45 protein-coding genes are annotated in these 49,151 nt (G+C 70.9%); 23 read left to right on the top strand and 22 right to left on the bottom strand.

Features of this window, described 5'->3' with window-relative positions; translation table 11 throughout:
* Both QMK28_RS21405 and QMK28_RS21400 read right to left on the bottom strand, forming a co-directional pair.
* The coding region (locus QMK28_RS21405) for a DUF6528 family protein (protein ID WP_326440402.1) at positions 1–809 on the bottom strand (809 nt) is incomplete at its 3' end.
* A 317-nt stretch (positions 810–1,126) separates the two neighbouring features.
* Positions 1,127–2,017: an RNA polymerase sigma factor SigF gene (locus QMK28_RS21400; RefSeq protein WP_326440400.1), complete on the bottom strand. Its 891-nt coding sequence runs from the start codon at positions 2,015–2,017 to the stop codon at positions 1,127–1,129.
* 239 nt (positions 2,018–2,256) lie between these two features.
* On the opposite strand from QMK28_RS21400, the gene QMK28_RS21395 reads away from it, so the two are divergent.
* From QMK28_RS21395 to QMK28_RS21370, 6 genes are all read left to right on the top strand, one after another.
* Positions 2,257–2,625, top strand: coding sequence for an STAS domain-containing protein (locus QMK28_RS21395; RefSeq protein ID WP_326440398.1), 369 nt, complete (start codon positions 2,257–2,259; stop codon positions 2,623–2,625).
* Between the two features lie 256 nt (positions 2,626–2,881).
* Positions 2,882–3,415 (top strand): ATP-binding protein, encoded by a 534-nt coding sequence (locus QMK28_RS21390; RefSeq protein ID WP_326440396.1) that lies wholly within the window; start codon positions 2,882–2,884, stop codon positions 3,413–3,415.
* A 313-nt stretch (positions 3,416–3,728) separates the two neighbouring features.
* Positions 3,729–4,481, top strand: coding sequence for an LPXTG cell wall anchor domain-containing protein (locus QMK28_RS21385; RefSeq protein ID WP_326440394.1), 753 nt, complete (start codon positions 3,729–3,731; stop codon positions 4,479–4,481).
* A 207-nt stretch (positions 4,482–4,688) separates the two neighbouring features.
* Complete coding sequence (locus QMK28_RS21380; protein WP_326440392.1) at positions 4,689–5,831, top strand: WxL protein peptidoglycan domain-containing protein; 1,143 nt, start codon at positions 4,689–4,691, stop codon at positions 5,829–5,831.
* 92 nt (positions 5,832–5,923) lie between these two features.
* The gene (locus QMK28_RS21375; RefSeq protein ID WP_326440406.1) at positions 5,924–7,108 is read left to right on the top strand and encodes a neocarzinostatin apoprotein domain-containing protein; all 1,185 of its coding nucleotides are present in this window, start codon (positions 5,924–5,926) and stop codon (positions 7,106–7,108) included.
* Between the two features lie 71 nt (positions 7,109–7,179).
* The gene (locus QMK28_RS21370; RefSeq protein ID WP_326440390.1) at positions 7,180–8,559 is read left to right on the top strand and encodes a hypothetical protein; all 1,380 of its coding nucleotides are present in this window, start codon (positions 7,180–7,182) and stop codon (positions 8,557–8,559) included.
* A gap of 124 nt (positions 8,560–8,683) precedes the next feature.
* Here the strand turns inward: QMK28_RS21370 and QMK28_RS21365 are convergent, their stop codons facing one another.
* Entirely contained in the window at positions 8,684–10,195 is a 1,512-nt protein-coding gene (locus QMK28_RS21365; RefSeq protein WP_326440388.1) for a peptide MFS transporter, read from the bottom strand.
* A 400-nt stretch (positions 10,196–10,595) separates the two neighbouring features.
* On the opposite strand from QMK28_RS21365, the gene QMK28_RS21360 reads away from it, so the two are divergent.
* Together QMK28_RS21360 and QMK28_RS21355 are read left to right on the top strand one after the other, a co-directional pair.
* Positions 10,596–11,276 (top strand): response regulator transcription factor, encoded by a 681-nt coding sequence (locus QMK28_RS21360; protein ID WP_326440386.1) that lies wholly within the window; start codon positions 10,596–10,598, stop codon positions 11,274–11,276.
* An 8-nt stretch (positions 11,277–11,284) separates the two neighbouring features.
* A complete protein-coding gene (locus tag QMK28_RS21355; RefSeq protein ID WP_326440384.1) occupies positions 11,285–12,547 on the top strand; it encodes an ATP-binding protein in 1,263 nt (420 codons plus the stop codon).
* 156 nt (positions 12,548–12,703) lie between these two features.
* Here QMK28_RS21355 and QMK28_RS21350 read toward each other — a convergent pair whose 3' ends face one another.
* Entirely contained in the window at positions 12,704–13,210 is a 507-nt protein-coding gene (locus QMK28_RS21350) for a GtrA family protein (protein ID WP_326440382.1), read from the bottom strand.
* 229 nt (positions 13,211–13,439) lie between these two features.
* On the opposite strand from QMK28_RS21350, the gene QMK28_RS21345 reads away from it, so the two are divergent.
* From QMK28_RS21345 to QMK28_RS21330, 4 genes are read left to right on the top strand one after another with little or no spacing between them, the layout of a single operon-like run.
* Positions 13,440–14,570: a 5-(carboxyamino)imidazole ribonucleotide synthase gene (locus QMK28_RS21345; RefSeq protein ID WP_443050788.1), complete on the top strand. Its 1,131-nt coding sequence runs from the start codon at positions 13,440–13,442 to the stop codon at positions 14,568–14,570.
* Complete coding sequence (gene purE / locus QMK28_RS21340; RefSeq protein WP_326440378.1) at positions 14,567–15,097, top strand: 5-(carboxyamino)imidazole ribonucleotide mutase; 531 nt, start codon at positions 14,567–14,569, stop codon at positions 15,095–15,097. Before QMK28_RS21345 ends, purE begins: the two co-directional genes overlap by 4 nt.
* 5 nt (positions 15,098–15,102) lie before the next feature.
* Positions 15,103–16,359 (top strand): dipeptidase, encoded by a 1,257-nt coding sequence (locus QMK28_RS21335; protein WP_326440377.1) that lies wholly within the window; start codon positions 15,103–15,105, stop codon positions 16,357–16,359.
* 12 nt (positions 16,360–16,371) lie between these two features.
* Positions 16,372–16,734, top strand: coding sequence for an HAD family hydrolase (locus QMK28_RS21330; protein ID WP_326440375.1), 363 nt, complete (start codon positions 16,372–16,374; stop codon positions 16,732–16,734).
* A gap of 21 nt (positions 16,735–16,755) precedes the next feature.
* Here QMK28_RS21330 and QMK28_RS21325 read toward each other — a convergent pair whose 3' ends face one another.
* Both QMK28_RS21325 and QMK28_RS21320 read right to left on the bottom strand, forming a co-directional pair.
* Positions 16,756–18,000, bottom strand: coding sequence for a helix-turn-helix domain-containing protein (locus QMK28_RS21325; protein ID WP_443050786.1), 1,245 nt, complete (start codon positions 17,998–18,000; stop codon positions 16,756–16,758).
* A 163-nt stretch (positions 18,001–18,163) separates the two neighbouring features.
* Positions 18,164–18,526 carry a VOC family protein gene (locus QMK28_RS21320; protein WP_326440373.1) on the bottom strand — a complete coding sequence of 121 codons (363 nt, stop codon included), beginning with the start codon at positions 18,524–18,526 and terminating at the stop codon, positions 18,164–18,166.
* 87 nt (positions 18,527–18,613) lie between these two features.
* Here QMK28_RS21320 and QMK28_RS21315 point away from each other — a divergent pair, with 87 nt between their 5' ends.
* Entirely contained in the window at positions 18,614–19,252 is a 639-nt protein-coding gene (locus tag QMK28_RS21315; RefSeq protein WP_326440371.1) for a CGNR zinc finger domain-containing protein, read from the top strand.
* Between the two features lie 164 nt (positions 19,253–19,416).
* On the opposite strand, the gene QMK28_RS21310 is transcribed toward QMK28_RS21315, so the two are convergent.
* Positions 19,417–20,760: a UDP-glucose dehydrogenase family protein gene (locus QMK28_RS21310; RefSeq protein ID WP_326440369.1), complete on the bottom strand. Its 1,344-nt coding sequence runs from the start codon at positions 20,758–20,760 to the stop codon at positions 19,417–19,419.
* A 197-nt stretch (positions 20,761–20,957) separates the two neighbouring features.
* Here QMK28_RS21310 and QMK28_RS21305 point away from each other — a divergent pair, with 197 nt between their 5' ends.
* The gene (locus tag QMK28_RS21305) at positions 20,958–22,130 is read left to right on the top strand and encodes an acyl-CoA dehydrogenase family protein (RefSeq protein WP_326440367.1); all 1,173 of its coding nucleotides are present in this window, start codon (positions 20,958–20,960) and stop codon (positions 22,128–22,130) included.
* 59 nt (positions 22,131–22,189) lie between these two features.
* Here the strand turns inward: QMK28_RS21305 and QMK28_RS21300 are convergent, their stop codons facing one another.
* The 6 genes from QMK28_RS21300 to QMK28_RS21275 form a co-directional block, all read right to left on the bottom strand.
* The gene (locus QMK28_RS21300) at positions 22,190–23,293 is read right to left on the bottom strand and encodes a methyltransferase domain-containing protein (RefSeq protein ID WP_326440365.1); all 1,104 of its coding nucleotides are present in this window, start codon (positions 23,291–23,293) and stop codon (positions 22,190–22,192) included.
* 185 nt (positions 23,294–23,478) lie between these two features.
* Entirely contained in the window at positions 23,479–23,724 is a 246-nt protein-coding gene (locus tag QMK28_RS21295) for a hypothetical protein (RefSeq protein WP_326440363.1), read from the bottom strand.
* A 62-nt stretch (positions 23,725–23,786) separates the two neighbouring features.
* Positions 23,787–24,641 (bottom strand): helix-turn-helix domain-containing protein, encoded by an 855-nt coding sequence (locus QMK28_RS21290; RefSeq protein WP_326440360.1) that lies wholly within the window; start codon positions 24,639–24,641, stop codon positions 23,787–23,789.
* 17 nt (positions 24,642–24,658) lie between these two features.
* Positions 24,659–25,183: a DUF6879 family protein gene (locus tag QMK28_RS21285; protein WP_326440358.1), complete on the bottom strand. Its 525-nt coding sequence runs from the start codon at positions 25,181–25,183 to the stop codon at positions 24,659–24,661.
* Positions 25,164–25,397, bottom strand: coding sequence for a hypothetical protein (locus tag QMK28_RS21280; protein WP_326440356.1), 234 nt, complete (start codon positions 25,395–25,397; stop codon positions 25,164–25,166). The genes QMK28_RS21285 and QMK28_RS21280 overlap by 20 nt, the downstream gene beginning before the upstream one ends.
* Before the next feature lie 325 nt (positions 25,398–25,722).
* Complete coding sequence (locus tag QMK28_RS21275) at positions 25,723–26,382, bottom strand: DUF1326 domain-containing protein (RefSeq protein ID WP_326440354.1); 660 nt, start codon at positions 26,380–26,382, stop codon at positions 25,723–25,725.
* 174 nt (positions 26,383–26,556) lie between these two features.
* On the opposite strand from QMK28_RS21275, the gene QMK28_RS21270 reads away from it, so the two are divergent.
* Positions 26,557–27,375, top strand: a complete 819-nt coding sequence (locus QMK28_RS21270) for a DUF2182 domain-containing protein (RefSeq protein WP_326440352.1) — start codon at positions 26,557–26,559, stop codon at positions 27,373–27,375.
* A 177-nt stretch (positions 27,376–27,552) separates the two neighbouring features.
* Here the strand turns inward: QMK28_RS21270 and QMK28_RS21265 are convergent, their stop codons facing one another.
* Positions 27,553–28,791 (bottom strand): LCP family protein, encoded by a 1,239-nt coding sequence (locus QMK28_RS21265; protein WP_326440350.1) that lies wholly within the window; start codon positions 28,789–28,791, stop codon positions 27,553–27,555.
* Between the two features lie 128 nt (positions 28,792–28,919).
* Here QMK28_RS21265 and QMK28_RS21260 point away from each other — a divergent pair, with 128 nt between their 5' ends.
* Together QMK28_RS21260 and QMK28_RS21255 are read left to right on the top strand one after the other, a co-directional pair.
* Positions 28,920–29,468, top strand: a complete 549-nt coding sequence (locus QMK28_RS21260; protein ID WP_326440348.1) for an acyl-CoA thioesterase — start codon at positions 28,920–28,922, stop codon at positions 29,466–29,468.
* A gap of 220 nt (positions 29,469–29,688) precedes the next feature.
* Positions 29,689–30,075, top strand: coding sequence for a hypothetical protein (locus QMK28_RS21255; RefSeq protein WP_326440346.1), 387 nt, complete (start codon positions 29,689–29,691; stop codon positions 30,073–30,075).
* A 94-nt stretch (positions 30,076–30,169) separates the two neighbouring features.
* Here the strand turns inward: QMK28_RS21255 and QMK28_RS21250 are convergent, their stop codons facing one another.
* Positions 30,170–31,687 (bottom strand): LCP family protein, encoded by a 1,518-nt coding sequence (locus QMK28_RS21250; protein WP_326440344.1) that lies wholly within the window; start codon positions 31,685–31,687, stop codon positions 30,170–30,172.
* 231 nt (positions 31,688–31,918) lie between these two features.
* Here QMK28_RS21250 and QMK28_RS21245 point away from each other — a divergent pair, with 231 nt between their 5' ends.
* A complete protein-coding gene (locus QMK28_RS21245) occupies positions 31,919–32,962 on the top strand; it encodes a glycosyltransferase family 2 protein (RefSeq protein WP_443050787.1) in 1,044 nt (347 codons plus the stop codon).
* A 183-nt stretch (positions 32,963–33,145) separates the two neighbouring features.
* Here the strand turns inward: QMK28_RS21245 and QMK28_RS21240 are convergent, their stop codons facing one another.
* The 4 genes from QMK28_RS21240 to QMK28_RS21225 form a co-directional block, all read right to left on the bottom strand.
* Positions 33,146–34,852 (bottom strand): LCP family protein, encoded by a 1,707-nt coding sequence (locus QMK28_RS21240; protein ID WP_326440340.1) that lies wholly within the window; start codon positions 34,850–34,852, stop codon positions 33,146–33,148.
* Positions 34,853–34,929: 77 nt separating this feature from the next.
* Complete coding sequence (locus QMK28_RS21235; RefSeq protein WP_326440338.1) at positions 34,930–36,768, bottom strand: LCP family protein; 1,839 nt, start codon at positions 36,766–36,768, stop codon at positions 34,930–34,932.
* Between the two features lie 202 nt (positions 36,769–36,970).
* Positions 36,971–38,272 (bottom strand): LCP family protein, encoded by a 1,302-nt coding sequence (locus tag QMK28_RS21230; RefSeq protein ID WP_326440336.1) that lies wholly within the window; start codon positions 38,270–38,272, stop codon positions 36,971–36,973.
* 161 nt (positions 38,273–38,433) lie between these two features.
* The gene (locus QMK28_RS21225; RefSeq protein WP_326440334.1) at positions 38,434–39,204 is read right to left on the bottom strand and encodes a TIGR03089 family protein; all 771 of its coding nucleotides are present in this window, start codon (positions 39,202–39,204) and stop codon (positions 38,434–38,436) included.
* Positions 39,205–39,351: 147 nt separating this feature from the next.
* On the opposite strand from QMK28_RS21225, the gene QMK28_RS21220 reads away from it, so the two are divergent.
* The 3 genes from QMK28_RS21220 to QMK28_RS21210 all read left to right on the top strand — a co-directional run bounded on the left by QMK28_RS21220 (position 39,352) and on the right by QMK28_RS21210 (position 42,979).
* A complete protein-coding gene (locus QMK28_RS21220) occupies positions 39,352–40,704 on the top strand; it encodes a peptidoglycan recognition protein family protein (RefSeq protein ID WP_326440332.1) in 1,353 nt (450 codons plus the stop codon).
* Positions 40,705–40,862: 158 nt separating this feature from the next.
* The gene (locus QMK28_RS21215) at positions 40,863–41,945 is read left to right on the top strand and encodes a nucleotidyltransferase family protein (protein ID WP_326440330.1); all 1,083 of its coding nucleotides are present in this window, start codon (positions 40,863–40,865) and stop codon (positions 41,943–41,945) included.
* Between the two features lie 107 nt (positions 41,946–42,052).
* Positions 42,053–42,979: a DNA-3-methyladenine glycosylase family protein gene (locus QMK28_RS21210; protein WP_326440328.1), complete on the top strand. Its 927-nt coding sequence runs from the start codon at positions 42,053–42,055 to the stop codon at positions 42,977–42,979.
* Positions 42,980–43,125: 146 nt separating this feature from the next.
* Here the strand turns inward: QMK28_RS21210 and QMK28_RS21205 are convergent, their stop codons facing one another.
* From QMK28_RS21205 to QMK28_RS21195, 3 genes are read right to left on the bottom strand one after another with little or no spacing between them, the layout of a single operon-like run.
* Positions 43,126–44,484, bottom strand: coding sequence for a coenzyme F420-0:L-glutamate ligase (locus QMK28_RS21205; protein WP_326440326.1), 1,359 nt, complete (start codon positions 44,482–44,484; stop codon positions 43,126–43,128).
* Positions 44,481–45,440, bottom strand: a complete 960-nt coding sequence (gene cofD / locus QMK28_RS21200; protein ID WP_326440324.1) for a 2-phospho-L-lactate transferase — start codon at positions 45,438–45,440, stop codon at positions 44,481–44,483. Before cofD ends, QMK28_RS21205 begins: the two co-directional genes overlap by 4 nt.
* 12 nt (positions 45,441–45,452) lie before the next feature.
* Positions 45,453–45,947: a cysteine dioxygenase gene (locus QMK28_RS21195; RefSeq protein ID WP_326440322.1), complete on the bottom strand. Its 495-nt coding sequence runs from the start codon at positions 45,945–45,947 to the stop codon at positions 45,453–45,455.
* Between the two features lie 739 nt (positions 45,948–46,686).
* On the opposite strand from QMK28_RS21195, the gene QMK28_RS21190 reads away from it, so the two are divergent.
* Positions 46,687–46,950, top strand: a complete 264-nt coding sequence (locus QMK28_RS21190) for a WhiB family transcriptional regulator (RefSeq protein ID WP_326440320.1) — start codon at positions 46,687–46,689, stop codon at positions 46,948–46,950.
* A gap of 309 nt (positions 46,951–47,259) precedes the next feature.
* Positions 47,260–49,151, top strand: a 1,892-nt coding sequence (locus tag QMK28_RS21185; protein ID WP_326440318.1) for a glycosyltransferase family 2 protein, incomplete at its 3' end; no start/stop codon positions are given.

The following is a 49,151-nucleotide window of genomic DNA, read 5'->3' as shown; positions in this document are numbered from 1 at the left end:
GTATAGAACTCCGCCCCAGGCCGAGTCCGCGTAAACGCCGGCCGCCCCGAACTGTCGAAGAACTCGATGGTCGGCCCGCCCCAGGCCCGGGGCCCCGCGTTGTCCGCGCGGGCCAGCACTCGGATGCCGGTGGGCTGGCTGACGTACGACTTCACGCCGTTGCCGGCGTCGGCCTGCTCGTACTCCATGGTGTCGATGTCGAGCCGGTAGACGCCGAAGGAGTCGGTGAACCACAGCGCGCCGTGGTCCCCGAACACCGGCTGGACGTCATGGCCGAGGCCGGCGAAGCGGGCGCGGCTGTGCACGGTGAGGGTGGTGCCGGCGCCGCTGCCGGTCACGGTGTAGCGGATCAACTGCTCGTCGCCGATGACCCACAGGCAGGTGCGGACGGGGTCGTAGAGCGCGCCGTGCGCGCCGGGCAGACCCATCGTCAGGAAGGGCTGGATGTGGGTGGAGTCGGTATAGAACCGCAGCCGTCCGGGCTGTGAGCTGGCGACGACGAGTACGCCGCCCGGAATGCGCTCGATCGCGTGCGGATTCTCGCCGGGGAGGGTCTGCCAGACGGTCCGTCCGGTGCTGAGCCGCAGCATCGCCGCGCGCCCGCCGGAGGCGCAGACCAGGACCACGGTCCCGTACGCCTGGGTGTTGCGCAGCCGTACGTCGGAGAGGTTGTGCCACGCGGTGCCGGCTCCGCCCGCCGCGCTCCAGCGCCATTTCACGGAGGCGGCCGTCCGCCAGTCGAGGTCCTGGTCGAACACGATGACGTCGTTCGTCGTCTGCTCGACGGTGGCGATCGGATACGTGACCACGGCGCACCCCTGTTCCCACCGGTGCGCCGGTGGGTGTGCGGCGCACCCGATGTCCCGTTGGACGGGCAGCGCCGTAAGGGGGTTGCCCGTCCGATCCTGAGATGTCACCCATGACACCGGCGGCAGCGATATCGCCGATAACACCGATATCGCCAAAGGCACCGGTGCCACCGGCGTCGTCCCACCAGGATCGCGCCGGGCCCGGAAACGGGAAAGAGCCCGCTCCCGAATATCCGGGGCGCGGGCTCATTTCCGTACGTACGAACCGTTGGTTCCACTCGCGAGGTGCACTGAAGGCAGCGCGGACGGCGGTCATGTCACTCGTCGATCATCAGGCCCTTGCGGAGCTTCACCAGAGTTCGCGACAGGAGTCGCGAGACGTGCATCTGGGAGATGCCCAGCTCCTCGCCGATCTCGGACTGCGTCATGTTCGCGACGAAGCGAAGCGAGAGGATCTTCCGGTCGCGCGAGGGGAGTTCGGCGATGAGCGGCTTCAGGGACTCGACGTACTCGATGCCTTCGAGGCCGTGGTCCTCGTAGCCGATGCGGTCGGCCAGCGCGCCCTCGGTGTCGTCCTCCTCGGGCTGGGCGTCCAGCGAGCTCGCGGTGTACGCGTTGCTCGCGGCCATGCCCTCGACGACCTCTTCGTTGCTGAGGCCGAGCCGCACACCGAGTTCGCCGACCGTGGGGGCGCGGTCCAGCTTCTGCGCCAGCTCGTCGCCGGCCTTGGCGAGGTCGAGGCGCAGCTCCTGGAGCCGCCTCGGCACGCGCACGGACCAGCTGGTGTCACGGAAGAAACGCTTGATCTCGCCGACGATGGTCGGCATCGCGAACGTCGGGAACTCGACGCCCCTGCTGAGTTCGAAGCGGTCGATCGCCTTGATCAGGCCGATCGTGCCGACCTGGACGATGTCCTCCATCGGCTCGCTGCGGGAGCGGAAGCGGGAGGCGGCGAACTTCACCAGGGCGAGATTGAGCTCGACCAGCGTGTTGCGGACGTAAGCGTGCTCGTGCGTGCCTTCTTCGAGCGTTTCGAGGCGCTCGAAGAGCGTCTTCGACAGCGCCCGCGCGTCCAGCGGCCCGACCTTGTCGAACGGCGGGATCTCGGGGAGACCGTCGATCTCGGGCTCGTGCTGCTCGGGCGGGGTTGTCGACGAGGCGGTCTCCCGAGACAATTCAGTAGGCAGTTCGTCGAGCCGGGGTGACATGCGGTCTCCTCCATCGTTCTCGGCATCTGGCTGCCGGGTGCCGTGACGTGCGCTGCGGTCTGCGGCGCCTCCAAAGCCATGGGTCTGAATGTGTTCTTCTACGCCTACCCGGTTTCACCCGCAGCTGGCAAGTGCGAAATGTCCGTATTCGCCTATGTATGCGGGATGTTCGGCTGTCGGTAGTCCTATCTAAGGCGTAAGGTTCCACTGCGCCAACGCAAGCAACCAAAAGGGGTGCCATGGACCGCGGGATGGTCGGCAGCGCGAGTCGGGGCCGTCTCCAAGTCGGTGTTCGGCGACACGGTGTGAGTGCGGTCGTGACGCCGACAGGTGAGCTCGATCACCACACCGCCGAGCTGTTGCGAGAGCCTCTTGAGGCGTGTGTGGCCGATGGCTGCAGTCGCCTGGTGGTGGACTGCTCGCAACTGGAGTTCTGTGACTCCACTGGACTGAATGTGCTGCTCGGGGCCCGGCTGAAGGCCGAGGCCGAGGGTGGCGGAGTTCACTTGGCGGGTATGCAGCCCGTCGTCGCCAGGGTCTTCGAGATCACCGGCGCGGAGGCGGTCTTCACCCTCCACGACACGCTGGAAGCGGCTCTGGCCGACTAGCGGCTCCTGGCCCGGCTTCTCCGGCCTCAGCTCCGGCGCCGGTGATCAGGCTCCCGGCGCCGCCCTGTCCCCACCGCTCGTCCCGCGCATCGCTCTGCTCACTGGCTCGACGTAGTCGGAGCGTTACGCGCGTCACATCTTCCGCATCCAGAAAACGGGTGTCCCGACGGATGTGCCGGGCAGGAGACAGCTGACCCTGTTCGACCTTTGAGGTATCCGAATCCGTGAATAGGCGAATCGGTGAGGTGAAGCGCTGATGAGCACCACCCGGGCGTACCCGCCGGGGGGCGACCGTGGCTCCCATGCGGATGGTGCTGCGTCGGCTTCCGCCATGCCCACGGCATCGGTGCCCGATGCCCCCCCAGGACCCGCCACGCCTCCGGGTCAGGTGCGCCGGCTGCGCCTCTCCGGAGCCAGCGGCACGGTCCCGCGCTCCCGCGACTTCACCCGGCAGGCTCTCTACGACTGGGGCTGGCTGCCCGCCGCCGGCGCCGAGCAGCGGGCCGCCGCCGAGGACGTGCTGCTCGTCGTCTCCGAGCTGGTCACCAACGCGTGCCTGCACGCCGAGGGGCCGGAGGAGCTACGGCTGCACTGCAGCGCGAAGGTGCTGCGGCTGGAGGTCGTCGACCAGGGGCCGGGCTCGCCCGCCCCCCGCACCCCGCACCGCGCCGGCCGCCCCGGCGGCCACGGCAGGTTCATCGTCCAGCGACTGTGTCTGGACTGGGGGATAGTGCGGAGCCCCGAAGGGGTCGGTAAGACGGTCTGGGCGGAGCTGGCGGCGCCTCTCTAGCGGGGCGGCCACCGCACTCTCCGGTTCTCTGTTCTCTGTTCTTCTGAGCGTTCTCCTGAACGTTTCTCCGGGCTCCGCCTTCGGTCGGGTCCTTCGCTTCGCGCCCCGTGCCGTCTCCCGGCGACGCTCGCTTTCCCCCTTCCTTCTCGGCTTCTCGGGCCTGCGCATGCCCGCGTTCGCGCCCGCGTTCGCCCCGCCGATCCGGCGTGTTCTTTGTCTTCCCTCGTCAAGGTCCCCGGCGTACTGTCAGCGCCCAATCTGATGTGTCGTCAGTAACTTACGGCTGCGACAACCGATGAGAGGGGAGACCGAGGTGTCCCGCTTCACCGAGGAACACAGCAGGGGTCATGCCATCGGCCGGGCCGGCGCGCTCGCGCTGGCCGCGACGCTGGCGGCCGGATCGGCGGTGCTGCTGGCAGCCCCGGCCGCGCACGCCGAGGTCGTGGACGTCAACTACGGCTGCAAGACGCCGATCGGCGCGAAGAGCGCCGTGTCGCCCATCGATATCAAGAGCGTCAAGAGCGGCAGCGCCTACAAACTCACGATGTCCTTCCAGAAGGGCGTCTCCTCCAGCCCGGTCGAGCTCGGCAAAGGCGCGATGAAACCGAGCGCCGTCATCAAGCTGGGCGGCGCGGAGACGGGGACCGTCGCGGTCTCCGGCCCTGCCAATGACAAGGCGATTCCGGCCAACACCCCCATCAAGATCAGTGACTTGTCGGGCACCTATACCCCACAGAAGAGCGGCAAGGTCACCTTCACCGCGTCCGTCCTCACCATCAAGGCGCTGGGCACCACGACGACGTGCACCCCGTCGAACGGCCCCAAGCCCTCGCTGTCCCTCGACGTGAAGAGCGCGGGCGGCGGCGGTACGGGCGGGGCCACCGGATCGGACGACGCGGGCAGCGAGCAGAGCGGCGCGGGGAACGCCCAGGCCGGCGGCGGCTCGCTGCCGCAGACCGGCCCGGCGGACTCGGCGATCGCCCTCGGCACGCTGGGCGGAACGGTGTTGCTTGTCGGCGCGGCGGGCGCGTTGTGGCTGAGCCGCCGGCACGGGGCGACGCGGTAGCGCGGTGACCGCACGGCTTGCCCGGTGGTCGGTTGTCCTCAAGCTCCCCCAGACTTCGTCCGGGGGTGCCCCCGACAGGCTGAATTCAGCCTGTCCGGCGCTTGAGGACAACCCGGGCATCGGGAACGGTCAGCGCGCACCGGCACCCGAGGCCGCAACCCGCACAACACCCGCCCGCGCAGCACATCCGCACCAAGGGAGCCGCCAATGCCGACCCGTACCCGCACAGCGGCCCCGCGCGTGGTTGCCATGGCCGCCGCCGCACTGCTGTACGCGACGGGCGGCGCGACAGACGCCACCGCGGCCCCGGACGATCCCACGAGTGCCGCACAGCCCGTGAGTGCCCCGCCGCCCGCGAGGGCCTGGTCGGCCGAGCCCGCGCCCAGTGGCGGGACGCGTCCGAGCGCGGACGACCGGCCGTACTTCTACCTGGAGGGCGGCCCCGGAACCGTCCTCCAGGACAAGCTCTCCGTCACCAACCCGACCCGCGAGCCGATCAAGGTCACGCTGCGCGGGGCCGACGCGTACAACGCCGAAGGCGGCTCCTTCGCCGTACGCGAGGCTGCCGCCAGCACCGACACGGGCGCCTGGATCTCGCTGGCCGCCACGACCGTCGAGGTCCCGGCCCGTACCCGCGCCGACGTCCCGTTCAGCGTCGCGGTCCCGGCGGACGCCGTGCCCGGCGACCACCCCGGCGCGATCGTGGCGACGGCCGGTGGCCGCGAGGTCGGCGTACGGGCCCAGCTGCGGGTCAGCGGGCCCACGCTGTCCGCGATCGGCGTCGAGAAGGTGAGCGTCCGGGACACGTCGAACGGGGCCGAGGTCCGCTACACGCTCGTCAACCGCGGCAACACCGCACTCGCCCCGCGGCTGGCGGTACGGGCCGACGGCGTCTTCGGCGAGGTGCTGAGCCGGAAGGCGCGCGATCTGCCGGTGGAGCTGCTGCCGGGGCAGCGGGTACGGCTCACCGAGAAATGGCCGGACCCACCGGCGCTCGACTCGGTCGACGTACGGCTCACGGTGAACGCGGGCGGCGGCGCGCGGGGGAGCGCGTCCGCCGCGTATACGGCTGCGCCGTGGGGGCTCCCCGGCGTCGGCCTGGCGCTGCTGGCCGCGCTCGGGGCCGGGGCGGGGTTCGGCGCGCGACGGCTACGGCGCCGGGGCGGCGCGAGAAGCGAGCCGGACTCCGGAGCCGAGCAGCCCGAACTGCCCGATCCGGCCCCACAAGGCGCGGTAACGCAGACCGAACCGCAGACCGAACCGCAGGACGAACCCCATACCGAACCGCAGGACGACCCGGATCGCGAAGTGCCGGAGTTGGCGGGCGCGGAAACAGGAGCCGTGTCGTGAACAGTCGTACGCACCCTCAGCCAGAGCCCCAGCCGCACACCCCGCCGCCGCGGCCGTCGCCCCGGACCCGCCTCCGCGGCCCGCTCGGCGCTCTGCTCGCCGCGCTGCTCATCGCACCCGCGCTCGTCCTGCTCCCCGCCGCCCCGGGGGCCGCCGCCGACCGTCCGAGCGTCGAGGTGTCCAAGGCGGAGGCCGGCAAGGGCGGCACGGTCACGGTGTCCGGCGAGGGCTGGCGGCCCAAGACCGTGCTCACGCTGCTCATCTGCGGGCAGAACATGATCGGCGGCACCAACTCCTGCGCCAACGCCGACGGCCGCGCCGTCACCACCGGCGCCGACGGCGGGTTCAGCAGGAAGCTGCCGGTCGCCGAGCCGCCGAAGCCCTGCCCGTGCGTCGTGCATGTCACCACCGCGACCGGAGAAACCGTCTCGGCTGACGCGAAGTTCCGGGTCGCCGGGCACCCGGTCGCGCCGCTGCCGAAGAACCCCGGAGGCGGGCGGCTCGCGGCGCTGTCGGCGCGGATCGACGGGTCGAGCGGGCTGCTCACCTGGTTCGGCGCGCCGCCGCAGCGGCGGCTCGTGGTCACCGTCGGCAATCTCGGCTCCGCGCCGGTCAAGAACCCCGTTTTCCAAGTCGGCACCGCGCACGGCGTGTTCGCCCCCAAGTGGGAGGAGCAGCAGTGGCGCGGCACGATTCCGGCCGGGAAGCGGGTGCGGGTCGAATTGCCCGTCGAGCTGACGGCGGGCGCGCACGGCGACTATCAGGTGTCGCTGAAGTACGACGGCAGGGTCCTCACCGAGCAGCCGTGGGGGGTGGGCCGTCCGTGGGGCGTCACGCTCTTCTGGATTCTGCTGTGCGTGGTGATTCCGGCGGCCGTCTTCCGCATCGGCATGGCCGTGGTCGACAGGCCGCGCCCGCGCTCGACGGCTCGTACGCGGGGCGCGCGCAGCACTGCCCGCGCCGGTCGCCTGGTGAACGAGCCCCGCCCGTCGGGCGACGGCAAGGCGGGCCGCCACCGGTCCGTCCAACTGCCGCCCTGGCCGTGGGCGTTCAGCCGCGCGGAGCGGCCGTACCGCCGTACGGAGCCCGAGCCGCCGCGCGGCACGCCGGACGACCCGGCCGCGCTGCCGTGGTTCGCCCCGGACACCGTCCCCGGCCCGACGACGGCCACGGCGGACACCGCCCCCGGCAGCGCACCGGCCAGCACCCCGGCCCCCCGAGTTTCCGCACCGTCAGAACCGTCAGATGAGCGTCCGACGTCGAAGGGGAGCACGTGACTACGGAACGATCGCGTCCCGCGCGAGGCCACATCCGGGGCAGAAGGCTGAGCGCGGCAGGTGTCGCGCTCATGCTGGGCGGTGCAGGAGTGATGGTGGCCGCGGGTACTGCCCAGGCGGCTGAAGTCTCCTACGCCACCGAGTGCGTACCGCCGCCGATCTCGGGGATGGACCCGATCCAGGGCACCACGAAGGTGGACGTCCAGGCGCCGGCGACGGCGAAGGTCGGTGACGAGATCGAGGTGGTGTGGAAGACGACGCAGGCCGCCTCCAAGAACCCCGACATCCTCGACCTGGGCAAGGACACCGTCCAGCCGACCGGCAAGATCGCGGTGGCCGGCGCGCAGAGCGGCGAGTTGAGCATGCAGGGGCCGCGGCAGAACCCGCCGATCCCCAAGGGCGGCGCGATGAAGCTGCCCGACATGAAAGGCAAACTGAAGCTGACCAAGGCCGGCGAGGTGACGCTCGCTCCGGGCTTCTACAACATCAACGTCAACAAGCCGATCTCGACGGACACCAAGTGCTCGGCGAAGGAGACGGTGAAGCCGGCGGTCACCGTCAAGGTGACGGGCGGCGGCGGCTCGACGGGCGGCACCACCACGGGAGGCGCCGGCGGGGCCGGCGGCACCACGGGCGGCGGCTCGACGGGCGGCGCCGCCGGCGGCAACGCGGCGGGCGGCGGCGACACCGGGGGAGACTCCGGCGGTGACACGGGCGGTGACACGGGCGGTGACACCGGCGGCAACGCGGGCGGTTCGACCGGCGGCGGGGGAGACCCCGACGGCACCGCGTACACCGGCAAGGAGGTGTCGGTCGCGTACGAGTGCAAGACCCCGATCGGAGACAAGAAGGCGACCTCCCCGGTGCGGATCAACGCAGCCAAGAAAGGCGGCGCGTTCGATCTGAGCGTGAAGTTCAGCAAGTCCGTGATGGACAGCCCGATCGACATCCCGGCCGGTTCGGTCAAGCCCTCGATGGCCGTCAAGGTCGGCGGCGCGGACAAGGGCACCGTCAAGGTCGAAGGCGCGGCCAACAAGGAGGTCATCAAGTCCGGTCAGCCGATCGAGATCCCGGACCTCAAGGGCGGCTACAAGCCGGGCGCGAGCGGCAAAGCGACGCTCACTCCCGGTGTGCTGACGGTCAACGCGGCCGGCACCACCACCACCTGCACCCCGGCCAAGGACCCGGGCGTCTCGCTGGAGCTGGACACGGCGGCACAGGACGGCGGCGTAGGCGGCGGGGACAGCGGCGGCGGTGAGGCCGGCGGCGGCACCGCGGGCGGCTCGGCCGGCGCGAGCGGCTCCTCGGGCGCGGCGGGCGGCCTCGCGGAGACCGGCGCGAACGACCACGGCGGCCTGCGGGCCCTGGGGCTGGTCGCGGGCACCGTCATCCTGCTCGGCGGCGCGGTCTTCACGTTCACTCCGTGGCGGCGGCTGCGCGCCACGCGCTGACGCTGGGCGCTGACCCCGACGCGCGAATCAAGCGTGGACGGGCCGGTCAGACGTGGACGGGCCGGTACGAAGTCACCCGTACCGGCCCGTCCACACCCCGCCCGCAGAGCAGTCCCCCTACCCCCTACCTCACATTCCCCATCAACACCCGGATCTTCTTCGAAGCAAGCAGGAACGCAACCCCCGCCACCCCCGCGATAACCGCCCACATCGTGTAATACGCCGCATCGCCCATCGGCGCGTTGAGCTTGGTCGTCCAGCCGTTGAGCGCGTTGCCGGTCGCCTGGGCGAGGAACCACAGGCCCATGATCTGGCTGATGAACTGCGCCGGGGCGAGCTTCGTCGACAGGGACAGGCCGACCGGCGAGAGGCACAGCTCGCCGAGGGTCTGCACCAGGTAGACGCCGAGCAGCCAGAAGATGGTGACCTTGCCGGTGTCGCTGTTGGCCGCGGCGGCGCCGGCCAGGCCCATGATGCCGAAGGAGCCTCCGACGAGCAGCATCGCCAGCGCGAACTTCGTCACCGTGCTGGGCTCGCGGTTGCGCTTGGCCAGCCACACCCACCCGGACGCGAAGATCGGCACCAGGATGATGATGTACGCCGGGTTCACCGACTGGTACCAGCTGGCGGGGAACTCCCAGCCGCCGATCATCCGGTCGGTCTTGGTGTCCGCGAAGATCGTCAGCAGCGAGCCGGACTGTTCGTAGATCATCCAGAACAGCACAGCGGTGATGAAGAACCACATGAACGCCTTGATCTTCGGGCGCTCCTCGGCCGTCAGCGACGGGCTGCGGAACATCACCACGAAGTAGATGATCGGCACGACCACACCGAGGACCGCCATCACATTGACGAGGTGCTCGATGTCGAAGGTGCCCAGCACCACGTCCCCGGCCACCGCGACGACCGCGATGGCGGACCACATCAGGACCTTGCGCAGCACCGAGCGCTTCTCCTCCGGCGTGGCCGGGGAGGCGGGGAGCTTGCCGATGTCGCCGAGGTGCCGGCCGCCGAGCACGTACTGGACCACGGCGAAGGTCATACCGATACCGGCGACGGCGAAGCCGAGGTGCCAGTCGACCTGCTCGCCGAGGTAGCCGACCACCAGCGGGGCGGCGAATCCGCCGAGGTTGATCGCCATGTAGAAGAGCGTGAAGCCCGCGTCGCGGCGGGCGCTGCTGCTGCCCTGGTAGAGGCCGCCGACCATCGCGGAGATGTTGGGCTTCAGCAGGCCGGTGCCGATCGCGATCATCAGCAGGCCGACGAAGAACGTAGCCGTGGACGGGATGGCCAGTACGAAGTGGCCCGCCGCGATCACGATGCCGCCGACCAGTACGGACTTGCGCGCGCCCCACAGCCGGTCGGCTATCCAGCCGCCGGGCATCGCCAGCATGTAGACGAGCGCGTTGTACACACCGTAGATCGCGGCGGCCAGGGCCTCGCGGTCCTGCAACGGGCCGTCGAGGACTGCCGCGATGAGGTAGAGCGTGAGCAGGGCGCGCATTCCGTACCAGGAAAAGCGCTCCCACATCTCCGTCATGAAGAGGGTGGCCAAGCCGCGAGGGTGGCCGAAGAAGGTCTTGCCGTCCCCAGGGGTCTCCTGCGGTTCGGCATCCTTCGTCAGGCTGGACGCCATGGTCGATCCTTGCTCGCTCGGGACGCGCCGACAGAAGTGATCGCGCGCCCTGTGGGGGGTGATCGGCACCGCGTCCACGTCCCCGTGCAACCCTTCGTAAGGGCCTTCGCAAGGGACGGACAGGACCCGGCCGACAGGTCTTGCACCACTGCCCGGATCTTTGGGCCCGGCCGGCCGGGCCCGGTGGTCCCGGCCGGGCAGCGAAAAGGGGCCTTCGGCGGCTATTCGCGCCAAAGATCCCCTGGAGGTGCTACGAACGTCCGGTAACCATACGTCACACCCCGGACGGTATTGGAAGGGTATGAGACAACCCTCACAAGCGGCGCGCGGAACTGATCATGCGCCACCCATAGCCGCTGGTACGGCCCTTGCCGGCACCTCGGCGGACTACCATCGGTGCATGACCCGAGTACTGCTCGCCGAGGATGACGCATCCATCTCGGAGCCGCTCGCCCGCGCTCTGCGCCGCGAGGGGTACGAGGTCGAGGTGCGCGAGGACGGCCCCAAGGCCCTGGAGGCCGGTCTCCAGGGCGACGTCGACCTGCTCGTCCTGGACCTGGGACTGCCAGGGATGGACGGCCTCGAAGTCGCCCGCCGCTTGCGCACCGAAGGCCACGGCTTCCCGATCCTGGTGCTCACCGCACGGGCCGACGAGGTGGACACCGTCGTCGGCCTGGACGCGGGCGCCGACGACTATGTGACCAAGCCCTTCCGGCTCGCCGAACTCCTCGCCCGGGTGCGGGCCCTGCTGCGCCGCGGCGCGGTCGAGGCCCAGCAGCCGCCGCCGGCCACCCACGGGGTGCGGATCGACGTCGAGTCGCACCGCGCCTGGATGGGCGAGGAGGAGCTGCAACTGACCGCCAAGGAGTTCGACTTGCTGCGGGTCCTGGTGCGGGACGCGGGCCGGGTCGTCACCCGTGACCAGCTGATGCGCGAGGTCTGGGACACCACCTGGTGGTCCTCCACCAAGACCCTGGACATGCACATCTCCTGGCTCCGCAAGAAGCTGGGCGACGACGCCGCCAACCCGCGCTACATCGCCACCGTCCGCGGTGTCGGCTTCCGTTTCGAGAAGAGCTAGGCCCTTCATTGCGCCGCCGCCTGATCAATTCCACCCTCGCCGTGGTGCTCGTCGTGATCGCCGTCTTCGGCGTCTCGCTCGTCATCGTGGAGACCCGCACGATCGAGGCCGGCGCCCAGGAGAGCCTCGACTCCGAGGCCGTCCGGCTGGTCAGCATCGTCGACAGCCGGCTGATCGGCGGTGAGCGGGTGGTGCCGGAGGTGCTGCGCGAGCAGATCACCCCGGACCGGTTCGCGACGATCAAGGTGCCGGGCCGCAAGACGATCGAGATCGGGGAGCGCCCCCAGGGCGGCGTCATCACGGCCTCCGAGACCGGCGAGCGCGGCGAGGTCGTGACCGTCAAGCAGTCCCGCAAGGCCGTCAGCCAGGAGATCGGCCGCACCCTGCTGATCATCCTCGCGGTCGCGCTGCTCGCCGTCGCCGCCGCCGTCATCCTGGCCGTACGCCAGGCGCACCGGCTCACCGCGCCGCTCACCGACCTCGCCGAGACCGCCGAGCGGCTCGGCTCCGGCGACCCGCGCCCCCGGCACAAGCGCTACGGGGTCGAGGAACTGGACCGGGTCGCGGACGTCCTGGACAGCAGCGCCGAGCGGATCGCCCGGATGCTCACCGCCGAGCGCCGGCTCGCCGCCGACGCCTCGCACCAGCTCCGTACGCCGCTCACCGCGCTCTCCATGCGGCTGGAGGAGATCACGCTCACCGACGACCCGGACACGGTCAAGGAAGAGGCGACGATCGCCCTCACCCAGGTCGAGCGGCTCACCGACGTCGTCCAGCGGCTGCTGACCAATTCGCGCGACCCGCACACCGGCTCCGCGGTGGCCTTCGACCTCGACGAGGTCGTCAAGCAGCAGATCGAGGAGTGGCGTCCGGCCTACCGCAGCGAGGGCCGCGCCATCGTCCGCTCCGGCAAGAAGGGGCTACGGGCCGTCGGCACACCCGGCGCGGTCGCCCAGGTGCTCGCGACGCTCATCGAGAACTCGCTGATGCACGGCGACGGCACGGTCGCCCTGCGCACCCGCGTCACCGGCAACCAGGCCGTGGTCGAGGTCACCGACGAGGGCCCCGGCGTCCCCCTCGACCTCGGCGCGCGGGTCTTCGAGCGGACGGTCAGCGGCCGCAACTCCACCGGCCTCGGCCTCGCCGTCGCCCGCGACCTGGCGGAGGCGGACGGCGGCCGGCTGGAGCTGCTCCAGCCCTACCCGGCGCTCTTCGCGCTCTTCCTCAGCCGCGAGGCGGATAGCGTGGATCTGGAGAAGAACGGGCACTGACGGGCGCTGATGGGCGCTACGCGCACTGACGCGCGCTGATGATCGCTGAGCGGACGCCCACCGCTGCTCACTGACCGTGGTCCGGCGGCTCGCCCGGCGCTCTTCGGGCCCCCGGCTACGGGCTGCGACCCTGGCCACGGGCTGCCGACCCCGGCCCTACTTCGTGACATCCGCCCCGGGCCGCGGGCCGTCCAGGAACGATTCGGCCGTCTCCACCGCGTCGCGGGCGGGCAGCGCGCGGAAGACCCAGCTGCGGAAGGACCAGAAGCGGAAGACGGTGCCGATGCCGAGGCCGATGACGTTCTTCGCGATGTTGTCGGCGAGGGTCGAATCGAAGCCGAAACCGTAGTGCGAGAGCGCCAGAATGCCGTTCTCGATCACCATGCCGATGCCGCTGAACAGCAGGAACAGCGTCAGCTCACGGCTGCGCCCGCTCTTGTCGCTGTCCCGGTAGGTCCAGTAGCTGTTGCCGATGTAATTGGTGCAGATCGCGAGCGCGGTGGCGATCACGCCGGAGCGGACCACCGCGAGGTCCAGCACATGCGTGCAGATGTTGAAGGCCACCGTGTTGACCACAAAACCGAAGGCCCCCACGGTCCCGAACTTGGCGACCTCTCTGCCCAGCCGGCGGAGCCGCAGCCGTACTGTCTGCCCTTCACTCATAGTGATCGTCAGGCTCCATGGCTCGGCGGTAAGGGCAGCAGGTCAACATCGGTCCTTCGTTTCATGCTAACCAGGAGGACGCCCGCGCGCCCCGGGAGGTTGCCGCCCGACCAACGGAACCCAACGGGGGCCCGGCCGGACGGGCCCCGCGAGGGGCCGGAGCGGACCGTGGGACGGGTCGCGCACCAGGGCCGATACCCTGGGGAACGTGACGTTCCCGGTAGTCGGCATGGTCGGTGGCGGTCAGCTCGCCCGAATGACCCACGAGGCGGGCATCCCCCTCGGCATCAAGTTCAAGCTTCTCAGTGACACCCCGCAGGACTCCGCGGCCCAGGTGGTGAGCGATGTCGTCGTCGGCGACTATCGCGATCTGGCCACGCTGCGCGCGTTCGCCCAGGGGTGCGACGTGATCACTTTTGATCACGAGCATGTCCCGACGGAGCATCTGCGCGCGCTGGAGGCCGACGGCGTCGTCGTCCGCCCGGGGCCCGAGGCGTTGATCCACGCCCATGACAAGGGTGTGATGCGGGCCAGGCTCCGCGAGATCGGGGTGCCGTGCCCACGGCACCGGATCGTCGCGGACCCGGCCGACGTCGTGCGCTTCGCGGAGGAGGAGTCGGCGGCGGGTGAGGGCTTCCCCGTCGTCCTCAAGACCGTCGTCGGCGGCTACGACGGCAAGGGCGTGTGGATCGTCCGGTCCGCCGAGGAGGCCGCCGAGCCGTTCCGGGCCGGCGTGCCGGTCCTCGCCGAGGAGAAGGTCGCCTTCACCCGCGAGCTGGCCGCCAACGTCGTACGGTCCCCGCACGGCCAGGCCGTCGCCTACCCCGTCGTGGAGTCGATCCAGGTCGACGGCGTGTGCGACACGGTCATCGCGCCCGCGCCCGGCCTGTCCGCCGAGCTGTCCGTCCAGGCCCAGCAGCTCGCGCTGACCATCGCCAAGGAACTCGGCGTCGTCGGCCACCTCGCGGTCGAGCTGTTCGAGACCGCGGACGGCCGCATCCTGGTCAACGAACTCGCGATGCGCCCGCACAACTCCGGCCACTGGACCCAGGACGGCGCGATCACCTCGCAGTTCGCCAACCACGTACGGGCCGTCCTCGACCTCCCGCTCGGCGACCCGCGCCCGCGCGCCCGCTGGACCGTGATGGCCAACGTGCTCGGCGGCGACTTCCCCGACATGTACGCGGCGTATCTGCACTGCATGGCCCGCGACCCCGGCCTCAAGATCCACATGTACGGCAAGGACGTGAAGCCCGGCCGCAAGGTCGGCCACGTCAACACGTACGGCGACGACCTGGCCGACGTGCGCGAGCGCGCCCGGCACGCCGCCGGCTACCTGCGAGGGACGATCACCGAATGAAGAGCTCCCCTGTCGTCGGCATCGTGATGGGCTCGGACTCCGACTGGCCGGTGATGGAAGCCGCCGCCAAGGCGCTCGACGAGTTCGAGGTGCCGTACGAGGTGGACGTCCTGTCCGCGCACCGGATGCCGCGCGAGATGATCGCCTACGGCGAGCAGGCGGCCGGCCGCGGCCTCAAGTCGCTCATCGCGGGCGCGGGCGGCGCGGCCCACCTGCCCGGCATGCTCGCCTCGCTCACCCCGCTGCCGGTCATCGGCGTGCCCGTCCCGCTGAAGTACCTCGACGGCATGGACTCGCTGCTCTCCATCGTCCAGATGCCCGCCGGAGTCCCGGTCGCCACCGTCTCGATCGCGGGCGCGCGCAACGCGGGCCTGCTCGCGGTCCGGATGCTCGCCGCGCACGACCCCGCGCTGCTGGAGCGGATGCGGAGCTTCCAGGGCGAGCTGAACGAGCAGGCCACCGAGAAGGGCAAGCGCCTGCGAGCCAAGGTCCAGAGCGCCGAAGACGGCTTCGGATTCGGAAAGTGACGGCCATGAGCGACGCGTTCGCGCCCGACGTGACTGATGTGACCGACGTGACCGACGTGACCGACGTGACCGACGAGGCGGGCCTGCTGGCGAAGGCTCACGAACTCCTGGCCGCCCACCCCGTGGTCGACGGCCACAACGACCTCCCCTGGGCGCTGCGCGAGCAGGTCCGCTACGACATCGACCAGCGCGACATCGCCGCCGACCAGAGCGCCCACCTGCACACGGACATCCCCCGGCTGCGCGCCGGCGGCGTCGGCGCGCAGTTCTGGTCGGTGTACGTCCGCACCGACCTGACCGGGGACGACGCGGTCAGCGCCTGCCTCGAACAGATCGACGTCGTAGGCCAGTTGATCGACCGCTACCCCTCCGACCTGCGCCGCGCGCTCACCGCCGACGACATGGAGACGGCGCGCGCCGAGGGCCGCATCGCCTCGCTGATGGGCGCCGAGGGCGGCCACAGCATCAACAACTCGCTGGCCACCCTGCGGGCGTTCCACGAGCTGGGCGTGCGCTACATGACGCTGACCCACAACGACAACATCGCCTGGGCCGACTCCGCGACGGACGAGCCGCGCGTCGGCGGCCTCACCGCCTTCGGCGAGGAAGTCGTCCGCGAGATGAACCGCGTCGGCATGCTCGCCGACCTCTCCCACGTCTCCGCCGACACGATGCGCGCCGCGCTCCGCGTCACCGAAGCGCCGGTCATCTTCTCGCACTCCTCCTGCCGGGCCGTCTGCGACCACGTCCGCAACATCCCGGACGACGTCCTCGCCCTGCTCCCGGCCAACGGCGGCGTCGCGATGGCCACCTTCGTACCGAAATTCATCCTCCCCGCCGCCATCGAGTGGACCCAGCGCGCGGACGAGAACATGCGCGCCCAGGGCCTGCACCACCTCGACACCACGGCCGCCGGCATGAAGGTCCAGCGGGCGTACGAGGCGGACCACCCCCGCCCCGCCGCCACCGCCGCCACGGTCGCCGACCACCTCGACCACATGCGCGAGGTCGCGGGCATCGACCACCTCGGCATCGGCGGCGACTACGACGGCACCGCCTTCACCCCGTCCGACCTCGCCGACGTCGCGGGCTACCCGAACCTCGTCGCGGAACTGCTGCGCCGCCGCTGGTCGGACGCGGACCTGGCGAAGCTGACGTGGCAGAACGCGGTACGGGTGCTGCGCGCGGGCGAGGACGCGGCGAGGGGCTTGCGGCGGTTGCGGGGGCCGTCGAATGCGACGATTGAGCAGCTGGACGGCTGAGGCGGTCACCACGTGACGACGGTGAGCGCGGCTGCTGCCACGCGCGCGACCCGCTCACCGGGAGCGGACGGAGCCGGCGCGGGGTTCGGTGCGGGGGCTCGGTGCGCCCACGATGCGGGTGGCAGCCCGAAGGAGGAGCGTCCTGATCTCGTAGCCATCGCTCTGCAACGGGCGGGCCGGCAGCGTGAGGGTGCCGTCCTCGTTGGCGATACGCCAGCGGACGTGCGCGCGGGGCTGAAGGCTGGTGTGCGGGTGGTGGCGGTGGCCACGGGCCGTAGCAGCCGCGACGACCTCCGGGCAACGGGAGCGCACGACGTCCTCGCTGATCTGGTCGACACAGAGCGTGTCGTGCAGGTGCTCGCTCCTGGGGGGTGACCGCTTGGGCTGTCGCTGCGCTCACTCCTTCGCTCGGATGGTTTCGTGTCCTGCGCACAGACCTGGGCGTTGAGGTTGTCCCGCTCGTTCTGTGGGACCGGCTCGGGGGCGGGGCGTGCCTCGGGTTGCGGGGCCCGCCCCGCCTCCGGCTCGTCCTCCGGGACGGGTTCCGGCTCCCCCTCCGGGCCCGGCTCCCGCTCCTCCTCCGGGCCCGGCTCCGGGTCGTTCTCCGGGCCCGGCTCCGGATCGTCCTGCGGCACCGGCTCCCGCTCCCACTCCGGAGGCGGCTGCTCGTCCGAGTGAACCTCCGGCTGCGAGCGGGCAGTTGGTTCCGGTAGTGGGTCGGTGTCCGGGACGTCGTCGGCGAGGAAGCGTGCCCACCAGGCGTCGTCGCGGGCGATGCGGGTGAAGTACGAGCGGGTGACCCACTGGGAGCGGTCGGCGTCGACGGTTTCGCGGACCCGTCGCAGGAGGCCGCCCCGCGAGAGCGCGCTGAGCGCGGACCGTGTGGCCGCCTGGCCACGCGGCCCGGTCGAGATACAACGCACGTGCTCGTGGCGGGGCTTCACCGTTGGTGTTCTCCAGCGCTGCGCAGGCCATGGCGAGCCCTTCCGACACGTCACCTGTGTTCGTCCGCTGGTATGCCAGTGAGCCCAAGATGTTGCCCGCCAGTGTCGCGTCCGCTGCCGTGTGCGCTGCCGATAGGCCAAGTCGGTAGATCCGGTCGGCTTCGTCGTGTCGTCCGGCGTCGCTGGCGATCCAGCCGACGATCTGCGCCAACTCTCCGATGGCTTGCAGCAGTGTTCGGCCGATTGCTTCCGTATGGCTGCTTTCCCTGTACACCCTTACCGCTGACCGGAGTTCACGGAGAGCGGGGCGCAGCAAGTCGCCCCCCGCAATCACGTCGTCGGCCAGCCTGAGCGCGTGTATCCGCCGCTGAAGATCGGCCACCGCGCCCACGCCGATCCTTCGCCCCTGCCGAACCGCGAGGGGGGCGAGCGGGTCGCCTTCGGGCAGGAAGTCGGCGACCGTGGCTGGGGCCGTCTCGGCGGCTTTGGCGGCTGCCGCCAGCTCCAGCTCGGCCACGGGTACGCCCAGGGCGGCAGCGATGAACGGCAGCCACTCACGGGGCGTACGGATGCCCTTCTCGTACCGGTAGATCTCTTGGCGGCCGATGGTGTCGAGAACGACCCCGGCGGCACGGCACATCTCGCGGGCCAGCTTCGCCTGGCTCCAGCCCTTGCCTTCGCGTAGCCGTCGGATCATCTGTGCTGCTGTCTCCCCACGCATGTCTCCAGTCATCATGCCCGGGTTGCGGGTGCTGGACGCGTACCGGCACCTGAACCGCTGAGGACCGCCAAGGCCGCGGCCGTCCGCCCAATCCGTGGCGGACGGCCGGGGCCTTCCCGTGAACAACTCCGAGCGCGGCTCAGCTGGCGCAGAGGCAGAAAGGGTGCCCCGCAGGGTCGTTGAAGACCCGCCAGGTGCGGTCGGGCTCGCCCTCGTCGAGGAGGGTGGCGCCGAGCGTCAGGACCTTCTCGTGCGCCGCGTTCAGGTCCTCCACGGTCAGGTCGAGGTGGAACTGCTGCGAGCCGTCCGGCTCCGGCCAGTTCGGCGGTACGAAGCCGGGGGCCTCCTGGAAGGCGAGCGTCGTGCCCCCGTCGCTGACGAGGTCTACCCAGTCCTCGCCGCCCGGCTCGATCCGGCCGCCGAGCACGGCGGCGTAGAACTCCGCGAGCGCCCGCGGGTCGGGACAGTCGAGTACGACGGCGCCCAGTTTGGCGATGGACATGATTCCTCCCACGTTGGTGTTACCAGTAAATAGCTCCAGCCGGTAACCGTTACCCCATGCTGCCGCACCGGAGGTAACGTCGCAAGGGTGAATCACCCAGCAGACGAGGCATCCGCGCCGGGCGGCAGGGCGCCCGCGCCCAGAGGTCTCGCTCTGCTGCAAGACCTCGCGAACACCCTCGACACCGAGTCCGGGCGGGACGAACTCACGCTCCCCGGCGGCCTCGCCGCCTTCGCGCGCGAGCGGGGCCTGGCCGGGCTCGGCCTGGGCGACGCCGACGTCGCCCCCGTCGTCGAGCTGCGGGAGGCCCTGCGCGACGTCTGCCTCGCGCACACCGGCCGGGACCTGCCGCCCGCGTCGGCCGCCGCGCTGGAACGGCTGCTGGGCCGGGCCCCGTTGGTCCTCACGATAGACGCGACGGGCGGCGCGGCGCTGCGGCCCGCCCCCAGACCGGCCGCCCCCGGACCGGCCGCCCCTGGGTCAGCCGCAGCCGGCCCCGCCGACGCCGCCGCCGCGCTCACGGCCCGTATCGCGGCGGGGATCGCCGCCGCGGTCGCGGACGGAAGCTGGGCGCGGCTCAAGGCGTGCGAGGCCGAGGACTGCCACTGGGTGTACTACGACCGTAGCCCGGCCGGGCGCGGCCGCTGGTGCTCGATGGCGGTCTGCGGCAGCCGCGCGAAGATGCGGGCGTATCGCGCGAACCGGGCGCGGCCGAAGGGGGACTGACGTGCGGCGGCGCGGCGCGCTCGGGCCGAAGCCCCCGCCGTACCGCCCCGCACTGAGCCCCAGCCGCGCGAGCTCGTGCCGTACCTCTGCCGCCGCCGCGAAGCTACCCCGTACCCCAGCCCCGGCCCCGGTCCCGGTCCCGCCACGCGAAGCGTGAGGCGCGGCTACGCCCGCGGACGTCCCAGCGCCCGGTACGTCCAGCCCGCCTTGCGCCACAGCTCCGGGTCGAGCGCGTTGCGTCCGTCCAGGATGTGCGGCCGTGCGACGACCTCGGCGAGGGCGGCCGGGTCCAGCTCGCGGAACTCGCGCCACTCGGTGAGGTGCAGTACGACGTCCGCGCCGCGGGCCGCGTCGAGGGCGGTGGGGGCGTAGGCCAGGGTCGGGAAGATCTTGCGGGCGTTGTCCATGCCCTTGGGGTCGTAGACGGTGACCTGGCCGCCCTGGAGGTGGATCTGCCCGGCGACGTTGAGCGCCGGGGAGTCCCGTACGTCGTCGGAGTCCGGCTTGAAGGTCGCGCCGAGCACCGCGACGCGCTTGCCGAGGAAGCCGCTGCCGCCCAGCGCCTCGCGGGTCAGCTCGACCATGTGGCCGCGGCGGCGCATGTTGATCGAGTCGACCTCGCGCAGGAAGGTCAGCGCCTGGTCGGCGCCCAGCTCGCCGGCCCGCGCCATGAAGGCGCGGATGTCCTTGGGCAGGCAGCCGCCGCCGAAGCCGATGCCGGCGCGCAGGAACTTCTTGCCGATCCGCTCGTCGTGGCCGATCGCCTCGGCGAGCTTGACCACGTCGCCGTCGGCCGCCTCGCAGACCTCGGCCATCGCGTTGATGAAGGAGATCTTCGTCGCGAGGAAGGAGTTGGCGGCGGTCTTGACCAGTTCGGCGGTCGGGAAGTCGGTGACGACGAACGGCGAGCCCTCGGCGATCGGCGTCGCGTAGACCTCGCGCAGCCGGCTCTCGGCGCGCTCGCTGTTGACGCCGACGACGAGCCGGTCCGGGTGCAGGGTGTCCTGGACGGCGAAGCCCTCGCGCAGGAACTCGGGGTTCCAGGCCAGCTCGGCGTCCGCGCCGGCCGGGGCCAGCTCCGCGAGCAGGGCGGCCAGCCGGACGGCGCTGCCGACCGGCACGGTCGACTTGCCGACGACCAGCGCGGGGCGCGTCAGGTGCGGGGCGAGCGACTCGAAGGCGCTGTCCACGTAGCTCATGTCGCACGCGTACTCGCCCTGCTTCTGCGGGGTGTTCACGCAGACGAAGTGGACGTCGCCGAACGCGCCGACCTCCGCCCAGGAGGTGGTGAAGCGCAGCCGCCCGCTGGAGCCCTCGATGCCCGCGACGTGCTGCCGCAGCAGCTCCTCCAGGCCCGGTTCGTACATCGGCACCTTGCCCGCCGACAGCATCTCGATCTTCTCCGGGACGATGTCCAGCCCCAGCACCTCGAAGCCGAGTTCGGCCATGGCCGCGGCGTGGGTGGCGCCGAGGTAGCCGGTGCCGATCACGGTGATCTTCGGTGCCATTCGGTACTCCATGGGACGAGTGAGGCTTGACTGCGCTGCCCGAGCATAGTCGCGGGCGCCGGGGCGGGGTCCGGGCGCTCCCGGGGGCGCGGTGCTGCGGCGCCGGGGCTGTCGGCAAGCTCACGTATCCCTGCCAGGGGTCCGGCCCCTAGAATTAGGTTACTTAACGGTAGTTAGCATCGAGGGAGTGAGAAACCTTGGCGGGAGCCGCTGATTTCGACCTGTACCGGCCGGCGGAGGAGCACGACATGCTCCGGGACTCGGTGCGCTCGCTCGCCGAGTCGAAGATCGCGCCGTTCGCCGCCGAGGTGGACGAGGAGGGCCGCTTCCCGCAGGAGGCGCTGGATGCCCTGCGCACCTCCGACCTGCACGCGGTGCACGTACCTGAGAACTACGGCGGCGCGGGCGCGGACGCCCTCGCGACCGTCATCGTCATCGAGGAGGTCGCCCGGGTCTGCGCGTCCTCCTCGCTCATCCCGGCGGTCAACAAGCTGGGCTCGCTCCCGGTCATCCTCTCCGGCTCCGAGGAGCTGAAGCGGAAGTACCTCACCCCGCTGGCCAAGGGCGAGGGCATGTTCTCCTACGCCCTCTCCGAGCCGGACGCGGGCTCCGACGCGGCGGGCATGAAGACCAGGGCCGTCCGCGACGGCGACTTCTGGGTGCTCAACGGCGTGAAGCGCTGGATCACCAACGCCGGCGTCAGCGAGTACTACACGGTCATGGCCGTGACCGACCCGGACAAGCGCTCCAAGGGCATCTCCGCGTTCGTCGTCGAGAAGTCCGACGAGGGCGTCTCCTTCGGCGCCCCCGAGCGCAAGCTCGGCATCAAGGGCTCGCCGACCCGCGAGGTCTACCTCGACAACGTCCGCATCCCCGCCGACCGCATCATCGGCGCGGAGGGCACCGGCTTCGCCACCGCGATGAAGACCCTCGACCACACCCGCATCACCATCGCGGCGCAGGCACTGGGCATCGCGCAGGGCGCACTCGACTACGCCAAGGGCTACGTCCAGGAGCGCAAGCAGTTCGGCAAGCCGATCGGCGACTTCCAGGGCGTCCAGTTCATGCTGGCCGACATGGCGATGAAGCTCGAAGCGGCCCGCCAGCTCACCTACGCGGCCGCCGCCAAGTCGGAGCGCGTCAGCGGCGGAGGCGCGCACGAGGACCTGACCTTCTTCGGCGCGGCGGCCAAGTGTTACGCCTCGGACGCGGCGATGGAGATCACCACGGACGCGGTGCAGCTGCTCGGGGGGTATGGCTATACGCGGGACTATCCGGTCGAGCGGATGATGCGTGATGCGAAAATCACGCAGATTTACGAGGGTACGAATCAGGTGCAGCGGATCGTGATGGCGCGGAACCTTCCGTAGCCTGCCTTTTCGGCTGTAAGCGCAGGTCAGGGGCATCCTCCGGGGTGCCCCTGACGCCGTCAGCCCCCAGGCCGTACGGAACGGTCGTCCAGCCGCACCCGCTGTCCGTCCCCATCGACCGACAGCCCGAATCGGGACCGGCCGGGCTTCCCGAGGCCGTGCCACCGCAGGAACGCCACGCGCACTTCGTCCCACAGCGCACGCGGGCCGTACTGCTCCACCTCGTACGATTCCCTGTCGGGGACGTACTCCACGGTCGCCCACGACCGCCTGTCGTCGGCGAGGAACCACAGCGTGGCCTCCCCGCTGCCATCGTCCGCCTCGCACCACCGGTACCGGACATCGGTGAGGCTCAGGCTGGTGAAGAACGCCGGATCATCCTGGATGACGTTCTGCGGCGCGATGTCGGTTGTGCTTTTCTGTCCCGCCTCACCGTGGTGGACGTCCCCGATGCGGCCAGGCCCGGCCGGCTGCGTGCGGTCCCACATGAAGGCCGGGTATCCGGAGAACGTCCCCTGTGCCGTCCCGCCCGTCACATCCAGCGTGGCGTACGAGCCGCTGAAGAAGCTGCTGCCCCACGGGGTGACGATCCGGCCGTCGGGGCACTGTTCCCACCACGCCTTCGGCACGTCCCGCATGGTGCATGTGCAGACGACGCGGTCGTACGGCGCGCCTGGGCGATGCCCGTCGCGGCCGTTCCCGAGGACGGTTGTTGGGTGAAACCCGGCCCTCTTCAGGTTCTCCACGGCGGTGTTCAGGACCGCCTCGTCAACCTCCACGCTGGTCACGTTGCGCTCGCCCAGCCGGTGGGACAGCCAGGCGGCGTTGTAGCCGGTGCCGGTGCCGATTTCCAGCACCCGGTGGCCTTCGCGCACATCGAGCAGGCTGAGCATTTCGAGCATGATCGACGGCATGGACGAGGACGACGTGAAGCGGCGGAACTCACCGTCGGGGGTGGGCTCCCCACCGTTGACCTGGGTCACGACGGGCGCGTCCGCGTAGACGGCCCGCAACCAGCTCTCGGCGTCTGCGGCGAAGTCACCCCCCTCGAACACCTGGGGAACGAACAGGGCGCGGTCCACCGATGCCACGGCAGCACGCCACTCGGGGGGCAGCAGTCCCTTGCTCTCCAGAGCGTGGACGAGCCGTTGGTGCGTCGTCATCCGGCCTCACTTCTTCGGGGGCTTCGGGGGCTCGTACGGCTTGGTCGGACCCGGCGGCCGGTCTCGGTGGCCGTCACTGTCGGACGTGTCGGGCTTGCCGGAGTGGCCTCCGCCCTTCTTACCCATGATTGCCTCGCTTTCTGGTTCATGACGGACACAACGTGACGGGGTGACGACGTGACGGGTCAGATGCAGTAGCGCATCCGGGCCTTCTCCCGCTGCCGCTGATCCAGGCCGGGGAACGCGCGGTTGTCGAGGGCCCGCGCGAGCTGCGCTTGCAGGACCGAAGCGTCGTCGATGCTCAGAAACACTTCTTCCGTGGCGATGTGCACGGGGCCTTTGAAAACCATGGCTGAGACGGCGACCTTTTCGCCGTCCAGACGCGCACTGCCGATCAGCCTCAGCCTTCGTGGGGATTCGTCGTCCGTCATGCCACGGAGGTTATGGAGCGGGGGAGTTGTCGGTCTACGTTGTTGCATCCGGTTGCACGGATTCACCCGAGAGAGTCGATCGCCTTCGTGATCAGGGCGCGGGCTTCGGAGCCATGCACCGCGATCTTCGAGAGGTCCACGAAAGCGCGGAGGTAGGTACGGATCTCGCCAGGAGCGGTCACGTTGATTTCAGCCGTGAGGGTCTCCACGGCAACCTGAGCGTCATCGAAGGCGTAGAACGCCTCCAGCGGCCAGACCGTGCGGCGGGCCCCGAACGGGATCACTCCGAGGGAGACGTTCGGCTGTGCCATCACCGCGAGCAGATATCCGAGTTGGCCCGCCATCGCCGCGTCATCACTGACCCGGTAGCGCAGAACCGCCTCTTCGAGCAGCAGCGCGAAGCGGTGATTGCCCTCCCGCACGACGCGGGAGCGATCAAGCCGAGCCCGTACGGCATCCGTTACGTCGTCCGGGGTGCCTTGGAAGTCGGTGATCGAGCGCAGCAGGCCCGTCGCGTACTCAGCGGTCTGGAGCATGCCGGGGACGAGGTTGGAGGCGTAGACGCGGAAGTGCCGAGTCCGTTGATACAGCGGCACCGTCTGTTCGTGAATGCGGCGCATCCCGTCGCGGTGGATCTGCTTCCACTCGACGTACATGGACTCAGCGTTGCGGGAGGCCGCGACCAGGTCCGCGATCTGGTCCTCGGCGCCACAGGCTGCGCACCATGCGCGGATGTCGGTATCGGACGGCGGCGTCCTGCCCCGAGCGATCCGGGACGACTTCGACTTGTGCCAGCCGCACCGCGCGGCCAGTTCGTGCCCCGTGAGCCCGGCGTCCTTCATGATGCCCTGCAGGCGGATTGCCACGGCGGCGCGCGCGGCCTGGGCGCTGGAGAGCGGGGACGAGGATGAGGGCATGAACCGGCCGGCCAGTGTCAGACGCTGTACTTCTCGTGCGGGATGGCGCGCTCCCACACTGCTTCGAACGCCGAGGCGCAGAGCCGCGCGACCGCAGGTTCTTCAGTCTGGTCGGTGTGGACCCACCGGCCGTCCCCATCGAAGACATTGAATTGCACCAACCGGCCGTCGAACAGCCAGAAGTCGTTGCCGGGCAGAGCCAGTTCTGACGCGTAACGCCGGGGCAGCCAGCGAATCTGCTCGCCCGCCGCAACGTTGGTGAATGTCCCGGAGTGCTCAAAGCGGATGTAGTCGTTCACAGGCTCCGAGACGATTCGGGCGCGGCGCATGACCACTCCCTTACTCGTGACCTCCTGTACGAGGTCGAGCCAAGGCCGCCACCACGTCGCACGGTCGCTGGGGTCAAGCCGGTGGCCTTTCCTCCACGCCGCGAACTCTTCGCTCTCGTTCTCCACGCCATACGCGTCGCGCATCTCCAGATGGACGGCTGACCTCTCAGCCGCCTGGAGAAGGTCAGCAAAGCTAGTCAAGCTCTGCGACATCAAGCGCCTCCCTGAGCAGCGGGATCATCCGCTTCGGTACCCGGATCACTGCTTCGTGGTCGGGGACCGGAACATCCTTCGAGCTTTCGCTCTCCGTCCGCTCATCCGCCTTCCACCCCTGGATGAGGAGATCCTTCGTTTCCTCATCGACCCACACGGCCGGAGAGCCGTGATCTCCTGACTCAGGATCTTTCCCGACGAACCGTAGTGCCATGACAACCTCCGTTGCCGCGCGCTTTGCGCTTGGTTGCACGACCCTCACCCTGCGGGATCAGCTCCGTCAAGAGGGCGGATGGGGCGCTTTGGAGCACGGCCGTCGTCGCAGTTGAGAACCGCTGTGGCCTCCGAATCGAAAAGCCAGAAGTCGGGAACACCCGCGAGAGGGTTCGGCTGCTCAGTCGTGTCGAAATGAAAAACTCCTCGCGACCGGATCAGCGACATCAATGAGTGCCCGCCCCGGTACGCGAAGGGTTCCAAAGGAGCGGCGGCCCGCGCGGGCGATCCTCCGCTCCCGCACCGACCGCCCGTGTGACCGGACCTCAGACCGTGCCGCCCGCCCAGTCGAAGGTGATGTGCTTGCTCGACTGGCCTTCCCGGCTCCACTGGAACCCGAAGGCGTCGGCCTGGTCGGCGGTCGCCCGGCCCCACGTGGCGACCTGGCCCGGCCCCGTTTCGGAACCCGGGAGGTTGCTCGACTGGACGCGTGCGCCCTCCGGTGTCGTCGGCCCGGTGAGGGCCTCGGCCCTCGCCTCGACGCGGCCCGGAATCCTGGCCGACCAGGACGCGAGGTCGTCGTCGACCTCGATCTCGATCGGGGCGAACTCCATGCCCCGCATCTCCGCGCCCATCATCGCGGTCATCTCGGCGGGCCAGCTGCCGGCCTCACCACTGAAGATCATCTGCAGGGCCCCGCGCTGGGTGTCGTCGGCGCGTTCGTCGAGGAAGACCGCCGCGTACGAGTCGGAGTGCTCGGCCCACACGTTGCCGACGAAGGAACCGAGCATCAGGACGTTGAGGCCGTCCAGTTGTACGTCACCGTAGGCACCCTCGCGTATGTGCCAGGCGAGGACGCCGTCGCAATCGCCGAATGTGGGCAGCTGGGCGAAAGAGCATGGGCACGGCACATTGCACTTGCAGGTGTCGAACCAATCCCCGGTGACGTGCCACTTCGGAATGACCGCCGTCGTCGTCTCGGACATCACCGCACCTCCTCACGGCCCAGCGCCCGGACGGGCAGCCGGGAAATGGGTTCTGCGGCCACGAGGAAGCGCCCGGTCGCACGGGCCTTCACATCCATCGTGCACCCTCCGCCACACGGATGCCAGGCGGATCACGCCTCCCTGTGCTGTCCTGAAGCGGGAGGTGCCGACATCATGCGACACCAGCGGATCACCCCCTCGTCCCCGCTGCGCCCCGGCAACCTGCTCCCGGCGCGCGCCCTGGTCATCGCCTGGTGCCTCATGGCGCTGATCGCCCTTCTCGCATGGCTCCTGACGATCGGGCAGGCCCGGGACATGGGCGTCGAACCGGGCACGATGGGCATGAGCCTGCCGATCTTCCTGCCGCTCTGGCTGGTCATGATGATCGCCATGATGCTGCCGTCCGTCGCACCGGTGGCCATCACCTGGGTACGCGGTATCAGCCGCCAGTCCACTGGCGCGGCCCGAGCCGGCCGGATCGCCCAGTTCACCGGCGGCTACCTGGTCGCCTGGACGGCTTTCGGGCTCCTCGTGTACGCGGCGCTGACGGCGACCGGTCGCCTGGTGGACGACCACACCGGCGCTGCGCGCTGGATCGGCGCCGGCGCGTTCCTGCTCGCCGGGCTCTACCAATTCGGCCCCCTCAAGCACATCTGCCTGCGCCACTGCCGCAGCCCCATGGGTCAGCTCCTGCGCTACGCGAGCTTCCGGCCCTGGGCCCGCGACCTCCGCGTCGGTGCCCACCACGGCCTCTTCTGCGTCGGCTGCTGCTGGGGCCTCATGCTGGTTCTCATCCCGCTCGGCGTCATGAACATCGCGGCGATGGCCGCCCTGGCAGCGGTGATCTTCGCCGAGAAACTCTGGCGCTGGGGCCCCCGCCTCTCGACGGCAGTCGGCCTCGCGTTCGTCGTCCTCGCCGCCCTGGCGCCATTCCAGCCCTGGCTGCTGCCGGGGCTGGAACACTCCGGCGCCCCGATGGAACCGATGGGCTGACCGGACCAGGCGTCCGAAGCGCGTCCTCGATGGCGCCACCAAGTCCAGCGCAGGTGGCAACGGAGTTCAGCCCGCGAGTCCGGCTCGCGCGCGCAAGGCCCCTGCCGGTGCACTTGGAGTGCACCGGCAGGGGCCCTTCCTGCTCACGTCCGTGGCCGCGCCCGCGTCGCCGGCCGATCAGTCGACCGTGACCTTCTCGTCGTTCTTCAGCTCCGACATCAGCTGCTTGACCTTCGGCATGTCCCACTTGAGTCCAGTGCCGACGTTCCCGTTGATCGGCATGTTCATCTGCTTGCCGTCGCCGCCCGTGACGCCCTTCATCGCCCAGAACATCGAGGCGACGTTCCACAGGCTGGTGTCGTCGTCGACGATCAGCGTGTCCAGGCCCGCGCCCATCGTCGGGTAGAGCTTGAAGGGGTTCAGGACGGTTGAGGGGGTCGCGGTCTGGGAGGCCAGCGCGGAGAGGAACTTCTGCTGGTTCTTGGTGCGGCCCAGGTCGCCCGCGGCCTCGGCGTAGCGGTTGCGGACGAAGGCGAGGGCCTGTTTGCCGTCCAGGGTCTGGTTGCCCTTTTTGAAGTCCGCGCCGGAGTTCTTGTCCTTGACGTCCTTGGGGATGTACAGATCGACGCCGCCGACCGCGTCGACGATCTTCGCGAAGCCGCCGAAGCCGATCTCCGCGTAGTGGTCGATCTTCAGGCCGGTGTTGTACTCGACGGTGCGGACCAGCAGCGGGGCGCCGTCCATCGCGTAGGCCGCGTTGAGCTTGTTCTGGGTGGCGGGGAACGCCTTGCCGGACTCCGAGCCGTGGAAGGCCGGGATGGTGACGTAGGAGTCGCGGGGCAGGCTGACCATGGTGGTCCCGTTGTCACCGGTGTGCAGGATCATCATCGAGTCGGTGCGCTTGCCCTCGGCGGAGCCCGTGTGCAGGTCCTTCTTCTGCTCGTCGGACATGCCCTCGCGGCTGTCGGAGCCCACGATCAGGTAGTTCGTGCCCTCGCCGGCGCCCGGACGGTCCTCGACCTTGCTGAGGTCCACCTCGCGGCGCAGCTTGCCGTCGGCCCAGAAGTAGGTGCCGATGGAGACCGCGAGGAAGACGATGACCAGCGTGATCGCGCCGATCTTGATCCGGCGTCCCCAGTTGGGCGCGCCGCCACGCCGGCCGCCGGTGCCGTCGCCGCGGCCGTACGAGCCGTCGCCGCCCTGCTGGGCGTCGCCGCCGCCGTAGACCTGGCCGGTGTTGTAGCCGCCGCCCTGGTTGCCGTTGTCATGGTCGTTGTACCCGTCGTAGCCCTGGGCCTGGTTCGGCGAGGCTGCGCGGGGGGACATCTGCGGGGGGAGCGGCGGCTCGGCGCCGGCGCTGCCGCGTCCGTAGGCATCCCTGCCGCCGCTGTTCCTGCCCTGAGGCCAATCGTTCATGGCTTAAGTCTGCCTGGTCGGGGCGGTCCCCTCACAGGGCGGATGCCGGATCGGCCCGAGGCTGTAGCAGAGCTGATGCAAAGCGCTCCGGTCGGAGTCGTATGAGATCCACGCATATCGTGGATGACATGACTGATCAGCCCCAGGCTCCGGAAGCGACCCTTCCGGGCAAGCCGACCTCCGCTGCCCGCACCACGCTTTCGCACATCATGACGGCGCACGACACCAACCTGCTCGGCACCGTGCACGGCGGCGTGATCATGAAGCTGGTGGACGACGCCGCGGGCGCGGTGGCCGGGCGGCACTCGGGCGGGCCCGCGGTGACCGCTTCGATGGACGAGATGGTCTTTCTGGAGCCGGTCCGCGTCGGCGATCTGGTGCATGTCAGGGCGCAGTGCAACTGGACCGGTCGCAGCTCGATGGAGATCGGCGTGCGGGTGATGGCCGAGCGCTGGAACGAGTCCACACCCGCCAGCCAGGTCGGCAGCGCCTATCTGGTCTTCGCGGCGGTCGACGAGGAGGGCAAGCCCCGGACCGTGCCGCCGGTGATCCCGGAGAGCGAGCGGGACAAGCGGCGCTACCAGGAGGCCCAGATCCGGCGAACGCACCGGCTGGCGCGCCGCCGGGCCATCAAGGAGCTGCGCGACCGGCGGGCCGCCGAGGGCATCAACGAGTGAGTGGGGGAGTGGGGGAGTGAGCGCCGGGTCGGCCGCTTGGGCCGGCGTTGGCGGCCGGTTCCGCGCCGGTGCCGTCGGCCGCGATGGGCCGCCCGCACCGTCGGCGACCTATCGCGCTCCGCAGTCTTCGGGAGGAGACTGGAGGCAGCCGGAGATTTCCGATGTTTCGGACTTTTCTGGGTTCTTCGGGTTCATGCAGCAAACCTGCGATGGAGGAGTCATGACGGCAACGACGCACAAGAGCACGGCGACGACGCGCGACGACACTCCTGTCGTGATGGAAGGCGGTGGGGTGGAACTGCGCGTGAAGGACGTCGGCGGCGGCATGAGCGCCGCGTTCATCCGATTCCCCAAGGGCACGAATATGGCGCCGGCCCTCAAGGGCCTGCCCGGCGATGAGTGTCGGTGCCCCCACTGGGGCTACCTGTTCAAGGGCCGGCTGAAGATGGCCACGAAGGCCGGGGACGAGATCTACGAGGCGGGGCAGGCCTTCTACTGGGCGCCCGGCCACGCTCCGGAAGCCCTTGAGGACTGCGAGTATCTGGACTTCTCGCCGGCGCGGGAGTTCGACGAAGTGGTCGCGCACATCAAGGCGCAGATGGGTTGATTACCCGCCCGACGGGATGTGGTGAGCTGCCGCGGTCGAGCGCTGACCGTACGGCGCGCGCGGTCGAGCGCCCACCGTACGGCGCGCCGACGCGCTACCCGCAGACCACCTCGTCGCCCGTGATCGCCGGGAACTTCTCGTCCCCGGAGCCCGTGCCCTCCCCGCGCACCTGCCGTACGCCCCTGTAGTCCGTGCCCAGCGTCACCCGCATCGTCGGGCCCCGCGGCGCCACCGGCTTCAGCACGGCGCCCGGCAGCGCGGCGGCCAGCGACTTCACGGAGCGGTCCCAGCGCGGGTCGTACTCGATGACCGTGCGCCGCAGCGCGGCGGCCGGGGAAGCGTCGGGGGCGGGCGCGGCCGGAGCTTCGGGGGCCGGGGCTGCCGCCGCGCCGCCGGGGGAGCCGGTGGTGGTGAAGCCGGTGGCGCGCAGCGCCCGGTCCGCCTTGCCGCCCAGGCCCGCCGTGCCGGTGCCGTTGTCGACCTGGACCCGGATATCCCCAGGGGCCACGGCCACCACCGTCGCACGCTGGTGAGGGGAGCGGTGGACGGCGAGCGGCCGGTCCTCGCGGACGGCCCGGAACAGCTTCTCGGCCTTGGCCGCGTCCCACTTCACGGTCGAGCCGGCGGCCGGGACGTTGAAGTCGATGTTCGAGACCGGCACCGAGGTGAATTCGGAGGAGGCCGCCGAGAAGCCGCGCATGGCCTGGCCCAGGGCGGCCATCTCGTCGCTGCCGAAGCCGTGGTCGGCGCGTACGGAGCCGAGCAGGGTGGCGGCGACCTGGTTGAACTTGACCGGGTTGAGCAGCACGCCCGAGCTGGTCACCTTGTGGATGAGCGCGGCCAGGAAGCGCTGCTGGCGGTGCATCCGGCCCAGGTCGGAGCCGGCGTCGATGTGCCGGGAGCGTACGTACTGGAGCGCTTGGCCGCCGTCCAGCCTGCTGGTGCCGACCGGCAGGTTCAGTCCGGTGTAGGCGTCCTTCAGGGGCCACGCGGTGCAGACCTGGACCCCGCCGACCGAGTCGACGGTCTTCATGAAGCTGGTGAAGTCCACTTCGAGGTAGTGGTCGATGTGGATCCGGGTCATGTGCTCCACAGTGCGCAGCGTGAGCTGGGGGCCGCCCTCGGCGTACGCCGCGTTGAGCTTGACCGGGTGTGGACCGTGCCGCTTGCCCGAGATCCTGTCGGTGTGCGCGGGCATCTCGGCGTAGGAGTCGCGGGGGAGGCTGATCACACTCGCGCGCCCGCGGTCCGCCGACAGGTGCACGACCATGATCGTGTCGGTGCAGTGGCAGGGCTGGCCGCCCAGTCTGTACTTCTGCTTCTCCGCCGCGGTGATCCGGTTCCGGCCGTCGGTGCCGACCAGCAGGAAGTTCGTCCCGTCGGACTCCTTGGGGCGGTCGGTGAGGCCGTGGAAGGGGTCGACGCGGGTGATGGTGGCGTCGAGCCCGGTCACCATCGCGTGTCCGATGCCGCTGGTGGCCAGCACCCCGACGGACGCGGCGCCGGCCAGGCGCAGTCCCCAGCGGCGCTTGCGGCCGCCGGTCCGGTGCGGGGCGGAGCCGCGGGCCGTCGGACGGGCCGGAGAGCGGGGGGAGCGGGCCGATGCGGTCATTTCTCCGGACCTCCGACGGGCTGGCTGCGCGCGGGCTGGGCTGAGCGGGCTGGGCTGCGCGGGCTGGGCTGCGCGGGACCCGCGGTGCGGAACCGCGAGGCGGAACCACGGTCAACATAAGTCCATACGATCTATGACATGTGGCCCCACGCCGCCGGGCGCCGCCACTGCCACCCGGGCGGCGTGCACCGGTGTCCGCCATTGGCGGTAACGTGACCCGCAATGAACGCGATGTCTGAGCAGCAGCTCCCCGCCGTGTCCGTGATCATGCCGGTACTGAACGAGGAGCGGCATCTGCGCTCCTCGGTCCGGCACATCCTGGAGCAGGAGTACGCCGGCGAGCTGGAGGTGGTGATCGCCATCGGCCCGTCCTCGGACCGGACCGAGGAGATCGCCGCCGAGCTCGTCCGCGAGGATCCCCGAGTGCACACCGTGCCGAACCCCACGGGCCGTACGCCCGCCGCGCTCAACGCGGCGATCGAGGCGTCCCGGCACCCAGTGGTGGTGCGGGTGGACGGCCACGGGATGCTCTCCCCGAATTACATCGCGACCGCGGTGCGGCTGCTGGGCGAGACCGGCGCGCAGAACGTCGGCGGCATCATGCACGCCGAGGGCGAGAACGACTGGGAACGCGCCGTCGCCGCCGCCATGACCTCGAAGATCGGCGTCGGCAACGCGGCCTTCCACACCGGCGGCGAGGCGGCCCCCGCCGAGACCGTCTTCCTGGGGGTGTTCCGCCGCGAGGCGCTGGAGCAACAGGGCGGCTACAACGTGGAGTTCGTCCGCGCCCAGGACTGGGAGCTGAACTTCCGCATCCGCGAGGCGGGCGGGCTGATCTGGTTCTCGCCGGAGCTGCTGGTCTCCTACCGGCCGCGCCCGAGCGTGCGCGCGCTGGCCAAGCAGTACAAGGACTACGGCCGTTGGCGTCACGTCGTCGCCCGCTACCACCCCGGTTCGATCAACCTGCGCTACCTCGCGCCGCCGACCGCGGTCGTGGCCATCGCGGCGGGCGTACTGCTGGGCGCGCTGGTCACACCGTGGGCCTTCGTCGTGCCGGCCGGCTATCTCGCGGCCATCGCGGCGGGCTCGGTCCCGGCGGGCGAGGGCCTGCCCCTGAAGGCCCGGTTGCAGATCCCGGTCGCGCTCGCCACCATGCACATGTCGTGGGGCTGGGGCTTTTTGACCAGCCCGCGGGCGCTCGCGAAGAAGGTCATCGCGAGCCGCCGCCCCGCCGTGACACAGCCGGTCAACGGCACGGAGCCGGCCAACGGCTGAGCCCCTCCCGTACCGTCGGCCGGCGCGATCGGCCGGCGCCGGAACCGAGCGCTGAAAACGAACGCCGAAACGGCCGCTCCCGGACCTTCGTCAGGTCGGGAGCGGCCGTTTTGACGTTCCGTTCGAAACGGTGGGGCTCAGCGCGAGCGCGTCGCCATCGTCGTCAGAGAACCCGTCGCACCGTCACCACCGGTAGGGCGCGTACACATCCATGCAGCTCTTCTTGTCGGAGCCGTTGAGGGAGTTCGCGCTCTTCGGGACGCCGCCCTCGTCGGGGGTGGGCTTGTTGAACTCCGAGCCCTCGCGCCAGTCCGCGCCGATGACCAGGGTGACCGAAGCGACCTGGTCGGAGCCCTTCACCGAACTCGTCGGCAGCTTGAGCGCCTTGGCCACGGCCAGCGCGTCGGCGCGGCCCTGCGGGCCGGCCTTGTCCGGGTAAATGAGGGTGGTCTTCTCCGCCGGCTGCGGCGTGAGGTTGGCCGAGGCTTTGCCGAAGCCCTTGTTCACGAGTACGGAGCTGAGCGCGGCGGCGCGGCCGCTCACCGGCGACTGGCTCTCCCCGGCGGTCCCGTTGACGACGCTCACCGCGATCGAGCCGGACGGCGACGCGGCGGGCCCCTTCTTCTTGGCGGCCCCACCGCTCTTGCCCGTCTTCTTCTCGCCGTTGGCGTCGAAGGGGACGTCGTCGCGCAGCATCGCCCACACCTTGTCGGCGTCCGTGGCGTCCGCCACCAGGTGGTTGCGGTCCTGCGGGTCCTCGGCGGTCGGCATCGTGCTCATCGTGATGCGGTCGGTCGGCACGCTCTTGAGCTGCATGGCCACGTCGAAGAGCTTCTTCACCGAGCCGATCTCCTCGGAGACCTGCAAGGACTTGGTGGCCGCCTCGGCGAGGTCGGTCAGCCGACCGCTGTCGGTGAAGACGTTCTGCGCCTTCAACTCGCGGATCATCGCGTTCATGTACATGTGCTGCGCCTGTGCGCGGCCGAGGTCGCTGAAGAAGGCGTGCCGGGTGCGCAGCCACTGCAGGGCGGTCTCGCCCTGAATCTTCTGCGGGCCCTTCTTGAGCTTGAGGCCGGAGCCGCCCCCGCTCGGTACGCCCGGCAGCGGCCGGTCCCAGACGTTCTGTTTGGTGCAGACCTCGACGCCGCCGACCGCGTCGGCCATCTTCACCACGCCCGCGAAGTCCACCATCATCCAGTGGTCGATGTAGACGCCGGTGAGGTTCTGCCAGGTGGCCAGCGTGCAGCCGGGGCCGCCGCGGGCCAGCGTCGTGTTGATGATGGCGTTGCCGGCCGGGTACTTCCTGCCGGTCTTGGCGTCGGCGCAGTCGGGGATCTCGACCCGGGTGTCGCGCGGGATGCTCACGACCGAGGTGCTCTTCCGGTCGGCCGAGACGTGCAGCAGCATCTGCACGTCGGCGAGCGGCTTGGCGCCGACGCTGTCCTTGCTGCCGCCGAGCTTGAGGTTCTCCTTGGTGTTCCGGCTGTCGGAGCCGATCATCAGGATGTTGAGCGGCGTCTGGCCGTGCGCGTTGGGCTCGGGTTTGTCGGGGTCCGACTCGTTGCCGCTGCGCGCGCCTTTGCGGAGGTTGCCGTTGAGGTGCTGGTAGTAGAGGTAGCCGGCGCCGGCCGTGCCGAGGATCAGCACCGCGAGGGCCCCCGCCGACCAGCGCATTATCCGGCCCTTGGTCTTCCGGCCGCTGCCGCCGGCACCGCTCTTCCCGCTGCTCTTCCCACCGCTCCCGGCCGCGGGCCCGCGGCGTCTGTCGCTCTCGCCGTCGCCCCCGCCGTCCGGTTCGCCGCCGTAGAGCGTGTCGTCCCAGCCGAGATCCAGGGCGCCGGGGGCGCCGCCTCGGCGCGCCCTCTCCCCACGAACATTGCTTTGCCGCATCGGGCCCTCCCCGTTTACTTCATTGGTGATCCGGCCCGATGGACGGGCGTTCCGCGTGGATGGGCGTTCTGCTTGGCCTACTTGGCGCAGACGCTCTTTTCCGCCCCGACCTTCTGCAACCCCTCCGGCGCCTTGGTCGGTGCGGAGACGGGCTCGCCGGGCCCCTTGAAGTCCTTGCCGAGGGTGAGAGTCATCTCGGCCAGCGGCGCGGCGTCCTTCTTCCCCTGCTTCATCGCGGAGGCGGGCAGCCCCATCAGGTCGGCGAGCCGCCGGGCCTGGTCGGCCTGGTTGGGCGCGTACTCCAGGCTCGTCTTGCCCAGTTCGCCGGGGGCGTTGCCGCCGTTGCTGGAGCGGAGCATGTCTTCCTGGTTCTGCATCCAGTCCAGGGTCTTCTGGGCCGCGCCGAACTGCCCGCTGCCGTTGAGCACCTTGACCCGGACGTCGGCGGCGTCGGCCTTGGGGCCCTTGAGCCTGGCGGCCTGGGCGGCCTTCTGCTTCTTCTTGGCCTCGGTGAGCGAGTTGTCGGCCCGCAGCATCGCGAAGAGGTCCTCGGCGGGCTCCTCGTTGAGCACGACCGTCGCCTTGACCTTCTCGGTCGGGTTGTCGATCACGGGGACCGTCGCGAAGGTGATCCGCTTGATGTTGACCTGGCCGAGGTCCTTGCCCAAGTCGCTGAGCCGCTTGATGGTCCCGATCCCGGTGTCGACCGTCAGCGCGTCGGTCGCCGCGTTCGCCAGCTTGAACAGCTTGGTGGGGCTGGTCAGCGTGTCGTTGGACTTCATCTTGCGCATCATCGAGCTGAGGAACTGCTGTTGCAGTTCGATCCGGCTCAAGTCGCCGCCGAGACCGACCGAGTGGCGGGTCCGTACGAAGGCGAGGGCGTCGTCGCCCTGCACGTTGTGGCGGCCCTTGGCGAGCTTGAGGTGCGAGTCGGGGTCGTCGATGTCCTTGGCGAGGCAGACGTCGACGCCGCCCACCGCGGACGAGAGCGTCTTGACGGCGTTGAAGTCGGCCATCATGAAATGGTCGACCTTGAGGCCGGTCAGGTCCTTGACCGTACGCATCGTGCAGCCGGGGTCGCGGCCACCCTGGCCGAGGCTGGTGTTGAAGCGGACATCGGACTCGCCCGGGACGACCTTCGTCGAGCCGTCCTTCTGCTTGGTCGGGCAGTCGGGGACATCGGTGACCAGGTCGCGGGGGATGCTCAACGCGGTCGCGTTGGAGCGGTCCTTGGAGACGTGGAAGAGGATCGTGGTGTCCGCGTGGCCGACGCTCTCCGCGTCGCCGAAGCCCTTGCCCTGGCCCTTCCGGGTGTCGGTGCCCAGCACCAGGATGTTGACCGGCCCGTCGCTGGTGGCGCTGCCGCTGCCGGCGCCGCCGATGTCGACCGTATTGATGTTGCCGTTGAAGTGCTGGTAGAGGAAGTACGCCCCGGTGCAGCCCGAAACGAGCACGAAGCCCATGACGCCGGAGGTCCAGTACAGGACCTTCTTCTTGCCGGACTTCTTCGGCTTGGGCTTGCGTCGGCTCGCGCTCGCGCTCGCCGAAACGGCCCGGCGGCTGCGCTGCTCGGGCACGCCGCGACGGCTCTCGGCGCGGCCTTCCGCACGGCCCTCGCCACGGCCCTCGGCCTTGCCCTCGTCCCGGCTCTCCGCACTCCGTTCGCGACGGCTCGTGCCATCGCCTTCAGCGCGCCGGCCCGTACCGCTGCCCGCACCGCGACGGGCGCGTGGCGCGTCTGTCGCTTCGGACGCCTGTTCGGCGTCGTTGGAGGCTCTGCGCAGCTTTCGCCGAGAAGGCGCCGCCTGTCCACCGGCGGTGTCGAGTCGCAGTTCATAGTTGCCGGTGTCCGGGTCCAACACCCACTGATCAGCGGGATCGATGTCGCCCGCCTGCCCACGGCCTTGCGCGTCCACGGTCGCCTGAATCCTCCGTCAGTGCCACGCGGCGCCTCCCCCTCAAGACGCTCGGCATGTCGGTTATGCACGTTCTGAGCTGCCCGGTCATCCTGTCGGGGCTGACTGGATCGCTCACACTATCCGCCCAGTTCAGGGGCACGCGACGCCGGTGACACATTCCACTCCCCTACAACTGGGCATTCCGCTCAATCCCTTCGAGTTAATGACTGTACCTTTTGTCCGCCTTTTGGCCGCACATGTCATGGTCTGCTGTGGTTCCGCGATAGGACGGCGTCGGGCTGCCGCTCGGACTGTTCGGACCGGACGAGGTCTCGTCCATCCCCTTCTCGGCCTTTTCTGCCGACCGGCTGTCGGAGACCGCTTCGTCGGTGCTGCCGTCGGTGCTGCGGTCGCTGCCGTCGCTGCCGCCGGGCTTCTTCTTGTCCTTCCCGGCGTCCGCCCGCACGGTGACCGGCCGGTCGTCCCGCAGCCGCTTGAACAGCTTGTCGGCGGCGGGCTGCACCAACTCGTCGCGGTTGGGGTCGTTCGCGTTGGGCTGCCGGGGCACGGTCAGGAACCGAATCTGGTCCGAGGGGATGCCGCGCATCCCGCGCACCAGGTTGTAGAGGTCCTTGAGGGTGTCCAGGCCCTCGTCGGTGGTGAGCGAGGAGGTCGCGGCGTCCAGCACCGGGTAGAGCTTCGCCGGGTTCAGCAGCACCCCGTCGCTCTGCACCTTCTTCACCAGCGCGCCCAGGAACTCCTGTTGCCGGTCCATCCGCTCGGTGTCACTGCCGTCGCCGATGCTGTAGCGGGCCCGGACGTAGCCCAAGGCGTCCTCGCCGCGCAGCACTTGCCGCCCCGCGGGCAGGTCGAGATGGGCTTCCTTGTCCTTGATCGGCTCCGCCAGGCAGAGATCGACGCCGTCCACCGCGTTGACGATCTTCTTGAAGCCGTTGAAGTCCACGATCATGTGGTGGTCGACGCGCACGCCGGTCATCTGCTCGACCGTACGGATCGTGCAGGCGGCCCCCGCGAACTCGAACGCCCAGTTGAACTGCGCGCTCTGCGGCTTCGAGCGGCTGCCGTCCGACTTCCGGCAGGCCGGGATGCCCGTCACCAGGTCGCGCGGGATGCTCATGCCGGTCGCGCTGCGCCGGTCGGCGGCGACGTGCAGCAGGATCGTGGTGTCCGAGCGCTGGGTGCCGCTGTCCCGGCCGTACTTGCCGTTGCCGCCGCCGCGGTTGTCCGAGCCGATGAGCAGGATGTTCTGCGCGTCGTGCACTATCGCGGGCGGTCGCTCGGCCTCGTAGCGCTTGAGTTCGCTGGTGGTGGCGGAGTCGGTCCTGATGTTGCCGTCGAGCTTCTTGTAGAGGTACCAGCCCGCGCCGGCCGCTCCCAGCACCACCACTGAGGTGCCGAGCGCCACCCACCGCAGCCACCGGCGCCGCGGCGTCGGCAGCGGCTGCGGGGGGACGTTCGGTTCGCCTGGCGTGCCTGGGCTGTCGGTCACGTCTGCGTCCATCCCTTACGGAGTCGACGGCGTCCTACCGGGCTAGGCCCGCCGGTCGTGGGGATAGACGGACGAACCGCGCTGTTGGTTGTGCGTTGCGTCGATCATCGCGCGAGGAAGCCGCTCGGGCGCGGGGGCCGGGCCCGCTGTGGGCCGGACGGGTGGCGACCGCCTCAGCCGGCCGCGGCGGTCGCCACAGCGCTTACCCGCTCGCTCTCCCGGCGCTTGTCGAGGCCCTCGGGGGCCAGCCGGTCGAGGTTGCGGCACAGCACGACGGAGCCGTCGGCGGCGAGCGGCGCCAGCAGCCCGGCCGACAGTCCCTCCCAGGTGTCGTACGAGAGCCCCGAGAGCAGCCGGGAGCCGCGCTCCAGGCCGCGGGCCGACGCGTCGGCGCGGGCCCGCTCGACGGCCTGCGCCGCCGTCAGGTCGCCGTCGGTCCCCGCGACGCGCAGCGCGGGCGCGCCCGGGTCGACCGGGGCGTACGGAGCGAAGCGGTCGCCCTGGGCGGGCGCCTCGACCGCGTAGTCGATGAAGCCCGCCGGCGGCTGCGCGAAGCGCACCCCGAGCGGCCGCAGGCTCAGCGCCACCCGCTCGCCGGAGCAGCCGAGCGCCGCCTCCAGCGTGTCCGGGCCGCTGACCACGAGGTCGGCGGCGGCCGGGTCGCCGCCCACGTCGGCGATGACGCCGGTGGACGAGCAGGCGAGCAGCCAGACGGCGGACTGCCAGTGCGCGGGGAGCAGCAGTGCGAGCCGGTCGCCGGGCTCGGCGCCGAGGTCGCCCTGGAGCAGGTTGGCTGTCTTCGCCACCCAATTGGCGAAGGTGGCCACGGATAGTTCCACGCGCTCGCCGGAGGCGTCGTCGTAGAAGGTCACGAGGGGGCGGGCAGGCTCCGCGGCGAGCGCGGATCGCAGCAGGTCGGCGAAGGTGCGATCGGTGGCGTTCATCCGCGCAAGGGTACGTCGCGGGGTGTCGGCCGAGAGTGTCGCGGGAGAGCCGTCCGGGTGGTTCGCGGGATGCCGCGACCGCTGTTCGGCGACTGTCCGTCATCTTACGAATAGACAGATTTGTACCTTGCGTTCACGATCTGGAACATGCGCATATTTCTCGCAACCTCGATCGGCGCCGCCTGCACGACGGCCCTGATGCTCCCCTTCGTGCTCCCGCTGGGCGCGACCGCGTCCGCACCCCACGCCGCCGGCTCCGCACCCCGGCCGGGCAGCACCCAGTCGCTGCCGCTCGCCCCCTCGGAGCGGACGGCGACCGGGCGCCCCGACTCGGCCGGACGGAACCTGCCGGCCCGCGACGTCAAGCCGTACTCGCTGGTCGGCGTGGTCTGGAAGGACGCCGCCGCGGACCTGCACGCCCGGGTCCAGGTACGGAACCGGCCGACCGGCGGCGCGGCCTGGTCGCGCTGGCAGGACGTACAGGCCCACAACGACGACGCCGCCGACCCGGGCTCGGCCGAGCGCCGGAGCGGACGGGTGCGCGGCAGCACGGCCCCGCTGTGGGTGGGCGACTCGGACGGCGTGGAGCTGCGCGTCAGCCCCGAAGCCTCCGACCGCGGTGCGCACCGGCCGCTGCCCGCCGGCCTGCGGCTGGAACTGGTGAACCCCGGCGGCGCCGGCGGGACGACACCCGCCGCCCCGGCCGAACACGCCGGGCGCGCGGTGCCCGCCCCGCCCCCGCCCCCGCTCGACGAGTGGGGGGACCAGCCGGCGGCGGACCACGCGACGACCGGCGCGACCGGCGAGGGGAGGGAGGGCGAGGCGATGGAGGGCGAGGCGAGGACCGATGAGACGGCGGCCGACGGCGCGCCGCTGCGGCCCGGCCAGAACCCCTACATCGGCGAGCGGCCCGAGATCGTCAGCCGGGCCGGCTGGGGCGCGGACGAGACCCTGCGCGAGCAGACCCTCGGCTACACCCGCACCGTCAAGGCCGCCTTCGTGCACCACAGCGCCACCGGCAACAACTACACCTGTGCGGAGGCCCCGTCCGTCATTCGCGCCATCTACCGCTACCACGTCAAGAGCAGCGGTTGGCGTGACATGGGCTACAACTTCCTCATCGACAAGTGCGGCACGATCTACGAAGGCCGCGCGGGCGGCGTGACCAAGGCGGTGATGGGCGCGCACACTCTCGGTTTCAACACCGACAGCACGGGCATCGCTGCCCTCGGTACGTATACCGACGACGAGCCGCCCGCGGCGGTGCTGACGGCTATCGCCAAGCTCACCGCCTGGAAACTCGGACTGTACGGAGCGAACCCGCGCGGCGTCGTCACCCTGGTCTCGGCGGGCAGCAACAAGTTCGCGAAGGGCGCCAAGGTCCAGCTCAATGTGATCTCCGGACACCGCGACGGCGTCGCCACCGCGTGCCCCGGCGACCGCCTCTACGACCGGATGGGAGCCGCCCGTACGGCGTCCGCCCGCTTGCAGGGCCGCTGACCTCCGCGATCAGGGCCGCTGACCTCCTGAGGTCTGCATACACTGGCCGCCGGCCTTTCCCCGGCCACCGGCCGCGGAACCCCGCCGGCCCCTAGGGCCTGTTCCGGGTTCCGGCTGGGCTCGCGGAACAGGCCCTAGCAGGAAGCAGAGACGACACGGTGACAGAAGCGATCCTCCTGGTCGGGGGCAAGGGAACCCGGCTGCGCCCCCTTACGGTGCACACGCCCAAGCCGATGGTTCCGGCCGCCGGAGTCCCTTTCCTCACGCACCAGCTGGCCCGCGCCCGCGCCGCCGGCATCGATCACATCGTGCTCGCCACTTCCTATCTGGCCGAGGTCTTCGAACCGCACTTCGGCGACGGGTCCGCGCTGGGCCTGCACCTGGAGTACGTGACCGAGGACGAGCCGCTCGGCACCGGCGGCGCGATCCGCAACGTCGCCCCGCTGCTGCGCTCCGCCCCCGACGAGCCGGTCCTGATCTTCAACGGCGACATCCTGACCGGCCTCGACATCGCGGCCCTGGTGCGCACCCACGAGTCGTCCGGCGCGGACGTCTCGCTGCACCTCACCCGGGTCGAGGACCCGCGGGCCTTCGGGCTCGTGCCCACCGACGCGAACGGCCGGGTCAGCGCCTTCCTGGAGAAGCCGCAGACGCCCGAGGAGATCGTCACCGACCAGATAAACGCCGGCGCGTACGTCTTCAACCGCTCCGTCATCGACACCATCCCCACCGGCCGCCCGGTCTCCGTCGAACGCGAGACATTCCCCGGCCTGCTGGCCTCGGGAGCGCACCTCCAGGGCATGGTCGACTCCACGTACTGGCTGGACCTCGGCACCCCGCAGGCCTTCATCCGCGGCTCCGCCGACCTCGTCCTGGGCCGCGCCCCTTCCCCGGCCGTGCCGGGCCGCTGCGGCGACCGGCTGGTCATGGAGAGCGCGGAGGTCGCCGCCGACGCCAAGCTGACCGGCGGCACGGTCATCGGCGCGGGCGCGCGGGTCGGCGCGGGCGCGCGGATCGACGGCAGCGCGGTGCTGGACGGCGCGGTCGTCGAGGCGGGCGCGCAGCTGCACGACTCACTGGTCGGCGCCGGGGCCCGGATCGGCGCCCGTACGGTGCTGCACGGCGCGGTGATCGGCGACGGCGCGGTGGTCGGCGCGGACAACGAACTCCGCGACGGCGTCCGGATCTGGTGCGGCGCGCGGCTCCCGGACGCGGCGGTGCGGTTCTCCTCGGACCAGTAGGCCGAGCAGGTCGGGTAGGCGTCGGGTAGGCGTCGAGCAAGCACTGACGTGAGCGGGGGCGCTGAGGGTCGCGGGGGGCCGCCGTCGCCGGTGGTTACCCTGGCAGGATGGCCGCCATCCGCTCATGGTCCCCGACGGGACCGTACGACCTCGGACGCAACCTGGGCGTCCTGCGGCGCGGCCCCGGCGACCCCGCGTACCGCGTTACGCCCGACGGCTCCGTCTGGCGCGCCAGCCGCACCCCCGCGGGACCCGGCACGATCCGGCTGACCCCGGGCGGCGGCGGGGTCTCGGCCGAGGCGTGGGGGCCCGGCGCGCAGTGGCTGCTGGACGGCCTCCCGGCACTGCTGGGCGGGGACGACGACCCGGCGGCCTTCACACCCCGCCACCGCCTGGTGCACGAGGCGCACCGCCGCAACCCCGGCCTGCGGCTCATCCGCACCGGGCTGGTGCTCGAATCGCTGATCCCGTCGATTCTGGAGCAGAAGGTCACCAGCGACGAGGCGTACCGGGCCTGGCGGCTGCTGCTCAGCCGGCACGGCGAGCCCGCTCCCGGCCCCGCTCCCGGACCGGGCGGACCCGACGAGCGGATGCGGGTGATGCCCAGCGCGCGCGGCTGGGCGCTGATCCCGTCCTGGGAGTGGCACAGGGCGGGCGTCGACGGAAAGCGGTCGGCGGCGATCGTGCGGGCCGCCCGCGCCGCCGCCCGGATCGAGGAGACGACGGGGATGGACCCGGCCGCCGCGGCGGCCCGGCTTCAGGCCGTACCGGGCGTCGGCCCCTGGACGGCCGCCGAGACGCTCCAGCGCTCCCACGGCGCGCCCGACGCGGTCACAGTCGGCGACCTGCACCTGCCGCGCATCATCGGCTACTCGCTCACCGGGGCGCACCGCACGGACGACGCGACGATGCTGGAACTGCTGACGCCGTACGAGGGCCAGCGGCACCGCGCCACCCGGCTGATCCTGCTCCGGGGCAGCGCACCGCCGCGCCGGGCCCCGCGCTACGCGGTGAACGACATCCGGGGCTTGTGAGTCTCACCGACTCTCACCGACTCTCACCAAGTCGCACCCATGGGAGCCGAAAACCCGCGCCCCCGGGCGCGCGCCGCACCCTCGCGCGCCCCCGCCGGCAACGGGCACTGACCCTCGGGCGCTGACCCTCGCTCACCGAAGCTCGCTCACCGAACCTCGATGAACGCCTCCACGTCCCGAGCCGGCCGGTCCTTCGGCGGAGCCGCCGGGTAGCCGACCGAGACCGCTCCCATCGGGTCCCAGCCGCCGGGCAGCCCGAGCACCTCGCGCACCACCTCGCGGCAGAACATCGTCGAGGACACCCACGCCGAGCCCAGCCCCTCGCCGGCCAGCGCGACCAGCAGGTTCTGCACGCCCGCGCCCGCCGCGACCACGAACATCTCGCGCTCGGCGGTGTTCCGCCGGGCGTCCGGGTACGTGTGCGCGCCGTCCGCGACCAGGCACGGCACCACGAGGTACGGCGCCCGGCGCAGCACCTCGCCGCGGCGGACCCGCTTGGCGACGCTCTCCTCGGTGAACCCGTCGGCCCGCAGGTCCGTGATCCAGGTGTCCCGCATCGCGTCGAGCAGCCGCTCCCGCGAGTCCTGGGACTCCAGCAGGACGAACCGCCACGGGGTGGTGTGGTGCGGCGCGGGAGCGGTGACGGCCGCGGCGACCGCCCGCCGCACGGCGCCCGCGTCGACCGGGTCGTCGGTGAAGTCGCGGACCGTACGGCGCAGCGTGACCGCCTCGCGTACGGCCTCCGAGGTGCCGAGCCGGAACATGTCGCTCCCGGCGCTGCGCACCATGGGCCGCGCGCCGCTGCCGGCGGGGTCCTCGGCGTCGCCCACGATGTGCGGCAGCCCGCGGACGACCGCGACGGGGAGGCCGTCGGCCTTGCCCTTCACCAGGTCGCCGGCGGCGGCGAGTTCGTCGGCGGTCGCGACGACGGTCATGCCCAGCGCCTTGCCGTGGTCGTCCAGGCCGCCGCGCAGGTCGTCGAGGACCCGTACGCCGGCCGCGCCGATCGCGACGTCGGTCAGCCCGTTGCGCCAGGGGCGGCCGAAGGTGTCGGTCACGATGACGCCGACGTCCACGCCGAGCGTTTCGCGCAGCCCGGCGCGGATGGTCCGCGCCGAGGCGTCGGAGTCCTCGGGGAGCAACAGCACGGTGCCGGACGGGGTGTTGGAGGCGTCCACGCCGGCCGCGGCCATCACGAACCCGTGCCGGGTCTCGACGATCCGGGTCGGCCCGCGCCGGGCGACGACCCGTACGGCCTCGGCGTCTATGGCCGCCTCGCGGTCGGCGGCCTCGACGGAGCGGCCCTCGGTCTTGCTGACGATCTTGGAGGTGACGACGAGCACGTCGCCGTCCGCGAGTCCCGGCAGCCCGGCGGCGGTGGCCGCCCCGGCGATGAGCTTCGTGAGGTCGTCACCGGCCCGCACCTCGGGCATCCCGGGCAGCGCCCAGACCTGGAAGGCGGGGTAGCCGGGGCGCGCGCCGGACCCGCTCTCGCGCGGGCTCACAGCCGTACCGCCTCGGCGAGCGCGAGGGCCTCGGCGGCCATCCGGGCGGTGGCCGCGACGTCCGTCATCATCAGCGGAATCGCACGGCAGCGGATGCCCGCGGCCTCCACCTCGTCGACGCTGCCCGCGTCCGCGGTGTCGACGAGCCAGCCGTCGAGCAGCCCGGAGCCGTAGTGCTGAGCGACCGCGGCGGCGGTGGTCTCGACGCCGACGGCGGTGAGGACCTTGTCGGCCATCCCGCGCACGGGCGCGCCGCCGACGATGGGGGAGAGGCCGACGACCGGCACGCCCGCGTCGGCGATGGCCTCGCGGATGCCGGGCACCGAGAGGATCGTGCCGATGCTGACGACCGGGTTGGACGGCGGGAAGAGCACGATGTCGGCCGCGGCGATGGCGTCGAGCACGCCAGGGGCGGGCTTGGACTGCTCCGCGCCGACCGGGATGACCGCGTGCGCCGGCACGGAGGCGCGCAGCCGCACCCAGTACTCCTGGAAGTGCACCGCCTTGCGGCCCTCGTCCTCGGTGTCGACGAGCACATGCGTCTCGACCCGGTCGTCCGTCATCGGCAGCAGCCGCACGCCCGGCTGCCAGCGCGCGCACAGCGCTTCGGTGACGGCGCTGAGCGGGTAGCCGGCGCCCAGCATCTGGGTGCGCACGATGTGCGTCGCGAAGTCGCGGTCGCCCAGGCCGAACCACTCGGGTCCGACGCCGTACGCCGCGAGTTCCTCCTTGACCGCGAAGGACTCGTCGGTCCGGCCCCAGCCCTGTTCCTCGTGAATGCCACCGCCGAGCGTGTACATCACGGTGTCGAGGTCGGGGCAGACCTTCAGCCCGAACAGATGGATGTCGTCACCGGTGTTGCCGATGACCGTGATGTCCGCCTCGGGGGCGGCCGACAGAAGGCCGCGGAGGAATCGGGCGCCGCCGATGCCTCCGGCCAGGACCACAATGCGCATGCGGTCAGTCTGTCAGCCCCGGGCCCCTTCGAGGGCGGAGGGTGAGCACTGGGCGGTGTGCATGGCCATCTCGGTCAGGCCGGGGAAGTAGATGTGCAGGCTGACGGCGGGCTCCAGGCTGTCGTTGACCACCTCGTGGACGTAGCCGGGGGCGAACACGCGCTGGGCCGCGCGGCCCAGCGGCTGCCGCGAGCTGCCGGTGCGCTCGGTCAACTCGCCCTGCAGGACCGTCAGCACACCCGAGGAGCCGCCGTGGTCGTGCAGCCCGCTGCCCTGTCCGGGGACCCAGCTGAGCAGCCACACCTCGTAGCCGGGGCCGACGCGCAGCCGGTGGTACCAGCGGGTGGTGGCGTCGTACTCGACGAGCGGGGCCCAGCAGTCCCGGTCGGCCGCGATGGCCTGGGCCAGCCCGGCGAACCCGGCGACGGTGTCGGGGTGGGCGGGAACCGGCGGCAGCAGGTGGGCGATGGCGAGCGGGTCGCCGGCGATCTGGACGTCGCTGTTCATGTGCGGGAATTCCTCGGCAGGAGTGCGGGTGCGCAGGAGTGCGGCGCGCGGAGGCGATGCAGAGATGCGGCAGTGCAGCGGTGACCGGAGCTCAAGCGGGTCGGAGAAACCCGGACGGCGTCGACGGTGTCAACAGCTGGGACAACAACAGCGAGCCTGCGCAGCACGACCGAACCCGTGGACACGGGCGAGGCGGAGCGAAGAGGTCACTGACATGAAACCAAGAAGAGCGGCTCGGCGTCCTCTTGTCAACCTCATGTCCGGTTTGCGGACAATGTTTCACCTCATCCGGTTGCTGTGGGCGGCGAAAGGTTTGTGCATCTCAGGGCGCGGACAGATGGCGCGGTATCCGGACTCGCAAACGTCGGTGCGCGCCTGTGATCGGAATGTGATCCGTTTCGCTCCGGCGCTCGGCTCGCAACGTGATCGACGCTCGCGTCGTCTTCCTTCGTGACGAACGTGCTTCGCGATGCACGTGACGCACGTGTCGCGATGAATGTGACGCACGCGATGAACGTGAAGAAAGGCGGGTCCCAAGGGTGGCAAGTGAGGCCGTTACCGTTTATGGCGATTTGAACACTTTCCGCATAACCTTGGTTCCGCAGAGTGAATAAGAGGCCCAATAGCAGATCTTGGCTTGACTGGCCCGGATCGGCGCACTTGTAATTTCACTCGTGTCGTTCCGCCGGTTCCGGCGACGGCAACACCACGGGGACGCGAAGACAGACGAGGGGCGCACATGACCGAGCTGTTCCAGCAACTGCTGGTCGAGGAGGCGGACGAGGAGCCCGGGTGGCAGGAGCGCGCGCTGTGCGCTCAGACCGATCCCGAATCGTTCTTCCCGGAGAAGGGCGGATCCACCCGCGAGGCCAAAAAGGTCTGCCTCGCCTGCGAGGTCCGTCCCGAGTGCCTTGAGTACGCTCTCGCCAACGACGAGCGGTTCGGCATCTGGGGCGGCCTGTCCGAACGCGAGCGCCGCCGGCTCAAGAAGGCCGCCGTCTGAACACCCGGCGCGGCCGGTTCTTACCCCGGCCGCTCGCAAGCCACAACAATTCAACGCATAGCAAGACGCGTGACGATCGGTCCGCCTCCCGCGGCAGCACTCCGGGAGGCGGACCGCTGTGTACGGACCCGACGCAGCCGGACGGCACACGGACCTGAGCCGTTAGTGTGGGGCCCCGTCCGAGACGCACCAACGCTCCCACGGGGCGCGCGCGTCCACCGCAGTCCAGTACAGCGTTATCCGGGGGCCCCGGCCCACAGCGCCGCCGTCGCGGGCCCCCGAAACCCCGGTCGGAGGGCCCGTACCTCGATGTCCGCGCACAGCCAGCAGGCAGACCCATACCCGGCTGCCACTCCTGAGTTCCCTCGGCACGTCGTCACCGCCGTGCTCGTCTCCCACGACGGCAGCCGGTGGCTCCCCGAGGTGCTCTCCGGGCTCCTCGGCCAGGAGCGACCCGTACAGAACGCCGTCGGCGCCGACACCGGAAGCGCCGACGCGTCCGCCCGGCTGCTCACCGAGTCCTTCGGCGCCGAACGCGTGCTGCACCTCGCCCGCCGCACCGGCTTCGGCACCGCCGTCGAGGAATCGGTCCGCACCGCCGGGGTCCTCACCCCGGAGGAACTGCCGTATCTGAAACGGCCCAGCGGCTGGGACCCGGTCACCCGCTCCTGGCGCGACGACGCCTACGACATGCCCGAACTGCCGCACGGTGAACCCGTGCAGTGGCTCTGGCTGCTGCACGACGACTGCGCGCCCGAACCCGAGGCGCTCACCGAACTGCTGCGGGTCGCCGACTCCACGCCTTCGGCCGCGATCATCGGCCCCAAGCTGCGCGGCTGGTACGACCGCAGACAACTGCTCGAAGTCGGCGTCAGCATCGCGCGCAGCGGACGCCGCTGGACCGGCCTCGACCGGCGCGAGCAGGACCAGGGCCAGCACGACCAGGTGCGGCCCACCCTCTCCGTCTCCACCGCGGGCATGCTCATCCGCCGCGACGTATGGGACGAACTCGGCGGCTTCGACCGACGGCTGCCGCTGATGCGCGACGACGTCGACCTCTGCTGGCGCGCCCAGGCGGCCGGCCACCAGGTCCTCGTCGCACCCGACGCGGTGCTGCGGCACGCCGAGGCGTCCGCCCGCGAGCGCCGCCCCATCGACTGCGCCGGCCGCTCCGCGGTCAACCCGCACCGCGTCGACAAGGCCGGAGCCGTCTACACACTGCTCGCCAACACCCGCGGCGGCGGACTGCCCTACGTCCTGCTGCGGGTCGTGTTCGGCACCCTGCTGCGCACCCTCGCCTACCTGGTCGGCAAAGCCCCCGGCCAGGCGCTCGACGAACTCGCCGGGCTCTTCGGGGTGCTGCTGCGGCCGGGCCGAATCCTCGCCGCCCGCCGACGGCGCGGCAAGCCGACGGGCGACGCGGCCGAGCTGAGGCCGCTCTTCCCGCCGCCCGGCGCGACGGTGCGCGCCACCGTGGAACAGATCGCCGGCCACTTCGGCGGCCGGGCGGACGCGGACGTCGCGGCGGGCAGCCGGCACGGCGTCGTCGAGTCGGGCCCCGGTGATGACGACGCGGATTTTCTCCAGGTCGAACAGTTCGCACGGCTGAAGCGGATCGCGCGTAAGCCAGGACCGGTGCTCTTCCTGGCCCTGCTGCTCATCTCGCTCATCGCCTGCCGCGAACTGCTCGGCTCCGGAGCGCTCTCCGGCGGCGCGCTGCTGCCCGCCCCCGCCGACGTCACCGACCTGTGGTCGCGCTACCTCGACGGCTGGCACCCGGTCGGCGTCGGCGACACCATGTCCGCGCCGCCCTACCTCGCCGTCCTCGCGACGGTCGCCACCGTCTTCCTCGGCAGCACCGGGTTCACCATCACCCTGCTGCTCGTCTGCTCGGTCCCGCTCGCCGGACTCACCGCCTACTTCGCCTCCCGGCCGCTCGTCGAGTCCCGACTGCTGCGCGCCTGGGCGAGCGTGGCCTACGCCTTCCTGCCGGCCGCCACCGGAGCGCTCGCGGGCGGACGGCTCGGCACCGCCGTACTCGCCGTCGTCCTGCCGCTGATGGCACGGGCAGCCGTCGCGGCGTCCTTCCCCCGCGGCAAGCCCGGCGCGCGCGCCGGGAGCGCGCGGCCCAGCTGGCGCGCCGCCTGGGCGTACGCGCTCCTGCTGACCTTCACCACCGTCTTCACCCCGGTCGTGTGGCC

This window comes from Streptomyces sp. H27-D2, assembly GCF_035828615.1.
GTDB lineage: Bacteria > Actinomycetota > Actinomycetes > Streptomycetales > Streptomycetaceae > Streptomyces.
The sequence above is the reverse complement of the archived record's forward strand: the minus strand, read 5'-3'. Positions and strand labels throughout refer to the sequence as shown.

Excerpts from the sequence above, each read along its gene's own strand:
- QMK28_RS21400 (WP_326440400.1), bottom strand. The coding sequence starts at position 2,017 with ATGTCACCCCGGCTCGACGAACTGCCTACTGAATTGTCTCGGGAGACC.
- QMK28_RS21395 (WP_326440398.1), top strand. The coding sequence starts at position 2,257 with ATGGACCGCGGGATGGTCGGCAGCGCGAGTCGGGGCCGTCTCCAAGTC.
- QMK28_RS21390 (WP_326440396.1), top strand. The coding sequence starts at position 2,882 with ATGAGCACCACCCGGGCGTACCCGCCGGGGGGCGACCGTGGCTCCCAT.
- QMK28_RS21380 (WP_326440392.1), top strand. The coding sequence starts at position 4,689 with ATGCCGACCCGTACCCGCACAGCGGCCCCGCGCGTGGTTGCCATGGCC.
- QMK28_RS21370 (WP_326440390.1), top strand. The coding sequence starts at position 7,180 with ATGCTGGGCGGTGCAGGAGTGATGGTGGCCGCGGGTACTGCCCAGGCG.
- QMK28_RS21365 (WP_326440388.1), bottom strand. The coding sequence starts at position 10,195 with ATGGCGTCCAGCCTGACGAAGGATGCCGAACCGCAGGAGACCCCTGGG.
- QMK28_RS21360 (WP_326440386.1), top strand. The coding sequence starts at position 10,596 with ATGACCCGAGTACTGCTCGCCGAGGATGACGCATCCATCTCGGAGCCG.
- QMK28_RS21350 (WP_326440382.1), bottom strand. The coding sequence starts at position 13,210 with ATGAGTGAAGGGCAGACAGTACGGCTGCGGCTCCGCCGGCTGGGCAGA.
- QMK28_RS21345 (WP_443050788.1), top strand. The coding sequence starts at position 13,440 with ATGGTCGGTGGCGGTCAGCTCGCCCGAATGACCCACGAGGCGGGCATC.
- purE (WP_326440378.1), top strand. The coding sequence starts at position 14,567 with ATGAAGAGCTCCCCTGTCGTCGGCATCGTGATGGGCTCGGACTCCGAC.
- QMK28_RS21335 (WP_326440377.1), top strand. The coding sequence starts at position 15,103 with ATGAGCGACGCGTTCGCGCCCGACGTGACTGATGTGACCGACGTGACC.
- QMK28_RS21325 (WP_443050786.1), bottom strand. The coding sequence starts at position 18,000 with ATGATCCGACGGCTACGCGAAGGCAAGGGCTGGAGCCAGGCGAAGCTG.
- QMK28_RS21320 (WP_326440373.1), bottom strand. The coding sequence starts at position 18,526 with ATGTCCATCGCCAAACTGGGCGCCGTCGTACTCGACTGTCCCGACCCG.
- QMK28_RS21310 (WP_326440369.1), bottom strand. The coding sequence starts at position 20,760 with ATGGCACCGAAGATCACCGTGATCGGCACCGGCTACCTCGGCGCCACC.
- QMK28_RS21300 (WP_326440365.1), bottom strand. The coding sequence starts at position 23,293 with ATGACGACGCACCAACGGCTCGTCCACGCTCTGGAGAGCAAGGGACTG.
- QMK28_RS21295 (WP_326440363.1), bottom strand. The coding sequence starts at position 23,724 with ATGACGGACGACGAATCCCCACGAAGGCTGAGGCTGATCGGCAGTGCG.
- QMK28_RS21290 (WP_326440360.1), bottom strand. The coding sequence starts at position 24,641 with ATGCCCTCATCCTCGTCCCCGCTCTCCAGCGCCCAGGCCGCGCGCGCC.
- QMK28_RS21285 (WP_326440358.1), bottom strand. The coding sequence starts at position 25,183 with ATGTCGCAGAGCTTGACTAGCTTTGCTGACCTTCTCCAGGCGGCTGAG.
- QMK28_RS21280 (WP_326440356.1), bottom strand. The coding sequence starts at position 25,397 with ATGGCACTACGGTTCGTCGGGAAAGATCCTGAGTCAGGAGATCACGGC.
- QMK28_RS21275 (WP_326440354.1), bottom strand. The coding sequence starts at position 26,382 with ATGTCCGAGACGACGACGGCGGTCATTCCGAAGTGGCACGTCACCGGG.
- QMK28_RS21270 (WP_326440352.1), top strand. The coding sequence starts at position 26,557 with ATGCGACACCAGCGGATCACCCCCTCGTCCCCGCTGCGCCCCGGCAAC.
- QMK28_RS21265 (WP_326440350.1), bottom strand. The coding sequence starts at position 28,791 with ATGAACGATTGGCCTCAGGGCAGGAACAGCGGCGGCAGGGATGCCTAC.
- QMK28_RS21260 (WP_326440348.1), top strand. The coding sequence starts at position 28,920 with ATGACTGATCAGCCCCAGGCTCCGGAAGCGACCCTTCCGGGCAAGCCG.
- QMK28_RS21255 (WP_326440346.1), top strand. The coding sequence starts at position 29,689 with ATGACGGCAACGACGCACAAGAGCACGGCGACGACGCGCGACGACACT.
- QMK28_RS21250 (WP_326440344.1), bottom strand. The coding sequence starts at position 31,687 with ATGACCGCATCGGCCCGCTCCCCCCGCTCTCCGGCCCGTCCGACGGCC.
- QMK28_RS21245 (WP_443050787.1), top strand. The coding sequence starts at position 31,919 with ATGTCTGAGCAGCAGCTCCCCGCCGTGTCCGTGATCATGCCGGTACTG.
- QMK28_RS21240 (WP_326440340.1), bottom strand. The coding sequence starts at position 34,852 with ATGCGGCAAAGCAATGTTCGTGGGGAGAGGGCGCGCCGAGGCGGCGCC.
- QMK28_RS21230 (WP_326440336.1), bottom strand. The coding sequence starts at position 38,272 with ATGGACGCAGACGTGACCGACAGCCCAGGCACGCCAGGCGAACCGAAC.
- QMK28_RS21225 (WP_326440334.1), bottom strand. The coding sequence starts at position 39,204 with ATGAACGCCACCGATCGCACCTTCGCCGACCTGCTGCGATCCGCGCTC.
- QMK28_RS21220 (WP_326440332.1), top strand. The coding sequence starts at position 39,352 with ATGCGCATATTTCTCGCAACCTCGATCGGCGCCGCCTGCACGACGGCC.
- QMK28_RS21210 (WP_326440328.1), top strand. The coding sequence starts at position 42,053 with ATGGCCGCCATCCGCTCATGGTCCCCGACGGGACCGTACGACCTCGGA.
- cofD (WP_326440324.1), bottom strand. The coding sequence starts at position 45,440 with ATGCGCATTGTGGTCCTGGCCGGAGGCATCGGCGGCGCCCGATTCCTC.
- QMK28_RS21195 (WP_326440322.1), bottom strand. The coding sequence starts at position 45,947 with ATGAACAGCGACGTCCAGATCGCCGGCGACCCGCTCGCCATCGCCCAC.
- QMK28_RS21190 (WP_326440320.1), top strand. The coding sequence starts at position 46,687 with ATGACCGAGCTGTTCCAGCAACTGCTGGTCGAGGAGGCGGACGAGGAG.